General features: G+C 43.7%; 45 protein-coding genes (1 of these 45 running past the window's edge). 16 read left to right on the forward strand and 29 right to left on the reverse strand.

All coding sequences use genetic code 11. From position 1 onward, the window contains the following. Positions 1-13: 13 nt before the first annotated feature. The 4 genes from V5G28_RS07930 to V5G28_RS07945 all read right to left on the reverse strand — a co-directional run bounded on the left by V5G28_RS07930 (position 14) and on the right by V5G28_RS07945 (position 3,651). A complete protein-coding gene (locus V5G28_RS07930; RefSeq protein ID WP_332988374.1) occupies positions 14-208 on the reverse strand; it encodes a helix-turn-helix domain-containing protein in 195 nt (64 codons plus the stop codon). Positions 209-270: 62 nt separating this feature from the next. Next, entirely contained in the window at positions 271-447 is a 177-nt protein-coding gene (locus tag V5G28_RS07935; RefSeq protein ID WP_332988377.1) for a hypothetical protein, read from the reverse strand. A 256-nt stretch (positions 448-703) separates the two neighbouring features. Continuing rightward, positions 704-1,627, reverse strand: a complete 924-nt coding sequence (locus V5G28_RS07940; RefSeq protein WP_336230092.1) for a cation diffusion facilitator family transporter — start codon at positions 1,625-1,627, stop codon at positions 704-706. 296 nt (positions 1,628-1,923) lie between these two features. Then, entirely contained in the window at positions 1,924-3,651 is a 1,728-nt protein-coding gene (locus tag V5G28_RS07945; protein WP_332988381.1) for a metallophosphoesterase family protein, read from the reverse strand. Between the two features lie 470 nt (positions 3,652-4,121). On the opposite strand from V5G28_RS07945, the gene V5G28_RS07950 reads away from it, so the two are divergent. The 7 genes from V5G28_RS07950 to V5G28_RS07980 all read left to right on the forward strand — a co-directional run bounded on the left by V5G28_RS07950 (position 4,122) and on the right by V5G28_RS07980 (position 13,317). Then, a complete protein-coding gene (locus V5G28_RS07950) occupies positions 4,122-5,483 on the forward strand; it encodes an NAD(P)/FAD-dependent oxidoreductase (RefSeq protein ID WP_332988383.1) in 1,362 nt (453 codons plus the stop codon). A gap of 966 nt (positions 5,484-6,449) precedes the next feature. Further along, positions 6,450-7,736, forward strand: a complete 1,287-nt coding sequence (locus tag V5G28_RS07955) for an FAD-binding oxidoreductase (RefSeq protein WP_332988385.1) — start codon at positions 6,450-6,452, stop codon at positions 7,734-7,736. A 55-nt stretch (positions 7,737-7,791) separates the two neighbouring features. Then, positions 7,792-9,147, forward strand: a complete 1,356-nt coding sequence (locus tag V5G28_RS07960; RefSeq protein WP_332988387.1) for a (Fe-S)-binding protein — start codon at positions 7,792-7,794, stop codon at positions 9,145-9,147. A gap of 2 nt (positions 9,148-9,149) precedes the next feature. Next, positions 9,150-9,278: a hypothetical protein gene (locus V5G28_RS07965; RefSeq protein WP_332988390.1), complete on the forward strand. Its 129-nt coding sequence runs from the start codon at positions 9,150-9,152 to the stop codon at positions 9,276-9,278. Between the two features lie 208 nt (positions 9,279-9,486). Beyond that, positions 9,487-9,624 (forward strand): hypothetical protein, encoded by a 138-nt coding sequence (locus V5G28_RS07970; RefSeq protein WP_332988392.1) that lies wholly within the window; start codon positions 9,487-9,489, stop codon positions 9,622-9,624. A gap of 1,269 nt (positions 9,625-10,893) precedes the next feature. Continuing rightward, positions 10,894-11,853: a hypothetical protein gene (locus tag V5G28_RS36615; protein WP_442994231.1), complete on the forward strand. Its 960-nt coding sequence runs from the start codon at positions 10,894-10,896 to the stop codon at positions 11,851-11,853. A gap of 150 nt (positions 11,854-12,003) precedes the next feature. Continuing rightward, positions 12,004-13,317 (forward strand): hypothetical protein, encoded by a 1,314-nt coding sequence (locus tag V5G28_RS07980; RefSeq protein WP_332988394.1) that lies wholly within the window; start codon positions 12,004-12,006, stop codon positions 13,315-13,317. 277 nt (positions 13,318-13,594) lie between these two features. Here the strand turns inward: V5G28_RS07980 and V5G28_RS07985 are convergent, their stop codons facing one another. Further along, positions 13,595-14,767 (reverse strand): glycosyltransferase, encoded by a 1,173-nt coding sequence (locus V5G28_RS07985; protein ID WP_332988396.1) that lies wholly within the window; start codon positions 14,765-14,767, stop codon positions 13,595-13,597. A gap of 113 nt (positions 14,768-14,880) precedes the next feature. On the opposite strand from V5G28_RS07985, the gene V5G28_RS07990 reads away from it, so the two are divergent. After that, positions 14,881-16,182, forward strand: a complete 1,302-nt coding sequence (locus tag V5G28_RS07990; RefSeq protein WP_332988398.1) for a cation:proton antiporter — start codon at positions 14,881-14,883, stop codon at positions 16,180-16,182. A gap of 175 nt (positions 16,183-16,357) precedes the next feature. Here V5G28_RS07990 and V5G28_RS07995 read toward each other — a convergent pair whose 3' ends face one another. After that, positions 16,358-18,946 carry a heavy metal translocating P-type ATPase gene (locus V5G28_RS07995; protein ID WP_336230094.1) on the reverse strand — a complete coding sequence of 863 codons (2,589 nt, stop codon included), beginning with the start codon at positions 18,944-18,946 and terminating at the stop codon, positions 16,358-16,360. A gap of 146 nt (positions 18,947-19,092) precedes the next feature. Here V5G28_RS07995 and V5G28_RS08000 point away from each other — a divergent pair, with 146 nt between their 5' ends. Beyond that, positions 19,093-19,488: an ArsR/SmtB family transcription factor gene (locus V5G28_RS08000; protein WP_332988402.1), complete on the forward strand. Its 396-nt coding sequence runs from the start codon at positions 19,093-19,095 to the stop codon at positions 19,486-19,488. Here V5G28_RS08000 and V5G28_RS08005 read toward each other — a convergent pair. Next, positions 19,448-20,701, reverse strand: a complete 1,254-nt coding sequence (locus V5G28_RS08005) for an RNA-guided endonuclease InsQ/TnpB family protein (protein WP_332988405.1) — start codon at positions 20,699-20,701, stop codon at positions 19,448-19,450. The two genes, V5G28_RS08000 and V5G28_RS08005, sit on opposite strands and share 41 nt — an antisense overlap. 58 nt (positions 20,702-20,759) lie before the next feature. On the opposite strand from V5G28_RS08005, the gene V5G28_RS08010 reads away from it, so the two are divergent. Next, positions 20,760-20,945, forward strand: coding sequence for a hypothetical protein (locus V5G28_RS08010; RefSeq protein WP_332988407.1), 186 nt, complete (start codon positions 20,760-20,762; stop codon positions 20,943-20,945). Positions 20,946-21,543: 598 nt separating this feature from the next. Here the strand turns inward: V5G28_RS08010 and V5G28_RS08015 are convergent. From V5G28_RS08015 to V5G28_RS08035, 5 genes are all read right to left on the reverse strand, one after another. Beyond that, positions 21,544-21,876: a YnfA family protein gene (locus tag V5G28_RS08015; RefSeq protein WP_332988409.1), complete on the reverse strand. Its 333-nt coding sequence runs from the start codon at positions 21,874-21,876 to the stop codon at positions 21,544-21,546. Positions 21,877-22,124: 248 nt separating this feature from the next. Next, a complete protein-coding gene (locus V5G28_RS08020) occupies positions 22,125-22,490 on the reverse strand; it encodes a hypothetical protein (RefSeq protein ID WP_332988411.1) in 366 nt (121 codons plus the stop codon). Positions 22,491-22,769: 279 nt separating this feature from the next. Beyond that, positions 22,770-23,861: a saccharopine dehydrogenase family protein gene (locus tag V5G28_RS08025; protein WP_332988413.1), complete on the reverse strand. Its 1,092-nt coding sequence runs from the start codon at positions 23,859-23,861 to the stop codon at positions 22,770-22,772. A gap of 150 nt (positions 23,862-24,011) precedes the next feature. Continuing rightward, entirely contained in the window at positions 24,012-25,706 is a 1,695-nt protein-coding gene (crtO, locus tag V5G28_RS08030) for a beta-carotene ketolase CrtO (RefSeq protein ID WP_332988415.1), read from the reverse strand. A 415-nt stretch (positions 25,707-26,121) separates the two neighbouring features. Beyond that, positions 26,122-26,355, reverse strand: coding sequence for a Nif11-like leader peptide family natural product precursor (locus V5G28_RS08035; protein WP_096562320.1), 234 nt, complete (start codon positions 26,353-26,355; stop codon positions 26,122-26,124). Positions 26,356-26,483: 128 nt separating this feature from the next. Here V5G28_RS08035 and V5G28_RS08040 point away from each other — a divergent pair, with 128 nt between their 5' ends. After that, positions 26,484-26,633, forward strand: a complete 150-nt coding sequence (locus V5G28_RS08040) for a hypothetical protein (RefSeq protein WP_332988419.1) — start codon at positions 26,484-26,486, stop codon at positions 26,631-26,633. Positions 26,634-27,053: 420 nt separating this feature from the next. Here V5G28_RS08040 and V5G28_RS08045 read toward each other — a convergent pair whose 3' ends face one another. The 8 genes from V5G28_RS08045 to V5G28_RS08080 form a co-directional block, all read right to left on the reverse strand. Then, complete coding sequence (locus V5G28_RS08045) at positions 27,054-27,749, reverse strand: MBL fold metallo-hydrolase (protein ID WP_332988421.1); 696 nt, start codon at positions 27,747-27,749, stop codon at positions 27,054-27,056. 76 nt (positions 27,750-27,825) lie between these two features. Continuing rightward, positions 27,826-29,292 (reverse strand): FAD/NAD(P)-binding protein, encoded by a 1,467-nt coding sequence (locus V5G28_RS08050; protein WP_332988423.1) that lies wholly within the window; start codon positions 29,290-29,292, stop codon positions 27,826-27,828. A 954-nt stretch (positions 29,293-30,246) separates the two neighbouring features. Further along, positions 30,247-31,941, reverse strand: coding sequence for a beta-carotene ketolase CrtO (crtO, locus tag V5G28_RS08055; protein ID WP_332988425.1), 1,695 nt, complete (start codon positions 31,939-31,941; stop codon positions 30,247-30,249). A 178-nt stretch (positions 31,942-32,119) separates the two neighbouring features. Further along, positions 32,120-32,869, reverse strand: coding sequence for an LmeA family phospholipid-binding protein (locus V5G28_RS08060; RefSeq protein WP_332988430.1), 750 nt, complete (start codon positions 32,867-32,869; stop codon positions 32,120-32,122). Between the two features lie 229 nt (positions 32,870-33,098). Continuing rightward, on the reverse strand, positions 33,099-34,451 hold the full coding sequence (locus V5G28_RS08065; protein ID WP_332988432.1) for a cytochrome P450: 1,353 nt from the start codon (positions 34,449-34,451) through the stop codon (positions 33,099-33,101). 172 nt (positions 34,452-34,623) lie between these two features. Then, positions 34,624-35,994, reverse strand: coding sequence for a cytochrome P450 (locus V5G28_RS08070; RefSeq protein WP_332988434.1), 1,371 nt, complete (start codon positions 35,992-35,994; stop codon positions 34,624-34,626). Between the two features lie 146 nt (positions 35,995-36,140). Continuing rightward, positions 36,141-37,514: a cytochrome P450 gene (locus tag V5G28_RS08075; protein ID WP_332988436.1), complete on the reverse strand. Its 1,374-nt coding sequence runs from the start codon at positions 37,512-37,514 to the stop codon at positions 36,141-36,143. A gap of 198 nt (positions 37,515-37,712) precedes the next feature. Further along, on the reverse strand, positions 37,713-39,095 hold the full coding sequence (locus tag V5G28_RS08080) for a cytochrome P450 (protein ID WP_332988438.1): 1,383 nt from the start codon (positions 39,093-39,095) through the stop codon (positions 37,713-37,715). 197 nt (positions 39,096-39,292) lie between these two features. On the opposite strand from V5G28_RS08080, the gene V5G28_RS08085 reads away from it, so the two are divergent. The 4 genes from V5G28_RS08085 (at position 39,293) to V5G28_RS08100 (ending at position 43,840) form a co-directional block, all read left to right on the forward strand. Further along, the gene (locus V5G28_RS08085) at positions 39,293-41,512 is read left to right on the forward strand and encodes a phosphoketolase (protein ID WP_336230098.1); all 2,220 of its coding nucleotides are present in this window, start codon (positions 39,293-39,295) and stop codon (positions 41,510-41,512) included. Between the two features lie 76 nt (positions 41,513-41,588). Beyond that, positions 41,589-43,046 carry a hypothetical protein gene (locus V5G28_RS08090; RefSeq protein WP_332988440.1) on the forward strand — a complete coding sequence of 486 codons (1,458 nt, stop codon included), beginning with the start codon at positions 41,589-41,591 and terminating at the stop codon, positions 43,044-43,046. 310 nt (positions 43,047-43,356) lie between these two features. Beyond that, the gene (locus tag V5G28_RS08095; RefSeq protein WP_332988442.1) at positions 43,357-43,584 is read left to right on the forward strand and encodes a DNA-binding protein; all 228 of its coding nucleotides are present in this window, start codon (positions 43,357-43,359) and stop codon (positions 43,582-43,584) included. Positions 43,585-43,588: 4 nt separating this feature from the next. Further along, positions 43,589-43,840, forward strand: a complete 252-nt coding sequence (locus V5G28_RS08100; RefSeq protein ID WP_096562352.1) for a hypothetical protein — start codon at positions 43,589-43,591, stop codon at positions 43,838-43,840. A gap of 624 nt (positions 43,841-44,464) precedes the next feature. Here the strand turns inward: V5G28_RS08100 and V5G28_RS08105 are convergent. From V5G28_RS08105 to V5G28_RS08145, 9 genes are all read right to left on the reverse strand, one after another. Further along, entirely contained in the window at positions 44,465-45,778 is a 1,314-nt protein-coding gene (locus V5G28_RS08105; protein ID WP_332988445.1) for a CO2 hydration protein, read from the reverse strand. Positions 45,779-45,962: 184 nt separating this feature from the next. Beyond that, positions 45,963-47,471: an NADH-quinone oxidoreductase subunit M gene (locus V5G28_RS08110; RefSeq protein WP_332988447.1), complete on the reverse strand. Its 1,509-nt coding sequence runs from the start codon at positions 47,469-47,471 to the stop codon at positions 45,963-45,965. 207 nt (positions 47,472-47,678) lie between these two features. After that, positions 47,679-49,541 carry an NAD(P)H-quinone oxidoreductase subunit F gene (locus V5G28_RS08115; protein ID WP_332988449.1) on the reverse strand — a complete coding sequence of 621 codons (1,863 nt, stop codon included), beginning with the start codon at positions 49,539-49,541 and terminating at the stop codon, positions 47,679-47,681. A 345-nt stretch (positions 49,542-49,886) separates the two neighbouring features. Next, positions 49,887-50,087, reverse strand: a complete 201-nt coding sequence (locus V5G28_RS08120) for a hypothetical protein (protein WP_096562355.1) — start codon at positions 50,085-50,087, stop codon at positions 49,887-49,889. A gap of 69 nt (positions 50,088-50,156) precedes the next feature. Beyond that, positions 50,157-51,152 carry a glycosyltransferase family 2 protein gene (locus V5G28_RS08125; RefSeq protein WP_332988452.1) on the reverse strand — a complete coding sequence of 332 codons (996 nt, stop codon included), beginning with the start codon at positions 51,150-51,152 and terminating at the stop codon, positions 50,157-50,159. Between the two features lie 88 nt (positions 51,153-51,240). After that, on the reverse strand, positions 51,241-52,518 hold the full coding sequence (locus V5G28_RS08130; RefSeq protein WP_332988455.1) for an ABC transporter ATP-binding protein: 1,278 nt from the start codon (positions 52,516-52,518) through the stop codon (positions 51,241-51,243). A 2-nt stretch (positions 52,519-52,520) separates the two neighbouring features. Then, positions 52,521-53,300, reverse strand: coding sequence for an ABC transporter permease (locus tag V5G28_RS08135; RefSeq protein WP_442994233.1), 780 nt, complete (start codon positions 53,298-53,300; stop codon positions 52,521-52,523). 422 nt (positions 53,301-53,722) lie between these two features. Continuing rightward, on the reverse strand, positions 53,723-54,790 hold the full coding sequence (locus V5G28_RS08140) for a glycosyltransferase family 2 protein (protein WP_332988459.1): 1,068 nt from the start codon (positions 54,788-54,790) through the stop codon (positions 53,723-53,725). A gap of 91 nt (positions 54,791-54,881) precedes the next feature. Further along, positions 54,882-56,174, reverse strand: coding sequence for a glycosyltransferase (locus tag V5G28_RS08145; RefSeq protein WP_332988461.1), 1,293 nt, complete (start codon positions 56,172-56,174; stop codon positions 54,882-54,884). Positions 56,175-56,570: 396 nt separating this feature from the next. Between V5G28_RS08145 and V5G28_RS08150 the strand changes: the two genes are divergently transcribed. Then, positions 56,571-57,671: the 5' portion of an NAD(P)/FAD-dependent oxidoreductase gene (locus tag V5G28_RS08150; RefSeq protein ID WP_332988463.1), read on the forward strand. The gene runs 438 nt beyond the window's last position; 1,101 of the gene's 1,539 nt are visible here — the first part of the coding sequence; the start codon lies at positions 56,571-56,573; its stop codon lies off the right edge, out of view.

A 57,671-nucleotide genomic window follows, 5' to 3' on the forward strand; every position in this document is an offset into this window, starting at 1 on the left:
TCTTTGCAATAAATTAAGAATAAAACTGCTTGTTTTCTTGAAAATTGAGATTTTGGCTGTACAAATCTCTATGCTTTAGCATCTCCTCAATTTTCTGCATAGCTAATGGTGAAGGTTTGGTGTGTCCGTTCTCCCAACGGTTTATCGTGGGATACGTCACCCCTAAGCCCTTCGGGCACGCTACGCGAACGGGGAAGTCAAAAGTCAAAAGTCAAAAGTCAAAAGTCAAAAGTGAAGACCCCACGGATGAATCCAGGGGCTTGAATAAAGTTACTCCGCATTTTTTCTTCTCCATACCATAATTTGGGGGCTTGTATCCTTTTCTTTTTCGGTCACGCCGAATTTGACAGCAAACTTTTCTTGTGTTAGCCCAGTTCCTAACCGGAGTTCCCGAATTAGTTTACCAATTTGTGGCTGATTTATGACTAGCGGTCTTTCAAGAATCATCTGAAATTGCCCTAGAGCTTACAAGCTGATTAACAAACGATATATCATCTGCTATAGCCTAACTACTCTAGAGGTTGGTTAGTAACCGTAAAAACTAGGAATTCAATGAAAATTTCAGTAAATTTGCTAGTAAATTCTACGATTGCGCTTTTATTTAATACCCGTCAAAAGGGTAATTTTCTGGCTTTAGCGTCTAACTAAAGTCGGGAATAAAGACATCCTCTTTGCCGTAAGAAAGGTTCTAGGCGATCTCACTTCATCCTTGCATTTGCTGATTGCTCGCACGCTCCAACTCCAAATCTTCCCAAGAAACTGGATCTTCTAAAGGTTCCAGGTGAGTTGTAACGTGGGTTAAAGGCAGCACCCTGCTGATAGCAAGCTCAATCGCCTCGCACAAATCATGCCCTTGTTGCACTGTCCAAGATCCAGGCACAAGAACATGGAAGGAAACAAAGCGGCGCGTTCCTGCAATGCGGGTTCGCAACGCATGGAACTGGATGTCCTGACGTTTGTACTCGTTAAGGATGCTTCGGATTGTGTCAATTTCTTCTTTAGGCAAAGCTGCATCCAGTAACGCGCTACTGGTTTCTCGTAGCAAACGAAATCCTGTCCACGTAATATTTGCTGCTACTATCAGTGCGATAATTGGATCAAGCACGAGAGCGCCTGTTACCTTGACGAGGAAGATTCCAACTACCACACCACCCGAAGTGATCACATCAGTAAACAGGTGGTGAGCATCAGCCCTGAGTGTAATGGAACGCAACCGTCGCCCTGCCCGTAGCAAGACAAAGGCAACAACGCCGTTGATAGCTGTTGCAAATAGCGAGAGTGCTAACCCCAATCCAAGCTGTGTTAACGGTTCTGGATGCAACAAGCGTCCCCGAGCTTCAACAGCAATGCTGATGGCGGCTACTACAATCAACGCACCTTCTGCACCACTGGAGAAGTATTCGGCTTTAGAATGCCCAAAGGCGTGTTCGGCATCGGCTGGTTTAGCAGCATAGGTCAATGCCCACACAGCTACCAATGCTGCCACGAGATTTACAATTGACTCAATAGCATCTGAAAGCAAACCTACTGATCCCGTTAGCAGGTAAGCGCCAAACTTTAGGGCAATCGTTACTATTGCCGCTGCAATCGACAGAAAAGCGTAGGAGCGGGCTGTTCGACTACTCATCTCGGTCACGGACGTAACTACAGTGATTCCTAGCTAACAGTACTAAATTCTACTTTAGTCGTCATCAGCCCTGAGACTTCTACTGATTCGCAAAAGAAACTACAGGATATTATTGCCGCGTATGAACTTCTTGCTCGTACTGGTAATGTAGCGATCGCCTTCTCAGTAGCGGAGACGCTCCTTTGTTGGCGCAGCACTTACGGCACTGCTTTCCCTTGCAATCGCCGAGAAGTGATTCAACGGATACGCCCCCGCTATAATCTTTGATTTAGCGGGGGAGGATGTCACATAAGTTACTATCTCAGTTGTAGCAACTGAAACTGATCAAACTTCACCACCTTTGAATTCGCCTGACTTGTATCAAAACGATAACTGCTGACTGTACCCGTACCCGTATCAAAGATGCTGAAAGCCGTAATATCATTACTGGCAATATACGGCATCGGTTTACCATCTTTACCTGGCAAAGGAGCTATTGTTGGTACAACTGGTTCTAATCCATTGGGATCACCTAGTGCAGCATAATCCTTTTTGTCTTTAGGCGGTACTGGTCGTTTATCACCACTCAAGAAAGCACCGTAAGTATTGCCAACATTAGATGTTTCAAGAAAGTGCATTCCCGACGCACTACGAAAGCGGTTCCATAGATGCGAATGCCCGTAGAGTACCATCTGTACATTAGCGGCTTCAAGTAAAGGCACCACATCGCGGATTAGGTAATCTGCTTCTTTAGGGTAGTTATAACGCACTGCCTTAATTTTGCCATTCGCATCACGTTCAATATTCGGCACGGGATCAGTATAAGGAGGGACAATATTGTCGCCTAAAGAATGCGGCGGATAATGGAACATCACCACTTTATACTTTGCTTGTTTGAACTCAGAACTGTTGAGTTCTTGTGCTAACCAGTTATACTGCTTGCTTCCTTTGGCAATTGGCTCAAAAATAACTTGTCCATAACCCCAATTCTCTGGATTTTGTAAATCTTTGTCTCTTTCGCGGTACTTTCCTCTCGCGTATGAATCCATGTTGGGAGTCCGCCACATATTCGCTGCGTACAAAACCACCAAACGCACATCACCAAAACTTACAGCATAGTAAGTTTCTCCACCTTCTTTACTTTGGGGTAATGTGAAAATTTCTTCGTAGGTATCAGTATTATAAGAATTATCTTTCAGCGATTTTTCCCCATACAACTTTAAAGCCACCGCACGCGGGATCGCATCATTAAATTCATCGCCTAAACTTCCAGTCTTGCCAAAGCGTCCCATCACTTCATGATTACCAACGCTGGTAAACATTGGGGCGTGTTGAATGATTTCTCCACCATGAAAATCTTTTTGGGACTTAGCACGACCTTGCAAACAAGGGAAGAAAGCACCGCCCCTATTATCATCAAACCATTCAGAGGCACGGTCTGCAATATTCACTGTATCTCCTGCTAACCACACCGCATCCACTTTCCCAATTTCCACGACCTTTTGCAGATTTGCTGCTATCATGGGTTTCAACTGATGGTCAGAAGTCAGTAGAATTTTCAATGGTGTTCCTGGAGTTGGGGTCGGTGCTAAGGTAAAAGCATTGCTACTCACACTCTCGCCATCTTCTCGGACACTTGTGACGCGATAAGGAACTCGTTTACCAGGAGTTAACCCAACCACTTCCGCCTCATGTCGCCAAATGTCACGCGCGACAGGTTGCTTGTAAACTTGCCCGTTTTGCGTTTGGTTTCCTACTCTTGATTCTTGGTCTTCTCGTGTCCGACTGAGTTTGGTAGTATTGGCTGTGGCTGTTTGCTGGAAATTGTCCCCATAAGCAACACTATGTTTAGAACCAGCAAACTCAGTAAACCACACAACTCGCACTGAAGACGGGCTAGGAAGTTGTAGAAATGGATCTGTGAGCAAGACGGGCGCGGATGCTAGAGTTTTTTGCCCAGAAAAGCAACCATATACTAGGGTAAGGCAGATAACCAGTACAAATAAAGCAGTTAGTATTTTACGACTTGTTAGATATCTCAGCATTGCGAGTCTTCCAGTGCGTCGGTGCATCTCAGTTGTATCTAAAAAAACACAAGGAGCTACAAGATAAAGTCGCACTGTTCCGCATTATAGTTTCAATACTAATCGCGTTTAGATAAGCGATCGCCCTATCCTTAGTCCGTACTGCTTAAACTATCACCCTAGCGCAATAGAAACTGTGTTTTGCCTCTAAGCTGCATAAGTTAGTGTCTGCTTACACTATTAAAAATACACCAAGGTTAACTCATTCATGCTTAACTTCTGTACTTTATCAAGTCACAGCAAATGCAGAAAATGAAACTTATGTCAATACAAAAATTATCAGAAAAAAGTAAGACGAATTACATTTTTCACGTGTTGTTCAATACCTTTACATTTCTAAAGATGTAAAAAATGAGCAGAACTACTTTGACGAAATTGTTTAAAATTTGTTAAGAAGGATGACAAGCGGTCAATAAAAGGAAATAAATCTTATGGTAAACGCAGTAGAAAATAAGCCACCATCACACGTAGTCATTGTTGGTGGTGGATTTGGAGGATTATATGCCGCAAAAGCACTGAGTCGTGCTGATGTCCATGTTACTCTAATTGATAAACGAAATTTTCATCTATTTCAACCGCTTTTATACCAAGTCGCCACTGGCACGATATCTCCGGCTGATATTTCTTCACCACTGCGTTCCGTACTTAGTAAGAGCAAGAATACAAAAGTGCTGCTGGGAGAGGTGAATGATATTGACCCCCAAGCACAAAAAGTCTTCATGGGTGAGGAAGCAATACATTACGATTCTTTAATCCTGGCGACAGGTGCAAAGCATTCTTATTTTGGCAAGGACCAGTGGGAAGATTTTGCCCCTGGTTTAAAAACTGTGGAAGATGCAATAGAAATGCGTCGCCGCATCTTTACAGCGTTTGAAGCAGCGGAAAAGGAAACTGATCCCGAAAAACGTCGTGCTTGGTTAACTTTTGTGATTGTCGGTGGTGGTCCTACCGGTGTGGAATTAGCAGGCGCGATCGCAGAATTGGCTTACCACACCATGAAAGAGGATTTCCGTAATATCGACACTTCCGAAACGCAGGTTTTACTCCTCGAAGGTTTGGATCGGGTATTACCACCGTTTGCACCAGAGTTATCAACACAAGCACAAGCATCGCTGACAAAGTTGGGTGTCACCGTACAACCAAAAACACTGGTGACAAATATAGAAGGTGATGTTGTCACCCTCAAACAAGGTGATGAGGTGAGGCAGATTGCAGCAAAGACAGTATTATGGGCGGCAGGAGTGAAAGCTTCGCCTCTAGGAAAGTTGCTAGCAGAAAGCACAGGGGCTGAGTGCGATCGCGCCGGACGAGTCATTGTTGAACCCGACTTGAGTATCAAAGGACACTCCAACATTTTTGTCGTTGGAGACTTGGCGAATTTTGCCCATCAAAACGGCAAACCCTTACCAGGTGTTGCACCCGTAGCGATGCAGCAAGGACAATACGTTGCTTCACTGATTAAACAACGACTCAAAGGTAAGACATTGCCACAATTCCGTTATGTTGATTCCGGTAGTTTAGCGGTTATTGGACAAAACTCTGCCGTTGTAGACTTAGGTTTCATGAAATTTTCAGGTTTCTTCGCCTGGCTGTTTTGGCTGTTCGTTCACATCTACTTCCTGATTGAGTTTGACAACAAGCTGGTAGTGATGATTCAGTGGGGCTGGAACTATTTCACCCGCAAACGTGGCGCAAGATTGATTACAGGTAAAGAACTACTGCAAAATGTAAAAGCTGAAAACACCAACGGATATTATACGCCAGTAAATAAGACACAGGCGGTTAATGTGTAAATGTAGAGACGCGCCAATGTGTACATGTAGAGACGCGCCATGGCGAGCCAGCGCTGCAGGAGGAGCCAGCACTGCAGGCGGGTCTCCCGCCGTAGGTGACTGGCGTTGGTTTCCCGACAGAGGCGACTGGCGTCGCGTCTCTACAAAATATTAAGGTTACTTATCACAATGACATACGTATCTCATGTATAAAGAGTATTATTTAAACTGAATAGAAATATAAACCCCTAGAAGTCAAAATTGATATTATCGCTTCGTGGTTAATAGTCAATAAAGCTTTTTGAGGAATTAGTCAACCCAATCCCGAATCCCTAGTCCCCTTTACAGTTTTCTTTGTATTGACTCCTTACTCCCTTATTTTGGTTGTTAAACCAGTAAATTATCTTTTGAGGGGGCTTGGGGGAGCTATAAGACCCACGCCCTACCCGTAAGGGAGGCGTGGGATACATGGACTCCCCCAAGTTAATTTTATGGGATTCAATATCCCTAAAATTAACTTTCTGTGTTGGCGACGTTTGCTGCTATTCCCAACAGAAATGATAAAATTAATACACCGTCTAACCAACGGTTGCCTTGACTCAAACGAACACGTCTCCCGCAACGTGGTGAACAGCGCAAACGGCATAAATTGGTCTGAACCTAGACAATTGAAGTTAGGGGGTTCCAGCTAAAAACTTTGGGTGAGATGTACCCAATTCTGTAGTTGGGTAAAAACTTCACAGTACATAGGTGTACTCCAATTCGTATCAATTGATTGGTAGTCAGTACGCACGGGCTGTGCGGAACGGAAACCGCCTGGGCAATCGGTCTGCCGGGGAGTAAGTCATGAGGCTGCTCTAGGTAAGTGGTGAAACACCCTAGAGGTGGAAACAACCAGGAAATCTCAATCGCGAGGTTGGGAAGCCTACACTTACCCGATAGGGGAGTGTAGGAGGATGTCACATGTAGGGAGTATAAAACAAACCGATGAAAGCGATCGCCTCTTGTTTTGCATCTATCATCAATGAAGAAAATTCTGTCTGTCCTTGGGAAAATATACCAGTCAGTCAGCAACAATCTATATTACAGGTAATTGCTTCCCTAACGCCTCCTAGTTGTATCGTCTATCCTCACACCACCGAACAGCTAGCCCAAGTCATGACAGAAGCGCATCGTAACAAGTGGCGCGTTTTACCGTGCGGTAGTGGCAGTAAACTTAACTGGGGTGGGTTAGCCAAAGACGTTGATGTCGTAGTGAGTACAGAACGCCTCAACCAACTGATTGAACACGCCATAGGGGATTTGACGGTTACAGTTGAAGCTGGAATGAAGTTTTCTCGTCTCCAAGCAATGTTGGCAGACTCTGGGCAATTTCTCGCTCTTGACCCCATAACACAAGATACAGCAACTATTGGCGGTATTGTTGCTACCGCTGATACAGGTTCCCTACGGCAACGTTATGGTAGTGTAAGGGATCAACTACTAGGTATGACCTTTGTACGTGCCGATGGACAAATTGCCAAAGCTGGCGGGCGAGTGGTGAAAAATGTTGCCGGATACGACTTGATGAAGTTGTTTACTGGATCTTTTGGCACATTAGGCGTCTTAAGTCAAGTAACTTTTCGCGTTTATCCGTTACCTGAAGCATCCGGTACGGTGGTGCTGACTGGTGACGCAAAGGCTATATCTCAAGCTGCTGATACGCTGCGAGGTTCTGCGTTAACACCAACCCAAGCTGATTTGCTATCAACTCAACTTGTGTCTAACTTAGAATTGGGTAAAGGATTGGGATTGATTGCTCGCTTCCAAAGTATTCCTGAAAGTGTCAAAGAACAGTCAAACCGACTGTTGGAAGTAGGGGCGCAACTTGGTTTGCAAGGGACGATATATTCATCTGTGGATGAAGCTGATTTATGGCGCATATTGCGAGAACAAATGCATTCTTCTCCCAATGATGCAATTACCTGCAAAATAGGAGTGTTACCTACTTCTGCTGTTGAGGTTTTGACTCAAGCCGATCTGGGTTGGATTCACATCGCTAGCGGTTTGGGGGTGTTGCGTTTTGAGGGTGATAAGGTTGATAAGGTGTTGGAGATACGAAATCTTTGTCAAAGTCATGGCGGATTCGTGACTATTTTGTCAGCACCAGTGAAGGTTAAGCAATTGGATGTCTGGGGCTACACTGGTAATGCTGTGCAGTTAATGCGTCGGATAAAAGAACAGTTTGATAAGGAATATATTTTAAGTCCTGGTCGTTTTGTGGGTGGGATTTAGGAAATTAACCGCCAAGACGCCAAGGACGCCAAGAGAGGGGAGAAGAAGAAATAATATGCAAGTTTCGGAAAATTCTGAGAGTAAGAAGGCTAGTTTGAGTAATGTGACTGGGTTTGATGCGAATCATCCGCCTGAACCGAAGTTGATTGATACTTGTGTTCATTGTGGGTTTTGTCTTTCGACTTGTCCCAGTTACAGGGTTCTTGGCAAGGAGATGGATTCTCCACGAGGGCGCATCTATCTAATGGATGCGATTAATGAGGGTGAGATTCCGCTGAATAAGGCAACTGCACAACATTTTGATTCTTGTTTGGGGTGTCTTGCTTGTGTGACGACTTGTCCTTCTGGTGTGCAGTATGACAAGTTGATTTCTGCAACTCGTCATCAAGTTGAACGCAATTATCCTCGCAGTTTGCCGGATACGCTATTTCGCAAACTCATATTTTCTTTTTTTCCCTATCCCAATCGTTTGAAGGTTTTGCTGGTTCCATTGTTTGTTTATCAAAAGTTGGGTTTCCAGAAAGTCGTGCGTGGGACTGGGTTGCTTAAGAAAATATCTCCGCGCTTGGCAGCAATGGAATCTATTCTGCCGAAAATCACTTTAAAATCTTTTAAGGATAATTTGCCAGATGTGATTCCGGCACAGGGTGAAAAACGCTACCGAGTAGGAGTGATTTTGGGATGCGTGCAACGGTTGTTTTTCTCTTCAATCAATGAAGCGACTGTGCGGGTTTTAACGGCAAATGGCTGTGAGGTTGTGATTCCTAAAACTCAAGGATGTTGTGCGGCGCTTCCTGAACACCAAGGACAAACCCAACAAGCCAAAGCTTTGGCAAGGCAGATGATTGATAGTTTTGCAAATACTGATGTCGATTTTGTGATTATCAATGCTGCTGGTTGCGGTCATACGTTAAAAGAGTATGGTCACATTTTAGAAGATGACCCCCAATATCGGGAAAAAGCTAAAGAATTCGCCGCGAAAGTTAGAGATGTGCAAGAGTTTTTGGCGACTGTTGGTTTAACAATAAAATTGTCACCTCTTGCTGATAAACCCTTGACTTTGGTCTATCAAGATGCTTGTCATTTGTTGCATGGACAAAAAATTAGTGTGCAACCGCGTCAGGTATTGCAGCAAATTCCTGGGGTGAAGTTGCGTGAACCTATCGATGCAGCTATTTGTTGTGGCAGTGCGGGGGTTTACAATATGCTGCAACCAGAGGTGGCTGAGGAATTGGGTAGGCAAAAAGTGCAGAATTTGCTGAATACTGGGGCGCAGTTAATTGCTTCTCCTAATCCGGGTTGTACTTTGCAGATTAGTAAGCATTTGCAGTTGCAAGATCAGGAAATTTCTATCATGCACCCAATGGAGTTGTTGGATTATTCAATTCGAGGTGAGAAGTTGGAATTGTAGATATGAGATTGGAACCACAGATAAACACAGATGATTTATCTGTGTTCATCTGTGTAGCCTACGGCACGGCTTACGCCTACATCTGTGGTTTCATTTATCAGATATCTACTGCAAAAGCTTTATTGTCCTGAAACAGGATTTCGCAAAGTACAGGGTGGCTTTGACATAAGTGCCGGATGTTAAACCAAAAGCGTATGTCTCAATCCAATTTTTGAACTGCGTCGCTAGTGGGCAGCTGGCGCTTTCTCCCATAGTGGGTAAGGTTTGGCAAACTCCTTGAGCTGTTGTGTTAAGTCAATCTGTGGCAAATGTTTTTCCACAAGGACGAAGGTTTCCTCAATGAGCGTTCAGCTTTACTGGTGCGCTTGGCGCGATGGCACCGAGTGCCCGCCTGCGGCGATCGCAACTCTCGTGTTCCACTCACACCATCTGACTGGAAAAGTTTTTCCAATCGTGGGAAAAATTGAGGTGGGATGATGGTCATTTGCTTGATGAAATAGCGTGTCCACTTGAAGCTGGGATAGTAAATTCCGTTGAGACCAAAGAAAAGATTGATAAGCTGACGAATACTGTAACAATGATTCTCATACAGCAGCGGAATTTCATTAACTTGCTTTGGCTATCGTGTTTTTTATACTTATACTTTTCATATATTAACCCAAGCTGCTAATTAGCGCAGAAAGTAGATCCTTGGCTTTGGGGCGATTCTGTTCCACTACACCGCAAACATTAGTACTTTTCAAAAAATTCTGCATTGCTGGCTGAATATTAAGTTGATAGAAAAAACTATTCAACTCATTGAGGAACTTCAAAAAAGCGATCGCTGGTTGTAGCGCACTGCCCTTGGGGCAATCACTGCTAATTTATCATTTGATAAAGATAACTTTAAATTTGTAGGGTGCGTTAGTACTACTTAGTAGCCCTCAGTAAGGTGGCTTGTTTGACTACTTCAAATTTACTTTATAAACTAGCTAGAATTATTAATTGTATATAAATTATATAAACAAAAAATAATATCACAAAACTGATTCAACTTATGTACCCTGATTTTAAATTTTTATAGCTAGAAAAAAATCTTACAAGAATAAGCAAACAACAGTACTTTGGTGGTTGACTTTTCTACCAAGCGGTTGCACAATATAACATCTCTAGCCCTTTTAAAATTCTTATCAACGGTGCATCAATTTCGGTATAAATTATTTTGTTTGTGTTCCTACTCGATGACATCACAGAAAATTGGGGGAGAGGGTGCCTTCAATAGTTAACACCCATGTGCAACTATTAGCTAATAAACATTTAACAACATCAACGCCTGAAATGACCTGGCTAGAGGTATGACTTCGTCAAAGGCAGTACCTTTCACATATCTTTATGTATGAAGGATAGTATCTCTATGGCTCCAGTAGTAGTACCTATCACCACTTATTCTTGGGATTTAAGTAGCTACGAAACAAGAATGTACGCACTAGGTAAACATTGCCTAAAGCACTTTCCATGAAACAAAAGTAAGTTATTACCTTTTAAATAAGTTAAAACTTTGATTCAAGCAGTGTAACATTGCCTACACTTTGCTTAAAAATAGGCAGGCATTGTTGCTTGCTGAAACGCCCCTTTGATCAAAGTTTTGATCAAGCACGTACATTGATGTTCTGCTAGTACAGAAACCACTTCATTTCTGACTCGTCACATATGAGTGTTTATTAACTTCCCTAAGAACATCCGTTGCTACCCACTCGCCAATATTTTATGAGTATCGTTGTTCGTTTGCTTGGCGCATTCGCTGTTTCGCTGTCTACATATGCTGCTATGCCTTCTTTTGTAATAGCACAGGAGACTCCAACTGTTCCCCAGCCGGAAACGACGCAGAAGCCTACAACTGTTCCTCCGCCCGGAACAAGGCAACAAACTCCAACTGTTCCTCCGCCCGGAACAAGGCAACAAACTCCAACTGTTCCTCCGCCCGGAACAACGCAAAAGACTCCAACTGTTCCCCCGCCCGGAACAACGCAACAAACTCCAACTGTTCCTCCACCCGGAACAACGCAAAAGACTCCAACTGTTCCCCCGCCCGGAACAACGCAAAAGACTCCAACTGTTCCCCCGCCCGGAACAACGCAACAAACTCCAACTGTTCCTCCACCCGGAACAAGGCAACAAACTCCAACTGTTCCTCCACCCGGAACAACACAGAAGATATGCTCTTTTGATGCAGTAGAGAGTTTGCTACCTCCACCGACAGGTGAGCAAAGCGCTTCTGGGTTTTCCTATCTGGCACAACAAGGTTTTACACAGAAGCCAGACGGTTCCTGGGTCTGTTACGTGAGAGATAACCAGAAACAGGGGCTTTACTATACCCTTTTTAAAGTTCAACAAATCGATGGAAAGCTTATAGCCAGTTCCTTCTTGAATAACGGCACTTTGATTGAAGGGCAAGAAACTCGCACGTTGGATTTGTTCATGACACTCATTGAAAATCATACGAAGACCAATCAGGGGAATCGTCAGAGTATACGCAGGTATCTAGAATCTTTCATTGCTTTAGTTAAGCAAGGGAAGATACCGTCTTCTGGTCGTGGGTATCTCTTCGACCAACCAAGCCGAGGGTTCATCTTGTACAACGCTGTTACAGGAGGAGACCTCAAGGGCACAGCAATCACGATTAACATCAACTCACCTCAAAATTTAGGTTCCTCCCCAGCCTTTTAAGCTGGATCGCTTTTGGGCAGGGTGTAGAAAAATTCAAAATTCAAAATTCAAAATTGAAAGTTCAAAAAATAATTTTCAATCTTGAATTTGAAATTGGTTTGTCTCCTACACTCCTATGCCCTTACACCTTGTTTACTGGAGGTAAATCCCTTGAAGTCAGTTATTAAAAGAACCGCAATTGCACTACCATCCATTGTAGCACTCATCACAGCGTGCCAGTCTGCTTCTGCTCAGCTAAGCATTGGACGCTATGGTATTCAACCGGGACTAGAGCAAAACTATCTCCAGTATCAGATATCAGGGCGAGATTTAAGCCAAATGCGAGGCATTCCTGCATGTAGTGTAGGATTTGGTGCGGCTTGTAACAAGCCTGGAGCAGTCTTCCAGAAAATAGTTGAGTCGAATGGTGGACCAACCTACGAGCAGTTGTTGATACGAGCAGCTGGTGGGGAGGAAAACTACAGGAATTTCGCTTCCTTCTACGGAGACAATCCCAATCTTTCTCAGGTGCCGTACGCCTCATTTTGGCGGCAAGACGACCCTAATATCGTGGACGGGTACCGATATCTTCTTGGACAGACAGTCAATCGGACTCCTCAAGAAGGTTTAGGGCAAGTTACCAAAAACTTCTACTGGGCACCTGAAACAGGTGGCAACTCGCTTGATCCTCGTCGTGGCTTGCTGGATTTGAAATACTCTTATGGGCGTCTGTTGCTTGAAGAGGTGGGAAAAATTCCCGATGCTCAGCAGCAGATTCAAGCTCTGGGTTTAGAGCCGCAGCAAACCAAGTTTTACTTAGACAAACTTTCTACATCGAAGCGTGCGTTGAATGGGAATGAACAGTCTCTCAAAGACACCATTCTCCAAGACCTCTCAGTGCCATATCCACCAGATGGTAGTGAGTTCGGACGCCCAAATCTTGGTATTCCTCCAGCCGATTCGCTCGTTGGAGAAACTCTTCCTGGCGATGCGTTTGTTGGGACAACTCCAGTCTCGTTGGAGCCTGAAGCAATCAGCCTTGATATTCCCTCTAGCCTTGCAGAAGTTGATTTTCCTGGTAACTTTGCAGAAGGTGCCGTGTTGCAACAAGGCTCAGGAAGCTCTTTTCCAAGCTGGCTGATTGGCGGCGGTGGTCTTGCTTTACTCCTACTTCTTCTTTCTGTTGGTGGTGGAGATAGTTCTTCAGGTCGGGGATCAGGTACAGTAACAGGGGGTATGCCTGTTACTGCTCCGCCTCCCTCTGGTGGATCTGTTCCTCCTGTAGGCAGTGGTGGTTCTCCTGGTGGAAATCAAATCATTGAAGTCCCGCCTGCTCCTCCTGTGAGTTCTCCACCTGGACAGGAAGTCAAGAAGGTACCTGAGCCAACAACAGTATCAGCCTTTGTGTTGCTAATCCTTCTGTTGTGGTTGCTTGGTTATGGACACCGACGCACCCAGATAGATAAATTTGATGGAGTTTGCTGAACCAAAAATGATACTTCGGTCAATGCCCTATGGGCAGGGTGTAAGGGTATAAGGGTATAAGGGTGTAGGGATCCCCATCAATAAATTGAGGCGGCTCAGAACAAGGACACCGTATTTCTCGTACTACGTATCTGAAAATACATCTTTAATTTACGACCTGTTTCAAAACAGAGAGAAGTCCTGTAGGCGGGTTTCCCGCCGTAGGGAACAACGGAACGGGCTTGTATCCTTTTCTCCTACACCCCTACACCCTACACCCCTACACCCCTTGTTCTGGTCATTCACGCGGTTGTGGAACCCATAGCCGGGGAGCTTGAGGTTGAGCCACTACTTGACGCCATAAGCGCTCATAACTGTTAACCATCTGTTTGACTGTAAAGTGACGCTGTGCTACCTCCCGACCGCGTTCACCAAGACGGATACGCAGTGCTCGGTCGTCACGCAGACGGCGCAGTGCTGCAGTCAGTCCTTCTACATCGTCTTTATTTATTAGTAAGCCAGTTTCACCATCGGTTACGGCTTCCGCAACGCTACCCACGCGAGTAGCAACCACAGGACGGGCTGCAAGCATCGCTTCAACGATCGCCAATGGAAAACCCTCTGAACGCGAAGGCATAGCAAAGATGTCAAATTGTGGTAGATAGGCGCGGGGGTTGTCCACCCATCCGGGGAGTTCGAGGCGATCGCTCACCCCCAACTCATCTGCTAGCTTCTCCAGATCCGTGCGTTGTCCACCCTCACCCAGAATAACCGCTCGCACTCCTTCAAGTTGGGCTACAGCCCGTAGCAGAATATCGTGACCCTTCATTGCATCCAGTCTACCGACGCTACCAATCACTAACCCCTCCCCGCCTCCTTTCCCCCTCCCCGCTTGCGGAGAGCAGGGCCGTGCGGGGGTTCCCCCCGTTGAGGCGACTGCGGAGGAGGGGTTAGGGGTGGGGTTCTGTGTAATTTCCGGTACGCAGTTAGGTATAGAAATGACCGATCTTCTACCCAGAGCGTAAAAGTCCTCCATCTGCCTAGCACTCGCCTCACCAACAGCAACATGGGCATCAACTCGCAGCGACAACGCCCTAGTGCGCCACAGATTAACAGCGTCTGTGGTGCGTAACGGTAATTGGTCAACGCGCACCACACGAGCATTGGGTAACGTCAGCGCTGCGAAAAGACCCGTTGCACACTCCCAAGGCGTGCAGATGTTGATGTGTACCACATCAGGACGCAGGCGATGCAGTACTTGCAGGTGTGCCGTTAGGGAGTGAGTTCCTTTCGCTGGTAATACCACTCGTGATGCTTGCGGTCTATGCTGTGCAATTGCATCCACTACTAAATTGGAAGTACCGACTATGGTAACGTCTATATCTTTAGACGCATTCGTAACTAAATGTTTGAGGCTAATTTCCGCTCCTCCAATACCACCAGAATCGGTGTAGGTGACTATGCGCATCATCGGTCATAAGTAATGTAAAGTCTTTGAAACAAATCTACCGTAAGGGGATATAGACCTAACAGCCATCGCAAGTAGACTCTTGTTGCAGCCTTTTATAAGGAAAAGCATTTGTTATGGTTGATATTTATATTATTGATCTATTTATTATTGGTTTACTTCTGCTGGTTGTCACCTTAGGTTCCGGCTGGATTTCGCGCTTACCCCTTTCCTTTGCCCTCATCTACCTAGTGGTTGGTATTCTCCTAGGTCCCTATGGTTTTGAGCTGATTCAATTGCGCCGCGAGGGAGCCTTTAACGCCGAGATATTAGAAAGGGTAACAGAATTTGTGGTAATTGTATCTGTGTATAGTTGCGGTTTAAAAATCGTGCGTCCGCTGCAATTGGGGGCTTGGGATATAACAGCACGGCTGATTGGTTTTTTGATGCCGATTTCAATTTTTGGGCTTGCTGTTGTAGGCAAATTCTTTTTAGGTATGGATTGGGGAGAGGCTATTTTATTAGGAGCAATTCTCGCACCTACTGACCCAGTATTAGCTTCAGAAGTTCAACTAACTGATACACACGACCAAGATGAGTTGCGCTTTGGTTTAACCTCTGAAGGCGGTTTAAATGATGCCCTTGCATTTCCTTTTGTTTATTTTGGCATTCATTCATTAAAAGATAAAAACTGGGACAACTGGTTTAAACAATGGGTTGCGGTTGATTTAATTTGGGCGATCGCTGCTGGCATAGTTATGGGAATTATAGTTGCCAAAGCTATCGTTTGGATTGATACAAAAATCCAAAAACGCCGTCAGGCTGATGAATTAATGGAAGATTTTATTGCCATCAGCACGATTTTGCTAACTTATTCATTAACAGAATTTGTTAATGGTTATGGATTTCTTGGAGTATTTGTTGCAGGTTTAGTTGTGCAGCGGAGTTATAAAAATTCAGAAAAGCCTCTGGCACAATTGGAATTTGTAGAGCGAATTGAAAAGCTTTTAGAAGTTGGGACAATTTTACTATTGGGTTCAATTTTATTATATAAGCCCATGGTCACTTATGCTACCCAATCTTTATTGGTGGTAGTGTTGGTGTTCTTTGTCATCCGACCTGTGGGAGCTTGGATCAGCACAATTGGTAAATACCCTGTAGATTCGCCTCGTAAAAAATTACATTTGAGAACCCGTTGGTTATTCGGTTGGTTTGGCATTCGCGGTGTTGGCTCTCTATATTATCTTGCCTATGCCTTTGGTAACGGTTTAAAAGGCGAACTTGGTGAGCAAATTGGCTGGATTACTTACACCACTATTGTCGTTTCTGTGATTATGCATGGAATTAGTTCAACGCCATTAATGAATTGGTATGAGCGCAATATAGCCCCAAAACCCCGAGATGCTTCTCCTCCAGCTACAGTTGATGAATTTGAATGAAGCAGAAGGGATGATTAATACAGCACATTGCAAGTAAATGAAGTACAATCCTCTTGTCTAAAAGCCAGATATAAAGCCCTTTTGACTCCTGACTGAGGAATTGCTGCTGTAAGTTGGACAATCTTGCACACTGCCTAAAAATGCAGGTTGTGTCGCTCCTGAGTTCTTTTGTTCTTCACGGTAAAGTTTTAGTTCTAAATAACCGCATTCCATTTGCAGTCACAAGTAGGGAAGTTCCTGTATCTGCTAAGACGGCGACGGCTAACCCAACAAACCCAAAAGTCCCCAACAGCAGAAACAAACCCTTTGTTACCAGAGAAAAGACCACATTTTGTTGAATAACTGAGACAGTGCGGCGGCTTAAATCTACCGCATAGGCGAGCCGTCTTAAATCACTTCCCACTAGGACGACATCTGCCGTCTCTAGAGCAATATCAATTCCACCAACCGCAAAACTAATATCTGCAGCAGCAAGCGCTGGAGCATCGTTGATGCCATCCCCAACCATACCGACTACCCCTCTTCGACGCATCTGTTGAATTGCTTGGAGTTTATCTTCGGGTAGCAACTGTGCCTGATACTCTGTGATTCCCACTTGTTGAGCAATTCGCTTAGCAACAGCAGCGCGATCGCCTGTCAGTATCACCAACTGTTTTAGCCCCAAAAGCTTGAGCTGTCGCATGGCTTCGGTTGCTTCTAACCGGAGTCCATCTGCCAGTGCAATGACTCCTAATACTCCGTGGATTGTTCCTACCAGCACAGGGGTTTGACCGAACTGTTCAATTTCAACCAACAGAGATTCAGCTTTTTGGGAGAAAGGTATGCCAAAGTCTGTGAACAACCGTCGATTTCCGACTATAAATAATAACTCATGAGGGTTGTTTTTGCAAGAGGGCAAGCTTATTTGATCAGTCCTGGAAGCATCCTGATTTATCTGTGGTGTAGCAAAGCCTGCCCTGTTTTTAAACCAAAATGCTTCACCAAAGTTTGCCTGAATTCCTTTACCCGGTAACGCCGTAAAATCAACAGGTGTCTCTAACTGCAACCCAAGTTCATGAGCCTTCGCAACAACCGCCTTTGCCAGAGGATGTTCTGAGCGTTGCTCCAGCGAAGCCGCAATCAGTAACACCTGGTTTGCACTCACCTCCCCCAAGTCATAAACATCAAGCACCACAGGCTCTCCTTGCGTCAACGTTCCCGTTTTATCAAAGGCAAGGCTAGTCAAGTGTCCGGCTGTCTCCAGTGCGTTACCCCCTTTAAATAAAACTCCCTGGCGAGTTGCAGCACCAATAGCGCTGACAATTGAAACTGGCGTGGAAATGACTAAGGCACAAGGGCAGGCAATTACCAGCATCACCAAAGCCCGGTAAAGCCAAACATGAAAAGGTTGAGCAAACACTAAGGGTGGAATGAGGGTAATGGCGATCGCTATCAAAATGACAATCGGGGTGTAAACCTCTGCAAACCGATCCACCCACTGCTGTGTGGGAGCGCGGCTTTCTTGGGCTTGTTCGACCAGATGAATAATTTTGGCAACAGTTGTATCACTAGCAGTGTGGGTAACTTTGACTTCCAAAAACCCTGTTTGATTCAATGTCCCACCATAGACAGTATCGCCAAGGGCTTTCTCTTGTGGAATTGATTCTCCCGTAATTGGAGATTGGTCAATCGTACTTATGCCAGAAACGACTACGCCATCCAACGCCACACGCTGTCCTGGTCGAATCGTCAAAGTTTCTCCAATCTGAATAGTCTCAACGGCAACTGTCACCTCCTTATTGCCCCGCTTCACAGTAGCAGTCGGTGGAGTCAAATCCATCAACGAGCGAATCGCATTGCGAGTGCGACCAAAGGTGAAAAGTTGCAGCGTTGTGCCTAAAGAGAATAAAAACAGAACCAGCACCGCTTCAAACCAATCTCCTAAAATCACTGCCCCAACCACCGAAATGGTCATCAGCAGATTCATATCAGCGCGGCGCAAGCGTAACTCAAACAAACCTGCTCGTGCAATTGGATACCCAGCAACGACTATGCCAATGCCATAAAAAGCTCGCGCTATCCAAACGGGTAACGCTAAATACTGAGCAAGTAAGCCCAGGATTAACCCTATCCCTGCAAGAAGAACGTTTTGTCCCTGGCGGTTGGTCAGCCAAAATTTCCAGTTTGTTGGAACAGGTTTCTGAGTTGGCTTGAGGATTCGATGCTCGTGGTTGTGGTCATGATGGTAGTAGTTAGCCGATGTCTGCTCAACCGTATAACCCAGAGCTATAATCCGCTCATAAATAGTCGTTTCACTGATCTGTTGTGGGTCGTAAGACAGTTGCAATCGTTGCGTCGCAAAGTTGACCGATACTTCACTCACACCTGGGATGTGCTGCAACCCAACCTCAATTGTCTTAGCACAACTGCCACAATCCATGCCGTTAACTTTCACTTGTAGCTTTTTAGCACAAGCGACTTCAACGGTATTGTGATGGTGGTCGTGTTCGTGTTCGTGGCAACAAGAATGGGTCTGCTGATGGGAGTTTGCCTGATGACTTTGCTCAACTGTGTAACCCAAAGCTTTGATGCGATCGAAAATCGCCTTCTCATTCAACAGATCTGGGTTGTAGGAAACCCTAGCTTTTTCTGTTGTAAAGTTAACCAATGCTTCCGTCACACCGGGTAACTGCTGCAAGCTTGCTTCAATTGTCTTCGCGCAGCTTCCGCAGTCCATGCCACTAACTTGTAAGATTTGGGTTTTGAGAGAAGGAGTTTGAGTCATGGCAGCTTCATAACAAAGGCGACAAGGATAACTGCGATTATTTTAATACAACAATTGAGCAACTATTCAACTGTTCAATCTTGAAATTTTAGTTAATAATTTAGTTAATATTGATACTGATAACCATTGGCTAAACGAAACTTGCTATGAATAAGCACAAGGAAAAGCAGGGCTTGGACTTACTCCAAAGTTCTGACGCACCAACCTGTGACACCCACCTGGTGCATCTAGATAATGTACGCTCAACTCAGGCGGAAATCTTGGCTACAGATAAAGCACAGCAAATGGCAGAAATCTTTGGGGTGCTGGCAGATACAAACCGTCTACGCCTCTTATCAGCTTTGGCTTCCCAGGAGTTGTGTGTTTGCGATCTAGCAGCATTAACGAAGATGACTGAATCAGCAGTTTGCCATCAACTGCGATTATTAAAAGTGATGCGTTTAGTCAGTTATCGTCGAGAAGGTCGAAACGTCTATTACAGCTTGGCTGACAGTCATATCATCAACCTGTATCGCTCTTTATTAGAACATTTGGACGATTGACACTCCCCACGGCTAGAAGCCGGGGGATTCTTGGCTCAATGTCGCAACTTGCACATGCCTGGGTTGCCCCAAGCAGCGTAGAGGTTCCGACTCCCCAAGCGTTACTTCCCGGATGCCCTCCGGTAGACTTTGCTTTACACAAAATATTAATGGCTGCATTCACATCACGTTGCAAAATTGTTCCACAGTATGGACAGTTGTGAGTTCTTGTAGACAGTCCTTTTTTAACAGTTTGTCCACAATTACTACATTTTTGCGATGTGTAATGAGGTGGCACACTGACAACTTTAGTCTTGAATTTCAAAGCAAAGTATTCTAACCAACGACGAAAAGATGTCCAAGCCACATCATTAATTGACTTGGCTAAGTGGCGATTCTTTACCAGCCCTTTCACGTTTAAGTCTTCATAGGCGACAAAAGCGTTAGCCTTGCACACGTTACGCGCCAACTTCTTGGCGTGTTCTTCCCGTTGCCTACTTACTCTTAAATGCTTCCGGGCATATCGCCCTCTAGCCTTTCGTCTGTTGTTTTTCCCTTTCTCTTTCTTGTAGATACGGCGTTGAGCGTGCTTGATAGATTTCTCTGTCTTACGAAGGAATCTAGGATTTTCTTCATGATGTCCATTGGAATCAGAGTAGAAATATTCGAGTCCCACATCTATTCCAACTTCACCGTTACCCGTTCTTGCCAGAGAGGTTACATCTACCTTGACACAAAACTGAACATAGTACCCATCAGCCCGACGGACAATCCGAACCCGCTTAATCAGATCCATGGAATATGTGTGAATATCCCATTTTCCCAATAATTTAAGTTCACCAATACCTTTTTTGTCCGAGAAAGTTATCCGACGCTTTGATGGGTGTAGCTTCCACCCAGACACCTTGTATTCAACACAGCGGCTATCTTTCTTAAAACGTGGATGCCCGCTCGATCCCGGTCTCTTGTTTTTACAATTGTCAAAAAATCGGTTAATAGCGCGTTCAACGTTTTCAACAGATGCCTGGCAAGCATGACTATTCAAATTCTTAACGAATTCAAACTCTGCCCTTAACTGAGTGTTGTACTGGTAAAGCTCTTTCTTCCCAACGCCACGGTTATCCATCCAATATCTCAGGACTTTATTACGAACAAACTGACTTGTTCGGATAGCTTCGTCTATCGCTTTTGCTTGGGCTTTTTTGACTACCGCTTTGTATTCCAGCACCAACACTCTTGAATCACCTCCTTTTTTTGTTAACCTACTATTAGTATATCCACACTTTCTATCAATGGCAACAGGAAAAGGGAAAAAGAGAACAAAGAATCAACCAGTGTTTTACGATGAGTTAAAAACTAGGCACAATATCATAATCACTCCAAGTTCTTGGCTTAAATTGCAGATTTCTGCCAAAAAACAAGAAGTGAGTGTTAGTGAGTTTATTGAGCAGTGGGCGCAGAAATTAGACGGGGATTAAAATCCCCTACGGGCTTATCCCTATAAATGGAATTTAGGGGCTTGCGCCCTTCGATTTCCGGTCAAATATTTAATTTTTGACTTATTTCGTTATCAAAGCTGCTGTCTGTTTGACAATCATTCAAGTCATAGAAACCAGCACTATTTTCACAAAACTTTAGTGAATAATTGTTGCTAAAAAATTTTTTTCTATCAAAACTAGCGTGGGAGGATGAAAACCCCCTATTTTTAATACGGGGATGAAATCTGACGCAACAGGTTTTAACAATAGTGTTTCTTATACCCAGAACGTGGTAGCATAAAGGCACACTGCACAGGATGAAAAACTCCAAAAACAAACGTGTTAGTGAACTAAACCATTGACAACTGAAGATATGCGCTTGTGTCAATAAATACATGATTTCTCGGAGTTAACACGTAAATTTTTCACAGTTGATTACGTAATGTGCCGCACAGCCTTTGAAATTGGTCGAGGCGGGTAGGGCTGTCTTACCCTCGTCAACGTGTTTTACAAAACACGAGACAACGTTACGAAGTGTGTCTTTAGACCACGAAGTAACAACAGTCTAGAATCCTTGCGCATTCATTGCAGGGAGAGTTCAAGCTCTGGGTGCATACATGATAATCAACACACCCAGTAACGCCAAACAGGCTCCTAGCATATCGTAACGGTCTGGAGTCACCCCATCTACCTTCCAACCCCAAAGCATTGCCATTACAATAAACACGCCGCCGTAGGCAGCATACGCTCTACCAAAGTGAGCTGTTTGGAGAGCCGCGACTATACCGTATAAAGCTAACCCAATACCTCCGATAATTCCCCACCAGACAGGCTTTCCTTCCTTTAACCATTGCCATACCAGATAGCCGCCGCCTATTTCAAATAAGCCAGCGCAGATGAAGTTCAGTAAGGACTTGAGTATTTCTTTCACTTGAAAATGTCCTAGTACAGTTCGGCGTAAATAGGGCAACCATTTAAAATCCCTAAAAAGCCCATTCCATAATACTTTTGACTTTTGAATGCGTGACTTTTGACTTCCGCCTTGCGGTACTAGTCCCTATAGAAAAGCTTCTGGGATGCTGCTGTATGACAGCTTCAGAAGCTCAAACAAACATTAATTTTCAGCCTTCATTCACGCTCACACTCTTGGGGAGATAACTTCCTCATCTTCTCCTACTTCTACTTACCTGTGATTTTCTCAACCAGTTCTCCAGCTTTATCAATCAAATTCGGCTGGGAATCCTTCACATTCCTTTCGTAAACCTTTTCCTCAGGGGTTTTAGAATCTTTTACTGCTTGTTCATAAGCCTGTTGTCTGTCTTCTTCCCGAAGACCAGCAGCTCTGTTATATTCGTAAGCACGGTCAATCTTTTCTTCCGGTGTGAGTTTCTCGGATGGAAATATTGGTTTTTCAGTTGTAAATGGTACTGCATAGCTAGGCTGAACACAAAAAAATAAACCCGACACGCTGAGCAAAAGCATCAACCCTAAAACAACGATGCTTTGGCGTAATGCTTTATTTACAATTCCTAGAATTAGCTGCATTGCACTACCCTCTTTGTTATGATATTTTTCCAGCGTAAGTAGAGATAAATACCTACGCAAAAATCAGAGTTTCAGAGGAATCCTACTTGTTTAGGTGTAACTCTGCCTTCTACCAGAGGATACATTAACAATTCGCTCATTCAAAATTCGCTCATTCAAAATATGCCCTACGGTTAGGCTACACGTTTGTGCAGACCTTCTGGAAGACGCTTAAAATTCAAAGTTAAGAAATATGTAGATACTCGTTTCACATGATTTTCATGCAAAGTTTTACTATTTTTACAACCAATTGTGACTAATCTTAATGCCTCGGCTTTGCATTGCTTGCTCAAATAAATCAGTTGGCAATGCTTCTTCCACAGGTGACACACCAGGTTTTTTCAGCTTGCCATCTAGTAACAATTGGGCAATGCTACCCGTGCCACAACCAGAAGCCACGGCGGTGTTTCCATGCACTAAAGTAGAGCAAAAGACTGCTTCTCTATCATCTTTGCGACCTGTAATTTCTGAACGAACTGCGACTCCAATACCACTGAAGCGATTCGTTACATCGGTCATAAAATGACTGACATATGCCAAAAATTCTATCATCGCACGACGCTGCATTAATTGTTTAGGAAAAACGTGAGCAGCTATCCAAGTCATGTGATTGTAAAAATCGGGAACTGAACCAAATTTGGTAATGACGCTTTTCACAGAGGGAAAAGCATGAGGCAGTGTGAAGGTTTCTGGCATATCAAACCAGTAAACTCCGGTGCGCCCATAAGGGGATGGAAAGTCAATAGTTTCGCGCTGACTGTAAGGCTTTACCATCTGCCATTGACCATCTATTAAAGATTCAAAAGGCTTTTGCAACCCTAAAAAAGTTGTCCGCATGACAGTGACACCAGCCCCACCAGAACCAGACACCAAGTAACTTAAATGAATCTTTTCTGGTTTGTCGAATTGCTCAACGCCCTGGCGTACCATGCTGTTAGAAATGCCGGGAAATATGCCAGTGTTAACGATCGCTGTGACACCGGCAGATACGGCTGCATCATTGTACCCCAGAGCCTTACTAGTATAAGAACGGTGGTCGCTAACATCTACATAGTTAACACCATGTTCAATACACATTTTTAGCACATTAGCGTCTCGGTAGTGAAAAGGACCAGCACAGTGAACCACCAAGTTGGCAGAGGCGATCGCCTTCCTCAATTTTTCCACCTCCGCTAAGTCCAACACCAAAAATTGCACTCGCGGATCATTCATTCCATGATCTGGGGTGCGCCCAGTGATTGTAACTTCTGCTTGTGTATGGGAGAGAATGTCCTGCGCAACACTACTGCCGATCCGCCCCCGCCCTCCAATAATTAAAACCCGCTCAGTCATGGCTCCAGCACTGACAACAGCATTTTTATTACATCAATTTTCACTTATCCTTGTCATCGGTAAGGAGTATGACGTTTGCTTGCTCACATAGGAAGATGTTTCATGACACTTAAGCTTGTAGTAAGCGGCTAAGCACTTACTACAAACTCATCATTCGCGACCAAAAACCGTTGCAACGGTAGATTTTATCGAATCTCCTGCATCTTTCAGTGTTTGTGTCAATGGTTCCTGAGTATGCAAAAACATTTTCGCACAGTTGCGTCCTGGTAGCCCAGAAATGGAACCACCTGGATGAGTTCCCGCACCCGTGAGATATAAATTATCAATCGGAGTTTTATAATTAGCCAACTCTGGTAGAGGACGGAAGCACAGCATTTGTTCTAGAGTCATGTCGATGTGGTAGTAGTTACCCTTGTAAGTCCCCAAGCGTTCTCCCAGTTCCGCAGGACTTTCCACATGACGGGCAATAATCGAGTGTTTGAGATTGGGGGAATACTCTGCCAGTTTAGAAATCACCTTATCAGCAACTTTGTTTTTCAGTTCATCCGTCCAGCCTGTCCCTTTCAACCCCGTACCTTCTGCACCGGCAATTTGATAAGGCGCAAAAAACTCTATCCATAATGTATGCTTACCTTGAGGTGCCATTGAGGGGTCAAGTCCTGTAGGCATCACCACATACATCGACGGGTTTTCATCGGGTATTTTACCCAAAGTAATCTCACTATGAGCTTGTTCCACATGGTTCATAGAATCTGCAATCAGAATAGAACCAATGAGATACTCATCTTTGTGTTGGTGATGTTCAAAGCGTAGCGGTTCAGATAAAGCACAATCTATCTTGAGAATTGTTTCGTTATTGTTGATGATGCGACGGTCTAATCTGTCTCGCAAATTCGCATCGGCGCTATCCACATCGCTTGTATCCATCAGTTGCAAAAACAACCGCTTGGCATCAAGACTTGAGATGACACCTTTGTTAGCACGATATTCTTTGCCGCCAGCAACCCGCACACCGACTGCTTTACCGTTATCGACCAACACTTTCTCAACCTTTTGGTCGGTAAGGATAACACCACCAAGACTTGTCACACACTTTACTAAAGCTTCGCTGAGTGCGCCACTACCGCCGCGTGGGCGTGCCATACCGGGGTTGTGGCGCAATGCTAACATCATTGCCCCAAAGGACATTGCTTTTTGGGAAGGAGGCGAACTTAGTTCCGCAGATAGTCGGGCAAGGGGTGCTTTGACAAATTCAGAATCAAAATACTCGTTGATATTGTCTATCGGACTGCTGAGCAGGGTGCGAACTAAATCTAGAGTCGTGTTGGGACCACCTAGAATTGAGAAGAAGTCTTGCAGATGTTTCAGACCGTAGTTACCAGCAATGTCAACAATTGACTTTGGTGCTGCATTAAAAAAGGGTGTAACCGCTTTGATAAACCGTTCCCAAAACTCGATATATTCGGCGTATTTTTGAGCATCTCTTTGACTGTAACGGGCAATCTCCGCACAAGTCTTCTCGACGGACTTATGCGCTAAAAAATACTTGCCATCAGGATGAGGACAAAAGGCGACCGGATCACAGGAAAGATATTCCAAACCGTACTTGTGTAATTCTAATTCTTGTATAACTGGACCAAGAAAAATAAATAGGTGATTAATCGCGCAGGGGTTGAATTTAAAACCAGGCGCTTCTTGCGGCATAAGTTCTTCAGTCGTCGAACCGCCACCGGGAATTGAACGCGCCTCCAAAAGTAGGACGCTGTACCCAGCTTTGAGTAGATAGGCGGCACAAACAAGTGCATTGTGACCAGCGCCAACAATCACAACATCATACGCTTCCATAGTTGCAATTTGGGGATTAGGGTATATTCCCAGATGTTAGAAAGCTATTAAGAAGTATAAATCTTTCGTGAGTTATAATTAAAAACTTGGCATTTCTGTGATTAAGCTTTTGTTTGCCATCAGTCCGTAGGGGGATGCCAACCACTGATTACCCAGCGTCTTCGAGCAACCGTAATAACTAAGTTTATACCCACTGATGAGGGCACGGCATACCGTGCCCCTACAATCGCCATATGAAACGAAATCAAACAAGCTGTCATTCGCTACGAACTTGTGCAATCTAGTCCCGTGGCTACTACACTCCAACTGTGGGTTTTATACCACCAGCCGTGACGATTCAACCCGTCTCGGTTTTCAGTCTGATTTGTGTTTCATCCTAACAATTGTCTGTGCGTTCAATCTTTCAGTTCAGGAATTACCTAGGATGAATATGGGTTCTAGGTGCTATTCCTGGATTGACAATTGCTGCCAACTCTTCTTCAGACAATTTGCTGATCTCAGTCTCCAGTTCTTCAACTGTGAAGTCATAGCCACGCTCTTTAGCAATCTTGATGAAGGCTTCTGGGTTAGTTGCAGCTTTGAGTCTTTGTTGAAATGCCTGATCTTGTCTGACGGCTTTAAAAAGTTGGGCTGCGTTGTTCTGTGTCATAAACAGTCTCTCTCGTATGTTAAATATCGGATTTGAAAGCGTAGTAATTTAACTGCTACACAGAACTTATCCATAGTTGTCTACGACATCTACTTTGTCTGCTGGGCGTGCTTCTACCAAGGGAGTCGGTGAGCCAGCGCCCTTTGGAGGGTTTCCAACGACAGTTACCTACGGCGGGAGACCCGCCTTCAGTATTGTCTCCTCCGCAGGCGACTGGTGTTGGCGCAGCCTCTCCGCAGGAGATACCCGAAGGGCACCAACAGTCCCCAGGCGTTTAATTCGGGAGTAGCCCTCCCTATTTTTTGAAAGCTTTCTGTTATTCTTTCCCGCTATTTTCAGCTAACTTTAATGAAGGTGGCTCCCCTTACAACCTTACAACAGGCGAGCTAGTTCAAAGCCATACAGACGGATTTCAAGCCGGAATTATTTAATGTTGATGTGCCTTGGTTTTTGGCTTATTCTTCATTATACCGAAAAATAGCTTATTTAATCTAGACAACTATCAAGAAGTTTGATTAAGAATCGTACGGCTTATTAATACTTCTGTAGTTGAGTCAAATGCAGTAAAGGAGGCATTAACTAAGGTTATACACTCCGATATTGAACCAGAGAGAAAAATGTATTATTGATTTTGAAAAAGAAATATAAGTTCACGCTTATAATTAGGTAGCGCGTGAAAGCATAAATAATGCCTGTATTTATGTAGACAAGATACGACCGCAATTTTGATTAGCAGGAACCGCTTCCATCATCTTTTTAGGAAAGGCTAAGTTGAGATTCCCCATCAATTCAATAAAGCTATTGCGCTCATGGTTAGCAAATCTCGGGTTGCAACGTTTTTCTTCACCAATTGTGGAGACAGTATAACCTTGATAGTCATGACCTGGATAAACCAAAGTTTCATCGGGTAGAGTAAATAGCCGCTGTGTCACTGAGTCATATAAGGTTCCAGCATCCCCGCTTTGAAAGTCTGTCCTTCCACAGCCTCGAATAAACAACGCATCACCCGTGAGAACTCGCTCGGAGTTGACGAGATAGGCTAAGTGAGCATTTGTATGACCAGGAGTGGCGATCGCCTCAATCACAACTGACCCCACCTGCAAGATTTCTCCATCTGCAATATAGCGGTCTGCACAAGGCACTTCTGCTCCAAAAGGAACGACTGTCTCACACCCAGTTGCATCTCGCAGCTTACTTGTACTGGTAACGTGGTCAGCATGGACGTGAGTTTCTAGGCAATAACGTAAAGTAAGTTCTAATTGTTGAAGAATCTGACAATCCCGCTCAAATTGTTCTAAAACTGGATCAACAAGGACAGCAGTCTTCGTTTTGATATCGGCAATGAGGTAAGTATAAGTACTTGATTCCTTGTCAAATAACTGGCGAAATAGCATATGACTCTTTATCCTTAACTTTTTAAGGTAGACAGTGCAAAAGACTTTCAAAGCCAAACTTGCCCTAAACAACGGGTTACCTGACAAGCTTGCTATTCGATTGATTGACAACTCTTCTCAAGAGCGAACTGTCTGGTGCATTGGGTCGAGACAATAACTCCTGTGCCAACAGCATTGCCTGCTCTCGAATTTCAGGGACTGCGATCGTCTCCAAAAGGTCGCCTTGACGTGTGGGACCGAGTGTGTATAAAAACTTTGAAGCTACGCCAGTTGCGTCTAAAAGCGCTCCATTCGCAGCCGTCTTAAGTCCCATTTTTAAGACATGACAACAAACCAAACCCTTAGACAGCAAGCTGTTCACTAGGGGGTGTGCCAACTTTTCATAGTTGGAGGCAGGACCAGTACAGTTAATGACGCGGTTCACCCGTAATACAAGGTTTTCTGTGGTGTGGCGCTTGCGAACGGTGACATCGACACCACGATCAACCTCACGGTAAGCCTGGATGCGACCTGCGTGTATGACGAGTTGACCGCAAGAAAGTAGTTTGTTTACGACCTCTGCTATCTCTGGTGCAATTCGATGACGATGGATGTCCCAGTAAGCTCGAACGTGACGTAAGAAGCGCTGTTTTTCGCCGAGAGGAAGAGTTTGCCACAGGTTTTGAGTGACTGGGCGCAGACAGTTAATGACAGCCCGCCAGTCTAGACCACAAGCAGCTGCCGATTCTACTTCTTGGCGGACGAGGTGCATCAACGCTTGAGCCGTTTTGGGAGCTTGGTCGATAGCAACAAAGGGAGCTATGGAAGGAATTGTCTTGTGAGCAAGAGGTAATAATCCATGTCGCGAGACAGTGTAAATCTTGCCTCTATGACCTTGTCGGAATAGGGTAATAGTTAAATCTACCATCGTCAGCCCTGAACCAATCAGCAAAACTGAGTCGTCGGAGTCCAGGTCTGTCAACGCTTGAGCAGAATATGCATTGCCTTTATAGCGGCTGCTTTTGTAGAAAGAACGGTCTTGAATTGGTGGATCGGCTGGCGAAAAATTACCTAAAGCTAGAACAATTCGGTCTGCCTGTATACTTTCACCGTTGCTTAAGGACACAGTTGCACCTACATTTTCCGGCTCAATGCCAACAGCTTCATCAGTAATTCGTTCTAGATGCACATAATCGGGCGCAGTGGTTTCTGCTTCATCTAAGATAGCCTGAACATAGGCACCATAAATTTGGCGAGGAACGAAAGAGTTTGCCGTGACTTCAGAGGTGACAAAATCTCCGATAGTTTCATTTTGTCTTTGAACCCAACGCAGGAAGTGATCAGGGTCATTGGGAAAAGCACTGATTTGCTCAGCAGGAACATTGAGAAGATGATAAGGAGAATAAGTGCCGTAGGCTACTCCTCGTCCTAATAAAGAATTGCGCTCAATTAACTTGATATTGAGAGGAAAAGTTGCTGCTTGTAACAAATGAGCAGCGACCATTGAACCGCTGAAGCCACCACCAATAATAGCAATAGTTGTAGAAGGATTTTCTTTACCCATAAAACCTACTTACCTCTAGATTATGGTTAATTAAAAATAGAAATGCATCTGCCCAGTGTCTTGAAGCACGGGCACATCTCAATTTTATATTAATAAAATAATCTCCAAGTTTAAATTGAGAAATTACGGATTAAATATCTTGAAAATTTGACAAATTATATCAGGTTCGGTTGATTACTTATCATTGCTGAAGAACCCCACCCCCGTAAAGCTACGCTTCACGTCCCCTCCTCGCTTGCGGGGAGGGGATAAAGGGGTGGGGTGCAGTCAACGTGGGAATCATAACTAATTAGCCGAACATGATATTAAATACTCATAAATTTATCGTAATTGTTAGGATTTAAAACCCCATAACTTTATCGGAATTATTAGGAATTAAATCCCGATAACTTTATCGGAATTATTAGCAATAAAAACCCGATAACTGTATCGGAATACTTAAAATTATGGTGAAAGCCTACATTCCGCAGGTTTTGTTTTCTTCCCAAATATTTTTGGTGATCTAGAACCTAAAGTCGTTATTGGACAAGAGATATCGGCGTTTAGTGTTGAGTTTTTGTTTTTGGTACTTGTTGACATGATTCTCAATTAATTGGCGATCGCTCAAGGTCTATAGGCTGAAACGAGCGAAAATTCATTAAAGCGATCGCTTACCTGCGGAATGTCGGTGAAAGCATTATAGCGATTTGATTTTGCATTTAGGTGCAGTACGATTTTGACCTCTCATATCACGTCGGCTCAATTACCGATAATCACAGAACCCCACCCCTAACCCCTCCCCCTTCGGGTATGCCTTCGGCACGCTACGCGAACGCCAGTCGCCTACGGCGGGAAACCCGCCTGCAGCGCTGGACTCACCGCAAGCGGGGAGGGGAACTTTGGCGTAGCCACTCATCGGGGTGGGGTTCCTGTTGTTTAGTTTTTCCTTAAGTCAGTGATATTCAACGCTAATGATTAATTAATCTTAAATACCGACTCAACTGTTGACTTAATCGAATCCCGTGCATCCTTAAGTGTCTGTGCTATGGGGTGTTTATTCTGCAAAAAGACTCGCGCACAGTTGCGTCCTGGCATTCCGGAAATCGAACCACCCGGATGAGTTCCTGCACCTGTAAGGAACAAATTCTCAATTGGAGTTTTGTAGTTCGCTATCTCTGGCAACGGACGGAAAAACACCATCTGATCCAAGGTCATATCAATATGGTAGTAATTTCCTTTGTACGCGCCCAATCTTTCTCCCAGTTCCGCCGGGCTTTCTACGCGACGGGCGATAAGTGCGTTTTTCACATTTGGCGCGTAGTCTGCTAATTTATCAACCACCCTGTCTGCAACTTTATTTTTCAGCTCATCTGTCCAACCTGTACCCTTCAAACCTGTGCCTTCTGCGCCTGCAATTTGATACGGGGCGAAAAACTCAATCCACACGGTATGCTTACCTGGTGGAGCCATTGATGGATCTAACATTGTTGGCACAACCACATACATTGAGGGGTCTGAATCTGGAATCTCTCCTAAGGTACATTTACTATGTGCTTGTTCAACATGAGCAATAGAATCTGCAATCAAAACAGACCCAATGAGATATTCATCCTTGTGTTCGTGATGTTCAAAGCGCGGCGGTTCGTTTAAAGCCAAGTCAATCTTGAGGATGGTTTCATTGTTATTGACGATGCGGCGTTCTAATCTTTCTCGCAAATTTGCATCGGCTGCATCCACATCGCTATCATCCATCAATTGCAAAAATACCCGTTTGGCATCAATGTTTGAGATCACCCCATCTTTTGCGCGATATTCCGTGCCGTTTGCCACCCGTACACCAACCGCACGACCATTGTCAATCAAAACTTTCTCAACATGCTGATCCGTTAGGATAACGCCGCCTTTACTCGTCACTAAGTTTACCAAGGCTTGTACTAATGCACCAGTACCGCCACGCGGTCTTGCCATCCCTGGATCATGACGCATCGCCATCATAATTGCACCAATGGCAATGGTTTTTTGCGAGGGAGGCGCACCGAGTTCTGCTGCAAGTCTTGCCAAAGGCGCTTTCAGAAATTCTGAATCAAACCACTCGTTAAGAATATCCTCAGCGCTGGTCAACATGTTGCGAATAAAGTCCAGCGTCTTGTTAGGAGAACCAATGACTGAAAATAAATCTTTCAGCTTTGCGATGTCGTAGTTGCCAAGAATATCTAAAACTGACTTTGGCGGCGCGTTAAACATGGGAATCATTGCACCAATTGCCCGTTGCCAGTATTGTGTATATTCTGCGTATTTTTTGGCATCGCGATCGCTGTAACGGGCAATTTCTGCACAAGTTTTTTCCAACGACTTATGAGCTAAGAAATACTTCCCGTCAGGGTGAGGACAGAAAACAACTGGATCGCACTCCAAATATTCTAAGCCGTACTTTTCGAGTTCTAATTCTTGTACGACTGGTCCTAAGTGAATAAACTCGTGGTCAATGGCACACAAGTTAAACTTAAACCCAGGAGCTTCTTTTGGCAAACATTCCTCTGTTGTAGCTGCACCACCAGGAACAGAACGCTTTTCTAGGAGTAAGACGCTATAGCCAGCTTTCAGCAAATAAGCAGCACAAACTAGCCCATTGTGTCCTGCTCCAATAATTACAACATCATACGTTTGCATAGTTTAAGTTTCGGGAAGTACATATACTCCCGATTTTAGAAAGTTCTTGACAGCTTTACATCATTCGGCAGTCAGAAAAATTAACCTTTAGGTAGGATTTTTTGATGATGTTACTTTTCGTAACAGATAATTGCTAATGCACTGGTTAGTGGTTAGCGAGATTTTTTACAACTAACAATTAAAAATTACCTTCAGTAGCAGGTATTTGTGTCACACGAGCATCTACCAAAAGTGTCATACTGCTCTTTTGCACTTCCATCTTTTTGACACGTAATACTACATCATCAAACTCAAAATATGGTAAGTTTACCAGTTCTTTAACCTTCTGCATTAAGGCAACAACGACTTCAAGTGAAATGCCTTCTCCTTGAGTACAGTTGAAGCTTTCTAGCATTATGGGTTTGTGTTCAGTGCGTGGACAAACCTGTGCAGTAAAACCTACTGTGCGAGCCTTGCCTTTTTCTGTTAACAAAACCTTTCCCGTAAATGCCATCTTGCCACCATCTATTAGGTGAATTTGTATCTCTTGTGGCTGTAAACCGACAATTTCACCATCTACATTCAACTCAAAGTTTGGCATCTTGCTACGAACAAACTCTGAGGTCAAGGCATGGTTAATATCTACTTCTGTAAGTACAACACGAGCACTGGTATTGACTGGCTGATTCAGTTCTATTTGACCAAAAAGAACACTTAATGGATTAATGGCAACGCTATCTGTTTGCAGTTTTATGTCCTGCACGCGGATACCTCGCATCACCAGTCCCCGACCTGCAACGGAAACCCCATCCGCTTGTCCCTGAAACATTTTGAGTAGGTCGGTTTGTACATCTACGTCTATTTTTTCTGCTCCATCTAGCTCTTCAGATAATCTGCTTTGGGCTACCTGTGAAACAATCTGCTCGTCTAGCCGATGCTCTTCTGGCATAAGTTAATTATCTCCTTCGCGTCCTTATTACTGCTTAATTTTGACGCTGAAAACTCAGGAGAGTATCTACATCAAGATATAAAAAAAGGAAGATATCAAAAATCCTGTGATTGGATAATAAACGAACCCACACGAGGCAACAAAGAACATAGACGAAGAAGAGGAAAATACTATCTGTGTTAATCTGTGTTCATCTGTGGTTCCTTAATCTTTATATCTTGAGCAATAGCTACAAATACACAAAATTATTCGCCTTCTTCATCTCTTTAGTAACAACCATCTGCACACCACCAGAGGGAACAATCGTAATGCCACGGCGTACTGGACGCACTGGACGCTTATCAACAAGATCTAGTTGAAAATGTAATAAAATACTTGCTACTACTAATTTCAGTTCATACATAGAAAATGCTGCACCGATACAACCACGATAACCTCCCCCAAAAGGCAAATATTCATAAGGTGAAAATTTTTGGTTGAGAAATCTTTCTGGTTTAAACTTTTCTGGTTCAGGGTAAGTTTCTGCACGTCGATGCGCTAAATGAATGCTGGGAACTAAAACTGTCCCGGATGTAAATTTCTGACCCGCAATTTCTACTGTATCTTTTACCATTCGCGGCGTACAAATTAGAGCAATGGGGTGAATTCGCAGTGTTTCCTGACAGACAGCGCCTAGATATGGTAATTGAGTAATAGTTTCAGGATTGGGTGTATCTCCCAAAGTATTCAATTCCTGCATTAGCTTATCTTTTACCTGAGGGTGGGAGTGAATTAAATAAAACACCCACGCCAAGACTGCTGCTGTTGTTTCATATCCCAAAAGCAACAGAGAAACTAATTGGTCGCGTAACTCTTTATCTGTCATCTGCTCTTGGTTTTCGTCACGCGCTGACATCAGCAAACTTAGGATATCTGTACGCGAAGCATCATTGGACAAACGCCGTTCGTCAATCTCCGCATAAATCAGTTTGTCAATTTCCTCTCGCCTTTTAAGGTAGTTTCCCCAAGGACTCCATGCACCTAAATCTTTTTGTAAAGGCGGAAAGAAAAACAAGGTAGAATACCCAGGTTTAGTGACATCTTCTAATAAAGAACTCAGCAGTTCTTTTACTTTTTGGTAACGCGCACCGGGAGTCATACCAAACACCACTTGCAAAATAATTTGCAAAGTGATATCTGGCATAACTTGCTGCATAGAAATAGTCGTACCTTCTGTCCAAGTTCGCGTGACTTCTTCAGTAATTTGGCAAATGGCTTGACCGTAATCCTTCATGCGATCGCCATGAAAAGGTGGCATCAATAACTGCCGTTGGCGATTGTGCGATCGCCCCTCTTGCAATACAATCGAATTTTCCCCAAACAAAGGCTCAAACACATGAGTTGCCTTTTTAAAATCTAACTCTTTCGCTGGCACCGCAAAACACTCAGCGATCGCTTCTGGACTGCTAAAAAAGACCACTGGCGGCGAATTTAACCCCAAAACCCGCACCGTAAACAAGTCACCGTACTTAGCAGCGCACTCCTCTAAAAACCTTGTCGGATTAACAATTAATCGCAGTGTTTGTATTAACGGCAGCATCATAAAAAATAAAAATTTCTTCTACTGAGCGTCCTTTGCATCTAGCCTACGGCAAAATCGGTACCCTAGGCGCTTCGTTAAATTTATTACTCAAAATTCTATAGGGTGAGCACTGCCCACCCTACATTGGATTCACCGCGTTGAAAACTATACCAAAATCTTATTTATTAAAAACTCAACTAGGGATAGATGCGAAAATTTGAGATTTTACGAAACGCTGATTTTTTACAACCAGTTGAATAGAGCGATCAGGACCTGTTACCAAACCACGGCGTTTTGGTCGCACATCGCCATTATCAATCAGCTCCAATTCCAACTGCGAAAGAATTTTCGCAAGTACCACTTTCATTTCAAATTGGGCAAACGCCATACCAATGCAGCGTCTTGCACCACCGCCAAAGGGTAAAAATTCATAAGGTGAAAATTGCCGTTCCAAAAAGCGTTCTGGCTTAAACTGCTTGGGTTCGGGGTATAAATCTTCACGCTGATGAGTGAGATAAATTGAGCCAAGCAAGACTGTACCTGGTTCAAGTTCAAAACCAGATAGCGATACAGGTGTTCTTACCACTCGTGGAAAGGTCAGCATCCCAACTGGGTAAATCCGCAAAGTTTCGCAACAAACAGCATTTAAATAAGGTAATTTAAAAATGGCGCTCGGGTCTGGGTTATCGCCCAAGGTATCGAGTTCCTCTAGCAGCTTTTGGCGCACTTCTGGCAGTTTGTGAATCCAGTACAATGCCCAAGCTAAAGCTGTTGCGGTGGTTTCGTGACCTGCGACCAACAGAGTCATCAACTCATCACGTAATTCCACATCCGTCATTGATTCTCCTGCTTCATCCGTAGCTGTCATCAGCAAGCTGAGAATGTCTGTGCGAGATGGATCTGGATGCTCTCGATGTTCCTGAATTTGGGCGTACAAAAGTTGATTAACTTGCTCGCGACGGCGCAGAAAGGTTCCCCAAGAAGTCAAAGGACCTAAATCTTGTTGTAGAGCCGGAAAATAAAGTATAACCACCTGCAAGGCAGATCGGTTTTCCAGCATCGCAACCAAAAGTTTCTCGAGTTCTTGGGCGCGTGAACCCTCATATAGCCCAAACACCGCTTGCATCATGACCCGCAGGGTGATAACTTGCACCGCAGACCGAACATCGAAGGGTTTGTCTACCTGCCATTGGCTGATGATTTGCTCTGTGATATCGCCAATGACTTGTCCATAGGTTCGCATTCTGTCACCGTGAAAGGGAGGCAATAACAACTGCCGTTGACGCCGATGTGCCTCACCAGTTAGGGTCATTACAGAATGCTTCCCCAGCATTGGTTCAAACGGAGTATTCCAATCATTGGGAGCCTCAAACTCCTTGGTGTCGCTACTCAAAATCTGCTGCAACGCTTGGGGGTTACTAACGAAAACCACAGGACTATTTAACTGCAATGTGAAGATATCCCCATAGCGTTTGGCACAGGTTTCCATAAACGACATGGGGCTCACAATCCACTGAAGCATCTGTACCAGCCCTGGAGTTTGCGGACCATTTGGTAGTTTCATAGGCTCTTGTGCTAATTCTTTTTTGCCACTGCTACTCAATTTAAACAATTAAATTTCTTTTAATTGTCCGATTTCAACAATCATCACAAATTTTGAAGCACAATTTTTGAGGTTAGACAAAGCCCTACTAACGTGTTCTGAACAGCTTAACCAGGGACAGATGTCAGGCTGCGAGACTGCACCGAACGCTGACCTTTCACAACCATTTGGATCGCTTGAGCAGGTGCTGTAACCAAACCACGACGTTTAGGACGCACATCACGGTTATCCACCAGTGCCAATTCTGACTGCAACAGAATTTTGGCGAGCACTACTTTCATTTCAAATTGGGCAAATGCCATACCAATGCAGCGTCTTGCACCACCACCAAAGGGTATAAACTCATAGGCTGAAAATTGCCTCTCTAAAAAGCGTTCTGGCTTAAACTTCTTGGGTTCGGGGTATAAATCCTCTCGCTGGTGCGTGAGATACATCGAGCCAACGACAACTGTACCTGGTTCGAGTTCATGACCGCACAGCGATAGCGGTGTCCCTACGACCCGTGGAAAAGTGAGCATTGTCACTGAGTAAATCCGCAGAACTTCGCAGCAAACAGCGTTAAGATAGGGTAATTTGAAAATGGTGCTAGGGTCTGGGTTATTCCCCAGGGTATCGAGTTCTTGCAGTAGCTTTTCTCGCACTGCTGGCTGTTTGTGAATCCAGTATAATGCCCAGGCTAGGGCAGTAGCCGTGGTTTCATGACCTGCAAACAACAGTGACATCAATTCATCACGCAACTCTTCATTCGTCATAGCCTCACCAGCTTCATCCCGCGCAGCCATCAGTAAGCTGAGGATATCTGTGCGAGAGAGGTCTGGTTGTTCTCGACGTTCCTGAATCTCTTGGTAAAGGAGTTTATCAACTTTTTCCCGCTGACGCACAAAGCTTCCCCAAGGACTCAACGGACCGAAATCCCGTTGTAGACCTCGAAAATAAAGCATAGCGACCATCAAGGGAGAACTCCAAGAATCCATTAACGCACACACAAGTTGCTCGAGTTCTTGAGCGCGGGGGCTGTCATATAACCCAAACACGACTTGCATGATTGTCCGCAGGGTAATGGCTTGTGTAGCAGAACGGACATTGAAGGGTTTGTCTATCTGCCACTGACTCATTTTTTGCTCTGTGATATTGCTAATTGCTTGACCATAGGTTCGCATCCTTTCACCGTGAAAGGGAGGCAATAACCACTGGCGTTGACGCCGATGTGCTTCACCGCTAACAGTGATAACAGAATGCTTCCCCATAAGTGGTTCAAAAACAGTGTTCCAATCACTAGGGGCTTCAAACTCTTTTGTGTCGCTAGTCAACATCTGCTGCAACGCTTGAGGGTTGCTAACGAAAACCACAGGAACATTCAAATTCAAGGTGAATATGTCCCCATAGCGTTTGGCACAGGCTTCCATAAATGACAGAGGAGTGAAAACCCACTGAGCCATTTGTATCAGCGCTGGCGTTTGTGGACCATTTGGTAGTTTCATAAGTTTTGTTTGCTGCTTCATACTCTTGTTGCCACTGAAGCTTACTGAAAAGAATTAAATGTATTTATATAGGACTGATGCACTGTACAAATGCACTCATATATGCTTTCAAGATAGTCCTCTTTGCACTACTACCGCATGACTTATTAAATAACGTTACTATTTGTACGATGCGTTAGTCCTACACTTGTGACCAACTTAACCAGGTATAGATGCCAGGGTTCGAGGCTTTACAGTTCGCTCACCTTTAACGACCAGTTGAATGGGGCGATCAGATGCTGTACCCAAACCACGGCGTTTTGGTCGCACCTCACCATTATCGACTAGCGCTAATTCCCAACGTGAGAGGATGGTAGCGAGTGCGACTTTCATTTCAAACTGAGCAAATGCTAAGCCAATACAGCGTCTTGCACCACCCCCAAAGGGTATGAATTCATAGGGGGAAAATTGCCTCTCTAAAAAGCGCTCTGGCTTAAACTGCTTTGGTTGTGGGTATAAATCCTCACGCTGATGAATGAGATAAATTGAGCCAAACAAGAAAGTGCCGGGTTCGAGTTCATGACCACACAGCGATACTGGTGTTTTCACCTCCCGTGGCATAGAAAGCATAGCCACTGGGTAAATCCGCAAAGTTTCACAGCACACAGCGTTTAGATAAGGTAATTTGAAAATGGTGCTAGGGTCTGGGTTATCACCCAAACTATCAAGTTCTTCCAGCAGCTTTTTGCGCACAGATGGCAATTTATGAACCCAGTACAAAGCCCAAGCTAGAGCTGTGGCTGTGGTTTCGTGACCTGCAGTTAACAGAGTTATTAACTGATCGCGTAATTCCTCATCCGTCATGGGCTGACCCTCCTCATCCCTAGCTGCCATTAGCAAACTGAGGATGTCTGTACGAGATGGGTCTGGATGCTCTCGACGTTCCCGAATTTCCGCATACAGGAGTTGGTCAACTTGCTCTCGAACGCGCACAAAGCTTTTCCAAGGAGTCAGAGGACCTAAATCTCTTTGCAGGACTGGGAAATAAAGCAGGACGACGAACAATAGAGAAGTTGAATGCTCCAACATATTACGCAAAAGTTGCTCTAGTTGTTGGGCGCGTGGACCTTCATACAGCCCAAATACAGCTTGCAGGATCACTCGTAGAGTAATAGCTTGTGTTACAGTTCGGGCACTGAATGGTTTGTCGATTTGCAGCTGAGTGATGATTTGCTCTGTGACATTACTAATCGCTTGACCGTAGGTTCGCATCCTTTCGCCGTGAAAGGGAGGCAACAAAAGCTGGCGTTGACGCTGGTGTGCTTCAGCGTCTAGGGTAAGAAGAGAATATTGCCCAACAAATGGTATCAGTATCTTGTTTATGCTACCTGGAGCTGCAAAGTCCTTGGTATCGCTAGTTAAAATTTGCTGTAGCGCTTGGGGATTGCTCACGAATATAAAAGGACTATATTGGGGGTCGAATCGCAGAGTGACAAAATCGCCATAACGCTTTGTACAGTTCTCCATGAATGACATGGGGCTAAAAATCCACTGGAACATTTGTACAAGGGCTGGAGTTTGCGGTCCATCGGGTAGTTTCATAATTTGCGACTTAAAAGATTTTTTCCACTGAAACTACCTTAAAACAACTTCCTAACATCGACTTTCAAATATTTAAGGTAATTATCTTTCCATGACCAAACAGTAATAAACTGTTACAACCTGAAAGTTGTAAAATTTTTATTAAATTGAACGAGCATGTATAGTGTCTCCTCAATAGTTAAAATAAGGTATTTAGCATGACAGCAATCACCCCAAAGGCAACTGCAGCATCTCCCGACTTTTGCGAAGGAATTCAATACTTTGGTGAAGCAATTCCAGGTTTTGAAACTTATGGTGGAACACCTGCCATAGAGTCGGGCGGGAGTGCCAATCCCACAGATCCAGCAGCCGTCTTCCAAACTTTACTTGCTGCCGACGCTTTGCGCTACCTGACATTGCAAATCACCGGCTCTAAAGCCTCTGGACACCCAGGTGGTTTTGCCTCTCAAGCGGAAGCTTACGCCGCGCTTGTCATGCTCGGTTACAAGAACATTATCACGGAAGTGGGACACCATGCCCCTGGATTTTATAGTGCCATGTTCTTGGATCGTTCGCTAGAGGACATGGGAATTTTTACAGTGCAACAATTGCGCGATCGCTTCCGGGAAAAGCACGGACTGTTGGGACACCTTTCTGGCTACATTCCCGGTATTCTTGCACCCGCAGGTCCTTTGGGACAAGGGCAACACTTTGCAATGGCAGCTGCAAAGCTGCACAAAGATAAGTTATTCCCCTTCACCGTTGGCGACGGTGGACTGGGTGAACCGTATATCATAAGTGCGATCGCACACTTCCACACCGCGTTTCCACAGACGACCAACTTCTTGCCAGTGTTGGTGTGGAACGGTTACAGCCAGGAACACCATAGCATGGTTTCCCTGAAAACGAATGAACAGATGAGCGCATACTGGCAAGGTAACGGTTTTGAAGAAGTCGTGTTAGTCGATGCCAAAGATTTTGACGACCAAAACCAGCCAGGCGATTATGTTGATAGTACCGCCTTTTCATTTGAGCAGCGGCTAGCTTTCACCAAAGCCGTACTAACTGGTGTGGATAAAGCTGCTAAATCTGCACTTGGCGGCAAGCTTACCGTGTTCATCATAAAACAACTCAAAGGTGCAGGAGTCCACGCAAGAGGTGCAAAATCGCACAACCTTTATCCTAAAGATACGCTCGATGCTCCCCATATTATAAATGCGTTGAAAGAACGCGCCTTACCTCCAGAAGCTTGGCAACTGGTACGGACAAATGCTGAACGCGCAGGCGGTGGTCCCGCAGCGAAGACAGTTGTGACAGAATTTGAATTACCATTGCCAGAATTAGGCGAATTGGCTTTAGAAGAATATGCAGTAGGAGGAGATCCAAAAGTTTCCACCACATCTATGGGAAGATTAGTGGGAATAGTTGGACAGAAAGATAAGAATTTCCTGGTGACTAACGCCGATGGTAATGAAGCATCAGGAATTGCTAATATCAACCAAGCACTCAAGATTATCCACCCCACCACAGACGACTTATACAACCAAGCACCAGGCGGACAAGTTTACGAACCATTGAGTGAAGATGCTTGTGCTGGATTAGCTGCTGGTTTGTCGTTGATGGGTGCGAGGACTTTGTGGTGTTCCTACGAATCTTTTGCCATCAACGGTTTACCAATTTGGCAAACAGTCACGCAAGCAATGGCAGAATTGCGGCGTCAAACTCCCTCGACTATTACTTTATTTACTGCTGGCGCATTAGAGCAAGGGCGTAACGGTTGGACTCACCAACGTCCAGAAATTGAAGCTTATTTTGCTTCCTTAATGCGGAATGGAAATGTCTTCCCATTATTCCCCCCCGATGCTAACAGTATTCAAGTCTGTTATGACTGGGCGCTGACAACAAAGAATAAGGGAATTGTGATTACTGCGAGTAAGTCGCCGTTGCCAATTAGAACAACATTTGAACAAACTCGTCAAGGGTTACGCGATGGCGCAGTCGTGTTGCAAGATGTCGAGTCTAATCAAGGGGGAAGTAAGAAAGTTGTATTTGCCGTAATTGGCGATATGACGTTAATGCCAGTATTTGAAGCTGCTGCTTTTCTAGAAACTGAAGGTATTGCCGTCAAGATTGTTTCTGTTATCAACCCCCGGCGTTTGTATCGTCCTCATGATACCGCTTGGGATACTTGTTCTGAACCCGATGGCGGTTTCTTGGATGATGATAAATTTGCCGAATTGTTTGCTGGTGATGCGTTGATTGGTGTAACTGGTGGCGCTGCGGCGATGCTGGAACCTATCATGCTGCGGAGTACGGCGAAGCGGGATACCTTTGCGTGGAAACGTGGGGAAACGACAGCGAGTGCTGGCGAGTTGATGGCGTTTAATGGTTTGACAGCACAGGCGTTGGCGAAGAGGGGGATGGAGTTAGTGCATTAAACTAGATTTGATGTTTTGATGTAATGTGATACCCCCGGCTGGGTGTTTTCCCGGCTGGGGGATAACATAATTAATTATGAACTGCAAAATCTTCTACTCTTGGCAGTCAGACTTGCCGAACGCTACAAATCGTGGATTTATCGAAAAGGCTCTTGAAGATGGTGGAAAATCTATCCGCAATGATGACTCCATAGAAGTAGAGCCAGTTGTAGACCGCGATACAAAGGATGTACCTGGAGCACCTGATATTGCTCATACAATCTTTGGCAAAATCGAACAGGCTCAGGTTTTCGTATGTGATATTTCAATTATTAACCAAAATACTCCGTCTCGACTTACTCCAAATCCCAATGTCTTAATTGAACTTGGATATGCAATTAAGGCTTTGGGTTGGGAAAACATTATCATGGTTATAAATTCAGCTTTTGGTAAGCCAGAAGAACTGCCATTCGACCTCCGTATGAGACGAGTAATCACCTACTGTATGCCTAAAGAGAGTGAGGATCGTGCCACAGAGCGTAAGCAACTTCAAGCAAAGTTAGAAGCTGGACTTCGTACTATCTTGGAAGGACTGGATATACAAACGCTTGCAGAAATTGTACAGCCACTATCAATCGGCGAACAGGCGAGAATCGCAGTTGAAAGTTCTCAGCCAAATCAAGCATCTTTAGTCCGTCGCTTCATGACATGGTTAAGAGATGAACTTGACGCACTAGCTCCTGATTTTTCAGCAGGAGGTGTAGCAGATGAGTTGCTTATTCATTCAATTGAGGAAACGAAAGAATTAGTTTTGGAGTTTGCTCGTCTTGCAGAAGTCATCGCAACGATGAACAACGCCGATGTATCTCTCGAACTATATAAATGTTTTGAACTAATTCTTGAACGTTACTATCTCCCGCGTGGTTTCTCAGGTAGCTCTCGAAAGTCTGATTTTGATTTTTATAAGTTCATAGGTCACGAACTCTTTGTGATATTTTTCTCGTTCCTCATTCGCGAGAGTCATTGGAGACTAATCGCGGATTTGTTGGAAGAGGATATCTACGTTGAGAACAATGAAATATATGAGAAACCTAGTCTAGTCCCATTCACTTATGTATCTCAGGATCTTGATTTATTGAACCGTCGTAATAACCGCTTAAAACTTGACAGAAAATCACTTCATGCGGACATACTGTATGAGCGTCATACAAATGGAGAGCTTGCAAAACTTGTCCCAATGCAGCAATTCATGGATGCTGACTGTTTCTTGTTTCTACGAGTGGAATGTCAAAAAGAAGAGGCTAGTAACTGGATGAATTGGTGGGGAGCATGGAGTACATTATACATGGATAAGGCACCCAGGTATTTGTTAGAGGCATATCGTGCTAAATACGCCCAGCGATTATTGCGTCCCCTTGGGGTAAATAATATTGACACTCTTCGAGTCCGGTTAAGTGATGCAGGAGAGCAGCTACAAAAGATGTATAAAAGCCCGTTTCACCTGTATCATAACCCTTTCGGGAATTTCGATCCACAGAGTATCGGCAGCCGATAGTTATTGACTCATCCGTAGTCACTAACAAAGTTTTCTACAGCACTTTTCTTGGGTTAGGAAATGCGATCGCCCTCATCATAGACAGAATTTAAGATGCCTCAAGGTAACGTCAAGGAGTAGGGCGATCGCCTCATATTTTTATGCAAAATAGAGGTAAGTAGGTCAGCGTGATTAAACAAACTTATGTTAAAAGATGTACATTTACGTGAAACGCTTGTAGTAAGCGCTTTAGCGCTAAAGCGCTTACTACGTACAAACAAAAAATGTATATTTGGGCTGACCTACTTAATCGCATTCTAAGGCAACACAAATGACTATAAAAGATAAAAATCAGCGTGTACAAATCCGTTTGGATTTGTCACCCGAACTATATGAAACTTTGAATAATGTAGCTCAACAGCTTGATGGAGACATGGCTGAGGTTCTGCTGAAAGGTATAGTTTTGATGCAGGTAGCAGTAGAAGCAAAGCAGAACGGGAAGCATTTATGGATTACTGACGAAAAGAAAACTCTAGAGACTGAAATTGTTGGCATTTAGCAGAATGACAGATTTAAAAGATTTATCCAATTTAATTGCTAAACAAGGTAAAAATCCGCTGATTTTATCATCACTAAATTTGCAGTCTCAAGAAGATGCAGCGCTTGAACGGAAGCTGCGAGAACTCAAGTCTAAACAGGAATTAAGAAAAGATTGGATTTTATTTATTGTGAGAGATATCGTAGTTTTTTCTGCCGCCGTTGTTTTCATCTTGGGTGTCAGTGGTTACTCTCTATTCACTTTGATTCACAGGTAGTACATTTGAAGATGAAAAAGCGATCGCTTGCAGGTAAACTTCCTCCAAGCCAGACACTCACTGCTTTTCAAATTTTTGGGCGAGTCTAATGACTCATGACGACACTCACAAGAAAGTATGCAATTTACAGCAGTTTTCACGTATTTGAACCACACTGTAAGGGCACAGCAATGCTGTGCCCCTACGGCAAATGTGGTCTATTTACCTGAAAATAGCTGTAACGTGAGTTCTCAGGACCTCTCCCAATACGGTTCGCTTAACGTTTTAATATTTTGAAGATCCCCCCAACCCACGCCAGGTGCTTCAAGTCGGGAAACCCGCCCAACGCACTGGCTCCCCTTAAAAAGGGGGGCTTTTAACCCTCTTTTACCCCCTTTTTAAGGAGGTCGCCGCAGGCGGGGGGATTTTAACCGAACCGTATTGGGACCTCTCCCACCCAACCTCCCTCTCCTTGTAGGAGAGGGAGGAGCTACGTAAAAATGGGATTTTTAAGCCTCTCCCAGTAAAAAAAGCTGCTCCTCTTCCCTCCCCTCTTAGGGGAGGGTTAGGGAGAGGTGGGGAGAGGTTTGGAGAGGGGTCAAATCAGGATACATGGAACTCACGTCAATTTAAATGTGTTTTCGCTTATCTATAATCCTGGCTTTGAATATCCCGCAAACGAGCAGCATTACGAATACCATATTCGGGACGTGTGAAACGGTTTAACTGAGTCTCAAAAAACTCCCGATTTGCTTGTAAATGCTCAGGATCTGGGTCATCTAAAGGATGTAAAAGTGCTGTTCGTAATGCTTGAATTACCGCAGAAGTCACACAGTACATTGATCGTTGGAAACTAATTCCCAACTGAATCAGCATATCTTCTTCTCCTCGGCAATGTTGCTTGTAGTATTCAATAAGATATGGTGGTAAAAAGTGCAACATATCTTGCATAAGCAGTGTTGGTGGAATGCCAGCGGTACCTACTGGAAAGACATCTGCATAAAGAATCCCGTAGTGGAAGTCTTTTTGGTCTGTAGGTATTTGCCGTGCTTGAGCGTTGTAAGATTTTGTACCACGGAAGGGAGCGGTGCGGTAAAAAACAGCTTCCACGTAAGGTAATGCAGCTTCGTGAAGCCAGACAAAGCCTTTAGATTTGGGAACGATTTCGTAGCATTCGCCACGGATATAAACATTATGATAAATGGGACGATTTGCAACTGCAAGAATTCCATTCACCAAGAAATTCATTGCGTCTGGGACACTGGCAATTTTCCCTTCGTCATACAAATCTGACATTTCAAAGAATACGGGAGCCATGATTTCCCAGAACAAGCCCAAATTAGCATAGTAAGACATCTGGCGGCACTGTTCTATAAACATATCTGGGAACAGTTTGTAGAGTGCCAACATGAATGGGTTGCCTTGGAAGTAAGCTTTGATTGCCCTGTCAGCGTTGGCTTTATATTCTTCGGTGTCCAGATAAGGGTCAAATTGTCCACCCATACCTCTGTGCCAAAGCATTGCCCGCATACAAGCTTCAGCAAATTCCATGTTGATGCGATCGTGGAATAAGTGATGCAATAACTTCGGCATTTTGAAGGTTTCACCCTTTTCCATAAATGCCAATAGTTCTGGATGGGCAGTTGCTTCACCGCGCCAAACTCTCAACTCAGCATCATCGCCTGCATAATGATTGTGCAGTTCTAAATACTCTTTAGGCAAGAAGTATTTGAAGAAGGGAAATGGATTTATAAATACGCGTTCGGCAATATATAATAAGTCGCGCCAGTAAAAGTCCATCGGCACTGCATAAGCTTTGTAAAGACCGATGATTTGCATTAAGTTTTCTGGCGTATCGGGCAACATTGCGCCGCCTGCTTCTAACCGATGAATGACTTCTGCAAATTCATGGGTTGAAGGAGGTAATTTAGTTGCAGATTTCTCTGGAGTTTGTACCATTTGGATTTCCTCAAATTTAGCTATAGCAATCCTATTTCGTTTGTGTTGGCGCAGCCTGCTTTGTAAGCGCATAAATTGGTCTTCTTCAGATCCCCGACTTCTTAAAGAAGTCGGGGATCTTATCTTTTCAGATTATGAGTTTTTGGTTGTTAGTGGTTAGTTCTGAAAAAGAAGGGTTTTTAAGTCAAGTTTTTTGATTGAGAGCTACTTGAGTAGTTACGGCTTTCTCAACAGGAGGAATAGCCGCAACCATTGCTGTAGATGTTGGTTCACTCCAACGCACTAACCAAGTGGGTTGTATTCCTAAGAACAAGATGAGAACTGCCAAGACAAGGGCTGGTATTTTCTCAGACCACAAAACTTTGGGATAATAAGCCAAGTTGTTGTCAAGTTTGCCAAAACAGGTACGGTTAAGGAGGATAACAAAGTAGACTGCGGTTAAGCCACTTGCAACTACACACAATAGTGTTGGTATGGGAAAGACCGAGAAACTACCTTGAAAGACTATAAACTCAGCAATGAATCCTACCATGCCTGGAATGCCAGCGCTTGCCATACCACCTAAAACTAGTAGGGCGCTGATCAGGGGTAGTCCGCGTATGGGACTCATTAAGCCATTGAGTTTATCCAACTCACGGGTTCCCACCTTTGCTTCCACAACTCCCACCAGATGGAAGAGGATGGCGAGGATGATGCCGTGACTCACCATTTGTGTAATGGCACCGATGAGTGCTAAGGAAGTGCTGGCAGCAGCAGCTAGCAATATATAGCCCATATGACCGATGGAACTGTATGCTACCATGCGCTTGATGTCTTTTTGGGCAATGGCTGTAAGCGCCCCGTATATCGCACTGACTGCCCCCCAAATTGCCAAAGTCGGCGCAATAATACTCCAAGCTTGGGGAAACAGCGCCATTCCAAACCGCAAAATGCCATAAGTTCCTAGCTTTGCTAGCACTCCGCCGAGAAGAATAGCAACGGGGGCTGAAGCTTCAACGTAAGCATCGGGTAACCAAGTATGCAAGGGAATTAGAGGAATTTTGATACCAAAACCTAGCACTATCCCTGCAAGTAGAATGATTTGTAGTGCTGTTGATAAGGTTTGGGTGGAGAGTGCATCGTAATTAAAGCTGGTTGAACCAGTAAGCCACACTGTACCTAAGAATGTTGCCAGAATTAATGCTCCTGAAACAGCAGTATAAATCAGGAATTTCATGGCAGCATAAGCCCGCTTTTGTCCACCCCAAATGGAAATCAGCAGATAGAAGGGTATCAATTCTAGTTCGTAGAACAAGAAGAAGAGCAACAAATTCTGTGCAGCGATCGCACCTGCTACCCCTCCACTGACGAATAATATGAGCGAATAGAAAAGCCGGGGACGTTCAGTCTGTTGACTGCTGCTGTAAATAGCAATCCAAGTCAGCAAACTGTTTAAAATGAGCATCAGTATGGAAAGCCCATCAGCCCCTAATTGATAGCTCAAACCCAGGGTATCATTCCAAGGTAAATATTCCTGTAACTGCATTCCTGAATTGGAAATATCAAATTTCAGGAATAGGAAAATATTCCAAAGAAGAGCTAATCCAGCAACAGTTAAGGCTGTCAAACGAATATTAATTGCAGGAATAGCACGAGGCAATAAACTAATAACAGCGGCACCTAAAATAGGCAGCCAAATTAAGGTACTGAGCATAGAGTGATTCAAGTTAAAAGAAAATTTGTTAGTAAGATGACTGACGCAGAGAATACAGAGAAAGGCAAAAGAGATAGGTTTTGCGTCAGTCTTAAGTCACTGGTTAACAACTACATTGTTAACTCACTATAGTGACTTTGCCATGGTCTAAATCGTAATAAGCACCGACAACTTTCAATTTGCCTGCATCAATTAACTCAGAGAGAACTAAAACATCAAATCTAAAAACTGAACTCCCCAATATTGCCAACTCACAAGCATTCCTAAAACTCCTACTCCCAACAGCACAGTGAATGCATAAAACTGCGTTTGTCCTGAGGTGCTGTATTTCAAACCTTCTCCACTCAATATGGAAATTAAGCCAACTAAGTTAACAATTCCATCGAATATGAGGCGGTCAATCATGTCGGCAAGTTTTGAAATCAGGTCAACACCCAAAACTATGCTCATCCGATACAGTTTTGGTGTGTAGAAGTCGTATGCTAGCAAGTCTTGTAAGGGTTTGATGGGAAAACGAATAGGTTTGGGAATGACATTGCCCAGATAAATCACACTACTGATACTGCAACCGAAAACACTCGACCAAATCAGTAGTAGTGCAACATCTTTGTTGAGAGTTGCCCAGCTTGGTAGCAGTGATAAGCTTTGCAACACCAAGGGTAAATGGAGAGTAAAAGCAAGCAAAATAATCATTGGTAGAGACATTTGCCAACTCACTTCAGGAGAGCGATCGCTCATTTGCTTGGGTTTACCACCAAAAATTAAACTGAATTCCCTAGTTAAGCTGAAAGCTGTCAAAGCGTTCACCGCTATCACCACTCCCACTAACCAAGGTTGGGTTTCCCACAGCCCTGAAGCTAATTTCAGCAATGCCCAAAAGCCGCCCAAAGGTGGAAAACCAATTAACGCCAAAATCCCTACTACATAAGCTATGCCTGATACTGGACGGCGTGACCAAAGTCCCCCTAGAAGCGTAATATCTTGAGTAATGCTGTTCCAGATAATGGCACCTGTACTCATGACTAAGAGTGCTGCGGCTAAAGCATGAGTCAGTACTAACAAGAGTGCTGCTTCGTTTTGTTGCGTTCCTACGGCGATAAACACCAAACCCATGTAGGTACTCACGGAATAGGATAAGCAACGTTTGATGTCAATTTGGGCGATCGCAATCAAAGAACCACCCACTGCTGTCACTGCACCAATAGCCACCATTACAGAACTGGCGATGGGCGACAAGCTAAAAACAGGTTGCAGTTTAATCAGCACCCAAGCACCACTGGCAACGACTACTGAATTCCGTAAAATCGTACTAGGAACAGGTCCTTCCATTGCCTCATCCAACCACAAGTGCAAGGGAAACTGCGCACACTTACCCATCGGACCTGCAATTAATGCCAAACACACTAACGTTATCAAAGTTGGGTTTACATTGGCACTAGCCGCCCACTCCGCGAGTTCCGTATAGTTCCAAGTCCCTACTAGGGGGAATAAACCCAATACCCCCATCAGCAGAAATAAATCTCCCACCCGCTTGGTTAAGAAAGCATCTCTAGCACCCGTCACAACCAAAGGCTGGCTAAACCAAAGTCCTACTAATAAGTAAGTTCCTAAAGTTAGGACTTCCAAAATGATGTAACTGAAAAACAAAGAGTTGCATAATGCAAGGGCGCATAGCCCAGCTTCAAACAAACCCAACAGCGAATAGAAGCGTGCCCACCCCCAGTCCATCTCCATATAGCCGACAGCAAAAATTTGTGCCAGCAAATTCAAGCCAGCAATCACAACCATTGCGCCGACACTTAATGAGGAGATTTCTAAATCAATAGAGAGGTTTAAACCAGCCGTACTCACCCAAGGTATAGATATCTCATACGGCGGTTGATTCCAGGTTGCTGGTAATACAACAGCAGCATGAACAAACGCAAAAAACGTCATAACCAGGTTGATGTAACCCGCTGGTCTTGGTCCTGTGCGTCGAATGATTCCTGGAGACCAAGGCAGAGCTAAAACCCCACCAATCAAGGCATAGCAAGGTACTAACCAAACGCTTTCAAGTAGAAAATGAGCCATGAACTCTCCTCTAAATTTGCAGCATAACGAAACGCGGTTGTCAAGTAACAACCGTTATTTCCAGTCAATACAGATATCGGAATCAGGAAATTTAATTTTTATTTAATGTTCTTTACATATAGTATAGATTACCTGTTGCTGTGCAAAAAGGGAATAAGCTAACTAAATAATTAATAGATATTTACTCTAAGAAATTCTTATACACTTATACATTTCGATAGTTACTATTGTTTGGCACCTATAGTTGTTTGATTCAATAGTTACTATTGTTTTTTATCTATAGTAGTTCGATATAAAAAAGCAGAGACACAACGAATGGCGTCTCTTTTATGCTTTTCGCTTGAATTAGTAGATTTTTTCTACGACTGCTTGCCCATATTCTGGTAAACTGTACGCAACTACTGATGACTGGTGCGACAACTGACTCGTAGGGGCGGGTTTCATTTCGCCCCGAAAGTCCAGCAGTTGCACAAGGAGAAGGTAGGCAATTGCCAAAAGTATGGAAATCGCACCTGTAATAATTGCAACTATTTTTCCACGATTCATCAGTCTTACCTGCAATGTGAACTATTGTATTATGGCTATAGTAAGATTGCGATCGCACATCCTAGAGTGTTATATATATTTTTTTTCCGGGCTAACAAGGTTATCTATTATTGAATTGAAGAACTTTTGGATCAACAGTATACGACAAGCAATTCTTTCAGTAAGACGAAAGCCACAAATTCTTTGGACAAGACGATAAAATGGTCTATGAGAATTTCGCTTAAAATCTGGAAACAGAATTAAAGCTTCTTCTAAGAATCGTATGTATTGTGAGTAGTTGTCAATCAACAAAGAATCTCTAGCCAGTTCAAAGTAAGATTTAGCTAACGCATACCGATACCTCATCGTCAATTGGTTCATCTGTATCAGTTTTTTTTCTGCCTTTTCTAAGACTGCACAGTGGCTTTCTATCCAGCGAGGGGCAGAGCTACTAGAGACTGTGACATTGCCATATCGTCTATAGATAGAATAACAGCCAGGTTGATAGACAACTTTGGCACCATTGAGGGCTACTGATAAAAAGAAATCTCTATCCTGTGCAGCCCGCAACTTTTCATCCCAACCACCACTCTTTTCTACAACAGTTCTCTTATATAGTAAAGAAGCAACAGCAGTCCACCAATTGGCAAGCAGAGACTCAAGTATATCTATTTGTGTTCCAGCAATCTCTACTTTATCTAGAAAACTTGTGCCATCAGGCAAATGATGTTTGTGTCTCCAATCACCATAAACTACATCCGCTCCAGTTGTTTCTAGAAAATGCACTTGCCTTTCGATTTTTTCTGGTAATATATAGTCATCAGCATCCAAAAACTGGATATACTTCCCCCTAGATAGAGTAAAAGCTCTGTTTCTGGCGGAATTTCCCCCTTTATGAGGCAAACTTTCGCAAATTATTTTTTTTTCAAATGTTTTGATAATTTTCCAAGAATTGTCAGTTGAACCATCATCAATGACGACAATTTCAATATTAGAATAGGTTTGTTGTAAGCAGCTATCAATTGCCTCTGCTATCCATCTCTCTGCATTAAAGCAAGGTATAATGACTGAAACAAGAGGTGGCATATCTTTATTCCTGACTTCTAAACGACGTGGGGAATAAGCTAAGTTGGAAATGAATGCTTTATATCTGCACCAGTTTCTTACCTTAGGCTTACTTATTCATGACTTTCCATTTTCGAGGCTGATAAAATAACGATTGGCTTGTCACCTTACTTGCCTTGACTGCAAATCTAAAAGATTCAACAATATCAAAAGAGCAGATGCCCTCTTTTATGTATATTTTGGCGCTGTAGAAACCCGGTAGTAAGCAACAGTAAGGCATTTGCATTTGTATCTCAACTTCCCCAGGAAGTATTTCGAGTAGTTCATTATCACTTCCGGAAGTTATGTATAAAATCCGCTCATTTTGCCCAGATAAAGCCGTAATTAAGACACCTATATTTGCATTATTAATTGTTTTATGTGCTTTGCATTCTATGCACAAATAAGCTGGTTCACCACAAAGAGGAGTTGCAAGTAATTCTCCTTTCTCATCTTTAAAGGAAAGGGAAACAATATCAACACCCAAACTTTCATTCTTTGGTTTTTCTGGTAAATACATGACTCCCAGAGGTGCGTCTGTTCCTCCGAGACTCAAGTCTTCTTCATATTTGCGAATCACTGCTTCTGTCTCTCCAGAAGTGATCAACTTCCCTTTTTGTAAATAAACAGAAGATTCGCAGACATTTAAGACGACATGAGGATTGTGAGAAACTAAGATAAAAGCTGTGCCATTTTCGCGCAGCTTTGCTAGTCTTTGGTAACACTTCATTCTAAAAGAAATATCACCCACAGCTAGTACTTCATCAATGAGTAAAATATCTGGTTCTATGTAAACAGCACAGGCAAAACCTAATCGTGCAGCCATACCAGAACTATAAGTTTGTACGGGAGCATCAATCGCATCTGCAATGCCGGCAAACTCTATCACATCTTGAAATCTCTCTTCGATTTCTTTGGTTGAGAGACCTAGCACTGACATATTTGCATAAATATTTTCTCTTCCTGTTAAGATAGGATTAAACCCTGCACCGAGAGCAATTAACGGAGCTACCCTACCCTTAACTTTTAGAGAACCAGTATCCGGCTTAATCAAACCACTAATGATGCGCAGCAGTGTACTTTTTCCAGCACCATTTGAACCAACTAAGCCTAGCGCTTCTCCTCGTCGTAGTTGAAAACTAACATCTTTAAGCGCCCAAAATTCTTTTGTTCTGAGAGTATCACTTTTTCTTCTTCCTCCTACCAATTCGGTGGCGATATCCTGAATTCCATAAAATAAAGAGCGTTTTAAATCTCTACAAAACTTTTTAGAAACGTTGTCCACTGAAATAACAACTTCAGTATCTTCAGGAGTAACAGCAACTTCTTTTTCTATCAAATTAGTCATGATTAAGAACTCACTCTCTCAACAACGAAAGGCATAGCAAGACGAAATACAATCCAAGTTAGTAGTAAACCAACAAAGGAAAGCCCACTTACCACCCAAAATCCTAAAGGGTTTGATACAACTCCTGTTGTTGCTAACTCTCGCGTTGTTACTAGTAAAGGAGTGACGGGATTAAGCTTGACTAAAAACCCAAAGGTTCCTTGGCTGGGAACTGGATAAACGACTGGAGTCAAGAATACCCAAAACCCAGTCACTAAAGTTATGCCTCTAGAGACATCTTGATATAAAATTCCTAAAGGAGCTAATAAAACACCGAAAAATGTTCCTAAAATAACTAAGTGAATTAAGGCAACTGGCACTAAAATCACTGTCCAAGTGACAGGGATATGAAACCAGATAAACAATGCCGCTATTAAAATCAGCTTGATGGCAAAGTTAAAAAAGACTTCTCCTACCTTTGCCAAAATGAGTGCTTCTCGGGGAAAGTTGACTCTAGCTAGCATCGGTTTTGCCACTGTCACAGCTTGTACAGGACCATTTAACGCTTCTACAAATGTCTGCCACAGCGCTGTACTGAATATGACATAAGCTGGATAAGGGATATCTGTTGTGCCAATATTAATAACATTGGCATCATTAGCAAGAGTAAATCCAGTAGCCATGACAATTGGTGGTAAAAAAGCCCAAGCGACTCCTAAGAATGATTGACGATACTGGGCGCTGATATCCCGTACCATTAATCGCCAAGCAAGTTCGCGAGAAGCCAGCAAGTCTCGCCACATTTGTTGGAACAATTCACGAGGACGCCTCAGCTGACTTTCTGGTGTATAAACAACTTCAGCAGGCGGTTGAGATTTGAGGACTTTCTTCAAAATTTCTTACCTGGAAAATACTGCATATTTTGCCGGCGGGCTAGAAGCCCACCCCACAAGAAAAAGGTTGTAGTGCATTCAATTTCCGAACCGCTATAGTCACCTCACGGGTAGAATACCAATTCACTAATCCTGAAGAACCTCTCCCCCAACCCCTCCCCTGGTAGGGGAGGGGAGTAATGCTCCCCCTTCCCTTGTAGGGAAGGGGGCTGGGGGGTTAGGTTTTTGATTACTGAATCGATGCTCTAGACACAAAGGCGCACTAGAAATCTTTGTATCTATGCGTGAGATTGGAAGAACAATGATCATGCATAGATGCAACGCCATAAATCTCAACTCTCGGAAGTTGCTGTGATTGCATTCACCAATTGTGGCGATCGCTGATTTTGTAAATTGTGCAAATGTCTCTTGGCGTACCGGGTTGTTAGATAGCGGTTTAGCGCCTTGTCCATGTGACGCAGTATTTTTCCTGCTATGCGATCGCCAATTTTACCAAAGGGAACTTTACGAGTGAGGGGACTGACAATTGTCATGTCTCGCCGCCATCCTAAACGCTTGTACTTGTTTTGAAAGTACTCGTCTTCGGTGAGGTTCCACTTGTCGCGCAAGCGTTTCAGGCTAGCCAGTTCCCAGGCATCGCTCCAACGCAGCATATAATAGTGTATATCTATCCACTCAAGTGGTGGTCCTGGCACGTAAGTCACCAGAGATTGAGGTTCAAGATAAATTGAACTGCCAGCTTCAGTTACCAGCATACACAAATCGACGTGTTCTTTCGTGTTCAGCAGTGCTTCATCCAAAAAACCAATTTTCTCAAATATCTTTGTGCGTACCATCATGCAGTGGAATTCTGCTAGCCCGGTTTGCTGGCGTTGTAACTGGGGACGCACGTCCGCTACCTGGCGACCTTGTTTATAAATTTTCTCAATTATTCGCCGTCTTGTTGTCTCACCTTTGGTTTCCACTCTCACCCCAGATTCTCCACCTGCACAATGCACTTCTGTATGTAGTGGAAGGTACTGACAGATAAGGGGACTGACTACAGCGGCTCCGGTTTCCTCGGCACACTCCACCATTGCTTCTAGCCAGCCTGGAGTAACGACGACATCGTTATCGATGAAAACAACATATTTGCTTGTAACTTGTTGTAAACCCAAGTTTCTGGCTCTATTTGGGGAGAGGTAATGCTCAGTGCGAATCAGTTGAAAATTTTTCTCAGTAGCTTGAGCTACCAGATAATCCCTGATATGAGAGGGTGAACCACCATCTACGTAAATTAAATTAAAAGGATACTTTGTATACTCGTAGATGCTTTCAAGAGATTCACGAGTGTAACTGAAACGCTCCCGTGGAACCACAACAATCGTAACTTGGGCTTCTGCAATTCCTGGTAAATTCATCTCCAAATCCTCTGCTCATCTGAAACGATTTTGTATACTTGAAAATTGCAGCAAATGAAAGCACCCATTTCTTTTATAGTAGCACTATCCACTACGAGAAACTTATGGATTCTGAAGGTACTGATACTTTTGGTAATTGGTTGCATAACTCATCGTGACTCATCACGACTTGCTGATAAATTTCTACTAACTCATCGTTAAGTCTGTTTATATCGTAATGTTCTTCTACATAAACACGACCTGCTCTGCCCATTTGTTCCCAGACTTCTGGATGTTCAATAAAATAATGTAACTTTTGGGCGATCGCATCTACATCACGTTCTGGAACAAGAAAACCAGAAATACCATCTTCTACCAATTCAGGAATACCACCGTGTAGAGTTCCTATAACTGCTAAACCCATAGCCATAGCTTCTTTTAACGTGTTGACAGGAGCGTCTTGATTTCCGTCTTCAGCGGTTACACTTGGGGCGATAAATAGATGAGTTTTATCCAGAATTTCAATAATTTCTTTCTGGTTTTTCCAGCCAAGCAGCTTGACTTTATCAGCAACATTTAGTTCCGAAATCACCTGCTGCAAGTGTTCTTTCAAATGTCCATCACCTATGATATTGTATTCAATATTCTGGTAAAGCTTTACCACTTCGGCAACGGCACGAATCCCATATTCTATGCCTTTCTTTTCAACAAGACGCCCTGTTGTTACAATCCGAATGCCATCAGGATGTGGATAACGTGGCTTATAGGTAAACCGACTGCAATCTATTCCAGAACCGTGGACGACAATTTTTTTATCGTCACAACCTAACTTAATAGCTCGCTGTCTAAAAAACTCACAATTGGCTAGAAAGAAATCTCCTTTGACAAATAATTCATCATATACATTTTCTCCGCAAGCTTTCACATACCAACTGATATCATAACCTCGAAACGAAGTTATCAATTTTCCTTTGATGGCACCAACATCTCGTAAAATCATGCCATCGATGCCATACATCCCAAATTGACAGTGAATAATATCGTATGGTTGAGACTTTAATAAAGGCATGATTGAGTAAAGCAACCTCATGGAAGCGGCTCGTTTCCCATACTTGAAAATGTTAAGAGATTGCAGCAAAACCAAAGGTGCTTTATGAAAATTGGTAGATATAAATGCTAACCCTTTAAGAAAGCGCAAGAAGTAATTTTTGGGAATTTGGGGTATGTAGTAGGTACGGTCAAGAAGTTGATATTTCTCCACATCAGGATGAACCTTAGAAGTATCATCAGGCTTATAGCCATAAATGTGAACTTCATGTCCACGCACAAGCAAACCTGTAATCTGATTCAGAATGAATGTCTCAGATAATACAGGAAACGGTCCTACTATAAAGGCGATTCTCATAAAAATCTCACAGCATACTAGCTGTTTCAGTGCTTTTTTTGATTTTCAGTAATTTTCTACTTTTAAGCTAAAACTTATACAAAGATAATAATTTTTTTTCAGATCCGCAAGAATACAGAGGTTATTTACAATATCTTTAAATTAAGACGAATTATGTTAAAATTTTGTAAAGAAAGAATGGAAGTCTCGATAGAAGCAAGTTTTGAATATCTTGAAAAACAAGCTAAATTCTGTTTGATATCGTTCATGACTCCCCCTATTCGAGAAAATACTTATTGACATTATGTCTATCTACTTTTATATACAAATTATTAAAACTTAGTAGTGATTTTAAGAGGGAACTTCCATCAGTACCATTGAAAATTAAAAATAGTTACTTTCGTAGAATTTACCGTCATGTCCCTAACTGAAAATGTTCTTTCGCAATTACCAGGCAATGTTTTGGGAGGGTTGCGTCAAGGCGATCGCCTGTTAGCATCACTCAAAGAAGGTACCGCATCAGTGCCAATGGTAGTGAAAGAAACTCAGCAACCTTTAGGTAGCGTAGATTGGGACGTTGTGATTTGCGGCGGGACATTAGGGATTTTACTTGGTTGCGCCTTGGCTGTGAAGGGAGTGCGAGTCGCGTTAATGGAACGGGGTATTTTGCGTGGGAGAGAACAAGAATGGAATATTTCCCGCAAAGAATTACAAGTTTTTTTGGAATTAAATTTACTGACTGATGCAGAATTAGAGCAGGCGATCGCCACAAAATACAACCCTGCGAGAGTGAGCTTTTTTGGTGGTGCAGAAGTTTGGGTAAGCGATGTTCTCAATATTGGTGTCGATCCAGTTTATTTGCTGGAAACTTTAAAGCAGCGATTTATTGCATCTGGCGGAAAGTTGTTTGAAAACACTCCATTTACAGAAGCAGTTGTTCATCCTGATGGAGTGATGGTAAACAACCAATTCAAAACCAGATTGTTAATTGATGCAATGGGACATCTTTCTCCCATAACACGACAAGCACGTCAGGGAGAAAAACCAGATGCGCTTTGTTTAGTTGTGGGAAGTTGCGCTCAAGGTTTTTCGGAAAACCATACAGGCGACTTGTTGTTATCATTCACACCCGTGCAAAACCAATGCCAGTACTTTTGGGAAGCTTTTCCAGCAAGGGATGGCAGAACCACTTATATGTTTACTTACATGGATACCCATCCACAACGCTTAAGTTTAGAAGCTCTTTTCGAGGATTATCTGCGCTTGATGAGCGAATATCAAGGCGTGGAGTTAAACCAACTGACATTTAAACGAGCGCTGTTTGGGTTTTTTCCCTCCTATCGTCATCCGCTGAAGACACCTTGGAGTCGCATTTTACCTGTAGGAGATAGCAGTGGGAGCCAATCTCCCTTGAGTTTTGGTGGTTTTGGCGCGATGGTGCGTCACTTGCAGCGTTTAACATTTGGTATTTACGAGGCGCTGCAAACAGATCAGTTATCTGCAAATGCACTCTTCCTA

Origin of the sequence: Scytonema sp. PRP1, assembly GCF_036697665.2 — a bacterium.
Taxonomy (GTDB): Bacteria; Cyanobacteriota; Cyanobacteriia; order Cyanobacteriales; family Nostocaceae; genus Kalymmatonema; species Kalymmatonema gypsitolerans.

Bases quoted from the DNA above. Each gene is read 5' to 3' on its own strand.
- V5G28_RS07935 (WP_332988377.1), bottom strand. From the start codon at position 447: ATGATTCTTGAAAGACCGCTAGTCATAAATCAGCCACAAATTGGTAAA.
- V5G28_RS07940 (WP_336230092.1), bottom strand. From the start codon at position 1,627: ATGAGTAGTCGAACAGCCCGCTCCTACGCTTTTCTGTCGATTGCAGCG.
- V5G28_RS07945 (WP_332988381.1), bottom strand. From the start codon at position 3,651: ATGCTGAGATATCTAACAAGTCGTAAAATACTAACTGCTTTATTTGTA.
- V5G28_RS07950 (WP_332988383.1), top strand. From the start codon at position 4,122: ATGGTAAACGCAGTAGAAAATAAGCCACCATCACACGTAGTCATTGTT.
- V5G28_RS07955 (WP_332988385.1), top strand. From the start codon at position 6,450: ATGAAAGCGATCGCCTCTTGTTTTGCATCTATCATCAATGAAGAAAAT.
- V5G28_RS07960 (WP_332988387.1), top strand. From the start codon at position 7,792: ATGCAAGTTTCGGAAAATTCTGAGAGTAAGAAGGCTAGTTTGAGTAAT.
- V5G28_RS07965 (WP_332988390.1), top strand. From the start codon at position 9,150: ATGAGATTGGAACCACAGATAAACACAGATGATTTATCTGTGTTCATC.
- V5G28_RS07970 (WP_332988392.1), top strand. From the start codon at position 9,487: ATGAGCGTTCAGCTTTACTGGTGCGCTTGGCGCGATGGCACCGAGTGC.
- V5G28_RS36615 (WP_442994231.1), top strand. From the start codon at position 10,894: ATGAGTATCGTTGTTCGTTTGCTTGGCGCATTCGCTGTTTCGCTGTCT.
- V5G28_RS07985 (WP_332988396.1), bottom strand. From the start codon at position 14,767: ATGATGCGCATAGTCACCTACACCGATTCTGGTGGTATTGGAGGAGCG.
- V5G28_RS07990 (WP_332988398.1), top strand. From the start codon at position 14,881: ATGGTTGATATTTATATTATTGATCTATTTATTATTGGTTTACTTCTG.
- V5G28_RS07995 (WP_336230094.1), bottom strand. From the start codon at position 18,946: ATGACTCAAACTCCTTCTCTCAAAACCCAAATCTTACAAGTTAGTGGC.
- V5G28_RS08000 (WP_332988402.1), top strand. From the start codon at position 19,093: ATGAATAAGCACAAGGAAAAGCAGGGCTTGGACTTACTCCAAAGTTCT.
- V5G28_RS08010 (WP_332988407.1), top strand. From the start codon at position 20,760: ATGGCAACAGGAAAAGGGAAAAAGAGAACAAAGAATCAACCAGTGTTT.
- V5G28_RS08020 (WP_332988411.1), bottom strand. From the start codon at position 22,490: ATGCAGCTAATTCTAGGAATTGTAAATAAAGCATTACGCCAAAGCATC.
- V5G28_RS08025 (WP_332988413.1), bottom strand. From the start codon at position 23,861: ATGACTGAGCGGGTTTTAATTATTGGAGGGCGGGGGCGGATCGGCAGT.
- crtO (WP_332988415.1), bottom strand. From the start codon at position 25,706: ATGGAAGCGTATGATGTTGTGATTGTTGGCGCTGGTCACAATGCACTT.
- V5G28_RS08035 (WP_096562320.1), bottom strand. From the start codon at position 26,355: ATGACACAGAACAACGCAGCCCAACTTTTTAAAGCCGTCAGACAAGAT.
- V5G28_RS08045 (WP_332988421.1), bottom strand. From the start codon at position 27,749: ATGCTATTTCGCCAGTTATTTGACAAGGAATCAAGTACTTATACTTAC.
- V5G28_RS08050 (WP_332988423.1), bottom strand. From the start codon at position 29,292: ATGGGTAAAGAAAATCCTTCTACAACTATTGCTATTATTGGTGGTGGC.
- crtO (WP_332988425.1), bottom strand. From the start codon at position 31,941: ATGCAAACGTATGATGTTGTAATTATTGGAGCAGGACACAATGGGCTA.
- V5G28_RS08060 (WP_332988430.1), bottom strand. From the start codon at position 32,869: ATGCCAGAAGAGCATCGGCTAGACGAGCAGATTGTTTCACAGGTAGCC.
- V5G28_RS08065 (WP_332988432.1), bottom strand. From the start codon at position 34,451: ATGATGCTGCCGTTAATACAAACACTGCGATTAATTGTTAATCCGACA.
- V5G28_RS08070 (WP_332988434.1), bottom strand. From the start codon at position 35,994: ATGAAACTACCAAATGGTCCGCAAACTCCAGGGCTGGTACAGATGCTT.
- V5G28_RS08075 (WP_332988436.1), bottom strand. From the start codon at position 37,514: ATGAAACTACCAAATGGTCCACAAACGCCAGCGCTGATACAAATGGCT.
- V5G28_RS08080 (WP_332988438.1), bottom strand. From the start codon at position 39,095: ATGAAACTACCCGATGGACCGCAAACTCCAGCCCTTGTACAAATGTTC.
- V5G28_RS08085 (WP_336230098.1), top strand. From the start codon at position 39,293: ATGACAGCAATCACCCCAAAGGCAACTGCAGCATCTCCCGACTTTTGC.
- V5G28_RS08090 (WP_332988440.1), top strand. From the start codon at position 41,589: ATGAACTGCAAAATCTTCTACTCTTGGCAGTCAGACTTGCCGAACGCT.
- V5G28_RS08095 (WP_332988442.1), top strand. From the start codon at position 43,357: ATGACTATAAAAGATAAAAATCAGCGTGTACAAATCCGTTTGGATTTG.
- V5G28_RS08100 (WP_096562352.1), top strand. From the start codon at position 43,589: ATGACAGATTTAAAAGATTTATCCAATTTAATTGCTAAACAAGGTAAA.
- V5G28_RS08105 (WP_332988445.1), bottom strand. From the start codon at position 45,778: ATGGTACAAACTCCAGAGAAATCTGCAACTAAATTACCTCCTTCAACC.
- V5G28_RS08110 (WP_332988447.1), bottom strand. From the start codon at position 47,471: ATGCTCAGTACCTTAATTTGGCTGCCTATTTTAGGTGCCGCTGTTATT.
- V5G28_RS08115 (WP_332988449.1), bottom strand. From the start codon at position 49,541: ATGGCTCATTTTCTACTTGAAAGCGTTTGGTTAGTACCTTGCTATGCC.
- V5G28_RS08120 (WP_096562355.1), bottom strand. From the start codon at position 50,087: ATGAATCGTGGAAAAATAGTTGCAATTATTACAGGTGCGATTTCCATA.
- V5G28_RS08125 (WP_332988452.1), bottom strand. From the start codon at position 51,152: ATGCCACCTCTTGTTTCAGTCATTATACCTTGCTTTAATGCAGAGAGA.
- V5G28_RS08130 (WP_332988455.1), bottom strand. From the start codon at position 52,518: ATGACTAATTTGATAGAAAAAGAAGTTGCTGTTACTCCTGAAGATACT.
- V5G28_RS08135 (WP_442994233.1), bottom strand. From the start codon at position 53,300: ATGTGGCGAGACTTGCTGGCTTCTCGCGAACTTGCTTGGCGATTAATG.
- V5G28_RS08140 (WP_332988459.1), bottom strand. From the start codon at position 54,790: ATGAATTTACCAGGAATTGCAGAAGCCCAAGTTACGATTGTTGTGGTT.
- V5G28_RS08145 (WP_332988461.1), bottom strand. From the start codon at position 56,174: ATGAGAATCGCCTTTATAGTAGGACCGTTTCCTGTATTATCTGAGACA.